Genomic DNA, 57,671 nt, shown 5'->3' with positions numbered 1-57,671 from the left:
AAGTCGCAAACCCTGAACAAATTACAACATTACAAAAACTCGCTTCAAAAATCACGATTGACGATGAAGTACTCCAATATGCCATAAACATCGTCCGTAAAACACGTGAGTGGCCAGGTGTTGTTCATGGTGCAGGAGTTCGTGGCAGTATTTTCCTGATCCAGGCAGCTAAATCAAAAGCACTATTGGATGGCCTATCTTATGTGATCCCGGATCACATCAAACAAGTTGCAGGTGCTGTGATTGGTCACCGGATGATCTTATCCGCTGAGCGAGAAATCGAAGGATTGACACCATATGATGTCCTTTCTGACTTGATCGAACAAATACCGGCACCACGAAAATGAAGCGCCTTCGTTTTCGGCCATCAAAGCGTGCACTCTATACGCTCATCGGATTGAGTGTGCTCGCATTTTTCATTCGATTTATATTTGGAATTGAAGCACCTGATATTACTCAAACGAGCTGGTGGACGCTCGTTCTAGTATTTGTTTTATGTCTTTTTTGGGACTGGCGATTATCGCTTAGAATGTTGCCCGTAGACATCCAGCGTGAAGTGGTTCATAACCTTTCCGTAACTGAGTGGCACCCAGTCAAACTCACATTACAGAATCGTGGCAGAAAACCACTGCAAATGATGTTGGATGAACACTGCTCGGAAACAACACAAACCCAAGGTATGCCTCGATCTGTCGAACTTGGTTCAAACCAGGCAACAACGATCGAATATCTCATCCAGCCGCACCGACGGGGTGAAGAGCAAATCCTAGGGTCAGAAATGCGAATCTCCTCTCCACTCGGCTTATGGGAAACAAATTGGTTCATCGACAATATGACTGAAATCAAAGTCTTCCCAGACTTTAAGCGTATTTCTGACTTGTCCGGCTTAAAGGGTTCTGTGGATATTACGATGAGTGGTTTGAAGAAGTTTAATCGTCGTGGTGAAGGGATGGAGTTTCATCAATTAAGAGAATACCGGCAAGGGGATAGCCTAAGGCAAGTTGATTGGAAAGCATCGAGTCGCACACGCAAACTGATATCCAGAGAGTATCAGGAAGAAAAAAACCAGAATATCGCAATCCTACTTGATGCCGGGAAACGAATGCGAATTAAAGACGATGACTTATCTCATTTTGATCATGCTTTGAATGCACTCATTATGTTGTCTTATATCACTCTTAAGAATGGTGATGTATTCAGTTCCATGAGTTTTAACCAACAATTACGTTGGTTACCTCACATTAAAGGCAGTCAGAATGTAACGCGTGTCCTAAACCACTTTTACGATCTTTACGCAGACACCTATGCATCTGATTATCTTGTAGCGGCGCAAGAGTTTATGGAAAAACACCCCAAACGCGCACTGGTTCTATTAGTCACAACACTCAAGGATGAGGATTTTGAGGACTTACGTCCGGCAATTCATCTATTAAAACAAAAGCATCTGGTCGCAATTATCAATATTGAAGATACCGCGATTGAAACCGCTAAAAAACAAGATGTGCTCAATTTCGAAGACTCGCTGATCCACAGTGTTGCAGAAAAAATCGATCTTGTTACGCAACGCCAACTCAGGCATTTTCAGCAAGAAGGTGTCATTTGCGTCCATTGTTCCGCAAAAAATCTAACAAGTAGTGTGATCAATTCTTATCTGGAAGTGAAACGCGCAGGATTGCTATAAGTACTTTAGGTTGGAATTCGTTAAGCCAGTATTATCGCTGGCTTCTCTATACTGAGGCCAACTCAACTGATACCCAAAAAGCTCTTTAAACTTGCTGATTTCATCACTACATAGGGTTGTTTTCTCCTCTCATTATTTCATTGCTATCAGTATGTTACCTCAAGTCAACATACAAACTGAGTTATTTAAAGTGACTCGAGCGATATCACTCACAAAATAGGAAGGGAAATAGTCTCTTGGCCAACAGAAGAGGCCAAGAGGTAAGCGTATTGATTAGTAACCGTAGCCTAAAGATGACATCATCATACTAATAGCAACTTGTGACAGGATGATAAGACCTAATACAACGAAAACGGCAAATTTATGCCAGCTAGGGCTTGGCTGTACTGGCAGACCATACCGATTTGCACCAGTATCACCGCGAGCAAACAGTACATACAGAAAGAATATAATATTGATAAGCGGAATGATCCCAAGAAGTCCCATCCAGCCAGATTTATCAAGATCGTGCAAACGTCGAATTAACAATGAAATTGTAAACACTAACGTAATGATAAAGAATACAATTAACGAGAGTCCAGCAATTGGTGCTGCAATTTCTTCACCTACAACTGCTTTAAACAACAAATAGATCATACCAGCTAAAAGATAAGGTATAAAACCAGATGAAGCACTATAGATAAAATATCTTAATCGATTGAGTCTACCTTTAAAGCACCAGACTTTAAAGTCAATAAAACCACCTTCGGTAGATGATTGATCCAGCTCAGATTGAGGGGATTGATAAAGGTTAGTTGTTTCCATATTTTCTCCATTTTTCTTATTGAATTCCGTTACTTCCGTAACTACATAGACCCGGTGGGACAATGCTTGCATTTCACTTTGTGAAGTCTCTATACATCTATCGCCTGGATAGCATACCGATAACCAACACCGATTCAGCATACATCAGCACGCAGCTTGTGAACTCAGGACAGTCATGAACGAATGAACTTCGTTATCCGGTGAAGAGCGAAGCAATATTCGATGAATACCTTGTATCAGACATCATTTGGATGACGGTTTCGTCGTTATAGTGAACACTCGCGAGCAGCATTATATAGAAAAAAAATGGAAACATCAGGTTAATTACAACTTTTTATGAAATTTTTCTCATCACTTTTCATAGCTGTAGTGGGTTAAATCTAAGAAGAATGCCTTATTCCATTTCAGACTATGAGATTAGATATTAAGTCCGTTAATGTATGCACTATCTCATACTTCTCAATGACACCAGGATAGTGGACATTGTTGAAGTGAAAGTGCATGGCTTTTATACAAGAATTAGCGGTAACATTATGAATCAAACAAATACTCGTCTTGAGCAACTTCTCAAGCACCCTTTTAAAATCAGTGCAATCGTCACAGCGTTGGCATTTGGTGGTCTCACAACAACGGTTCAAGCAGCAGAAAATGCCGCTGAAGCGGATGAAGATATTGAACAAATCATCGTGACGGGCACGCGCCGAAATGATAGAACCGTATCTGACAGTACCGTTCCTGTTGATGTCATTGATATTGATGCGATGTCTTCCACAGGCCAGTTGGAAACCAGCCAGATCTTGGCAAATATCACGCCTTCTTTTAACTTCCCACACCCTTCAATCACTGATGGAACCGACCATGCTCGCCCAGCAGTACTCAGAGGGTTAGCCCCAGATCATACGCTGGTACTGATCAATGGCAAGCGCCGACACACTGGCGCCCTACTCAACTTAGGAGGCTCCGTGGGGCGTGGTTCAAGCGCTGTAGATATGAATATGATCCCTGCGGCAGCGATTAAACGAATTGAAGTATTACGAGACGGCGCTGCTTCTCAATATGGTTCAGACGCGATTGCTGGTGTCATCAATATTGTATTAAAAGACGCGGATGAAGGTGGCAGCCTCACAACAACTTATGGTCAGTATGTCACTGAAATGGCTGGCGTTGACCAGCTTGAGTCTGTCGAGTTTGATGAAAACAATAACCTTGTATTTAATACGAGCGGCAATCGTACTCGCCGTGACGGTGAAACGGTAAATATTTCAGGTGATATTGGTTTTGCAATCGGTGAAGATGGCTTTATTCATCTTGCGTATGAGCATAGCAACCGCAATGCAACAAACCGTACTGGCTTTGACGAAGAACGACAGTACTCTGATAGTAACGATCCAAGAGAATTAACGATTGATCGTTATCATTTCCGATTTGGTAAGCCCGATGTTAAAGATAATACTTTTTTCTATAATGCTGGCTATTCTTTATCAGAAAATTTATCTCTGTATAGCTTTGGTAGCTATGCTGTCAGGAAAGGGGAAAGTGGAGCTTTCTACCGCAAAGCTGGCGATAGCAGAAAACAAAACGTCGTCGAAATATACCCTGACGGGTTCTTACCGTTGATCACTTCTAATATCAAAGACCATGCATATACCATTGGTTTAAAAGGTACCTCAGGCGAATGGGATTGGGATACCAGCTTTGGTGTTGGGAAAAACCAGTTTGACTTCGGCGTCAAAAACTCATTGAACGCTTCTTTGGGCGCCCAAAGCCCTACTTCATTCAACGCAGGAAAACTTGCTTACCGTCAATCTATTTTCAATGCTGGTGCTTCACGCTTTTTTGATGTGAACTTTTTGCCTAATAGCCTATTTGTTGCACTCGGAACAGAGTACAGAGATGAAAGTTATCAGGTGATCCCCGGTGAGCCAAGTTCATACTTGACATATAACCCTGAGAAAGGGTTACCTGGTGGCTCACAAGGCTTCCCAGGCTTGAGTGCTGCAAGTGCAGTTGATGCAGGCCGTCATAACTATGCTTTCTTTGTTGAATTAGATACTGATCTGACAGACGCATGGAATATTGTGACAGCGCTACGTTTCGAAAACTATTCTGACTTTGGAAGCAAAACAACTGGGAAAGTCGCTTCTCGCTATGCTTTCACTGATGATTTTGCAATCCGTGGTGCTCTGAGTACTGGGTTCAGAGCACCATCTCTGGCACAAAACTCCTACACAGCAATTTCAACAGTATTCAGTGATGGCGTTCCAAGTGAGGTTGGAACATTCCCGGTATCTCACCCAGCCGCAAAAGCCTTAGGTGCTGAAGATCTTGAGGCTGAAACATCTGTCAACGCCACTATTGGTCTGACTTGGCAAGCAACTGATAATTTAAATGCAACCCTCGATTTCTATCAAATCAAAATTGATGACCGCATTGTCTTATCAGAGCAACTGAAAGGTCCAGAAGTGAAAGCTGCACTTGAAAAAGCAGGTGTTCATAATGCCAGTGAAGTGCGTTACTTTACGAATGCAATTGATACAGAAACCAAAGGCTTTGACTTTGTTGTCACTTATAACATGGACTTAGAAAGCTGGGGTGGTCTTGCATTGAGTGCTGGCTATAACAGAAACAAAACCGAAGTGACTCATGTGAAAGCAAACCCAAGTGTCCTAAACAATTTCGGAGATGATTTCTCTTACACCGTATTCAGCCAAAGAGAGATCACACGCTTTGAAGAAGGAACACCAAAAGACAAAATCAACTTATCGAGTGTCTGGGACTGGAACGACTTACAAATCACACTGAGAACTGTCCGTTATGGTGAAGTAGTTGATGCCAACAGCAATCCAGATTTAAATGAACGTTTAGATGCTAAATGGATCACGGATCTGGATGTTGCCTATCATCTAACAGATAATTTTGTTGCTTCGATCGGGGCAAACAACTTATTTGATATCTACCCAAGAGACACCAATAGTTACGTGGAGGGATTACCTGGTGATTTAAGTCAAAAAGGTGACGAAGCGTCGAACCAATTTATGCCTTACTCTGGCTTCTCAGCCTACGGTACAGATGGCCGATTTGTTTACGCAAAGTTGCGCTATCAATTCTAAGCAGTCATGACCATCAATGGCCCTGGTTAGAGAGCCAAAAAAAGCGTTTCCTGTATAGGGAAACGCTTTTTTATTCCTAATATTTGCTTAGCACAGCGGGTAGCGTGAGAAAAATCGTTACCGTTTTTTGACCACAACAGTGACTACTTTTCTTCCTTCTTTCTTTTCGTTATCTGTTGCGATCACTTCAAAACGTAGCTGCTCTTGTCGACCTTTCACGTGTGGCGCAATAAAATCCATCGCTTCTGATTGATCATTATTCAAAAGAACACGTGTTCCGCCGAGTTGCTTCCATTGATAAGCCACGATCCTTCCATCCTTGTCATATGAGTCTGCTGCGTCCAGAAGTAAACGCTTCTTCTCTTTCACTTCCCAATATTCATCAATGACAACAACTGGAGCTACATTTTTAGGACGAACACTCACGATAACTTTATCTTCACCGACGCCACCTTCACCATCAACAACTTTTAATGAAAACTCCAATTTTGTGGTCTGCTTCACATCTGGAGCTTTAAAGGTTGTTTGCACTGAATTCAAGCTAGACAGTTTGACTGTTGGCCCCGATGACTGAGACCATTCATAACTTTTTACAAAACCATCTCTGTCTTTTGACAACATCCCCTTGAGAACCACACTCCGCTCACTTCGCGTGTCAATATCCTCACCAGCATTGGCAACAGGCAAATCATTGACAGGGTTGACCGTCACTTGGATATGATCTTCATGGACTAGGCCATCGTTATCCGTAACAAGTAGACTAAACTTTAATGTTACAGCCTTTGTTAAACGAGGGGTGGATATGATTGGTGCAGGCAATGTCTTATCATTAAACTGAGCTATCTGACCACTCGTTTGTTTCCAGCGATAAGAAACAATTTGGCCATCTGGGTCTTTCGATTTGCTTCCATCCAAGCGAACCTTTGTCATCTCATTCACAACGAGATCACCGCCAGCATTCGCAATTGGCTTTTGCGGACCGGTTGGTGATTGTTGCGCTTGTTCCCCTGCATCATCAGAATCACTACAACCAGAAAGGAAACAACAAGAAACAAGAACAAGAAGACAATGTTTCAAGGTTCTCACACTAAATACTCCTCAAGCTACCTTGTATTTAAACAGCTGTGTCATCAAGTTACACAACGATTGACAATACCAAGTACGTGCCTTATTCAACATTGCCATTATGAACCAAGACTGAAAAGTTTTTTAACATATAACACATTTTAGCCTTAATTCGCTGACCTGCTTCCTTTCAATCCGAATTACAGCCCGACTTTTGATTTTTCGATTAAAAGTCAAAATAACAGCTGAAAATTTCAACATAAAGCAGTACACAAAGGCAACGATTGTAATACATTTTAATTACAAAAGACACGTAAAATTTGTGTAAGAGAGAAATATCCAGTTTTGAACGGCTCTTGTAGGACTCGCTTTATATCTGCTAGAATCCTTCCAGCACATTATAGACGACTAGTCTATTATTGGTTCAACGGTTCAAGCTCGGTTTTCCGACCTAACGAAAACTTGAGTCGCTTCGATAGAGAGTCTGACAATGGATCAAAAGAAACCATCAAATACAAAAGACCTGATATTACAGGCTGGCTGTAAGGCTATTTCAGAAAAAAGCTATCATGCTTGTGGTTTAAAAGAGATCCTGGATATAGCAGGTGTCCCGAAGGGATCATTTTACCATTACTTTAAATCAAAAGAAGATTTTGGTGTTCAGCTAATCGAAGCTGAGATTCATGAGTACAGCAACTTTATCCGCGAATCTTTAACGAACCGTCAATATTCACCGATTCAACGCCTGCGCAATCTACTCAATGAGAAGCGGAGTTTTTATATCGAAGGTGATTTAGCCTGTGACTGTGTCTTGCCAAAAATGGCATTAGAGTTGTCACAGCTCAGCCCTACGCTTCGTGCTGCCATCAAGTGCGGCTATGACACAATTACAGCACAATTTGCACAAGTGATCAGAGAAGCACAAGCCGAAGATGAAATCCTCAATCAGCAAGATGCAGATTTTCTCGCCACAATGATTAACTATGGTTGGCAAGGCGTTGCAATCCGTGTGCAAATTGAACAATCTATCCAACCTGTCGACGATTACATCGAATTTATTCTGACAACGATTCTTGGCGTTCGCATTGCTTAAGTGGCTCGGCACAGTATATTTGTTGTCTACATCCTCAATCGCGAATGACCCTGCCCCTTCAGCTTGAGTCCTCAAGGGGCCTCTCCGATGAAACAAATGGTCTAACTTTCCTTAGAAGTAACTTCGTACGCCATCCACCTGATTTATAGCATTATTTATCGTAAAATAGTTTGGATTAAAAAAGAAATAAGATTTAATCGTTGATCATATCCACGATATTCAACTAGAATACTAGACGACTGGTCTAATACTCATAGGTATCTGAATAAGATCGCTCAGCTACCTGCAAGAAACAGATAAAAAGGATGAAATATGCCACGCAAGATGACACCGAGATTCAAATTCATGTATCTGGCAGCGACGATGATGGGCCTTTTCACGTCTTATAACACTTTGGCACAACAAGTCGTCATCGTTGATCAAGTAACAGAGCATGTCATTCAAAACCAGCAAAAAGTTTCTGGGAGCTTCAAAGCGCGCTCACAAGCGAAAATCGCTGTAAGAGAAAGTGGTGCAGTCCAGCACGTACTCGTCAATGAAGGCGACCACGTCAAAAAAGGACAGTCGTTACTTACGCTTGATGCACAACGCCTTATAATCCAGCTTAAACAGGCAGAGTCCAGCCTCATTCAACAACAAGCTTCCCTTGAAAATGCACAGCGTGATCATGTGGCATTTGCTGCATCAGCAAAACGCAATGCGATTACAGATATCCAACTTCGCCAGGCAAAAACTAAAGTTCAAGTTCAAGAAGCGGTTGTTCAATCGGCCGCACAACAAATCGAGCTTTTGAAGGTTCGTTTAAATGATATGACTCTCAAAGCACCTTATGATGGTGTGATCACCCAACGGATTGCAGAACCCGGTGCATGGCTTAATCAAGGCGCACCAGCATTTGAGCTTGTATCCTCAGGCAAGCTTGAAGCATGGATGGAAGTGCCAGAAAGGTTAGTGCAGCCTCATTCAAATCAAGCAACAGACATTACTCTCGTCAGTAATGGTCAAACTTATATTGGTAAAGGGTTCAAATCTGTCGGAAAAGTTGATGCCCGCTCACGGACTTTCTATGCAGTCACTTTGGTCAGTGATCCTGAGCAAGCGCTACTGCCTGGCATGTCTTTTTCTGCCTGGATGCCAACAGCGAAAAAACAAAAACATATTCTTCTGGATAAAGACGCAGTGGTCCGTAGAAATGGCGCAGCGATGGTATATCAAGTTGTAGACAGTCCGAATGGGACAGTCACAGCACCTGTTATGGTCAACGTTCTATTCCAGCACAATCATCGAGTTGCGGTTCAAGCACCACTAAAGCAAGGGGACCGTGTTGTGATTGAAGGAAACGAGCGTTTAATGCCAGGTGCACCTGTGATTGCGAAAGAACGCACTGATGAAGCTCAGCCAGAGCAAATAGCACAAGTGAATCAACACTAAAGAATTACCCTAAGAGAGTATGATATGCGAATGATAGAAAACGCGGTGAAACAACCGATCACGGTCATGGTTGCCGTGGTCCTCTCCGTGATGTCTGGCATCTTGGCATTCTCCCGCGTGCCTGTCCAAATGACACCAACTGTTGATTCAGTCGTCATTGCCGTCGATACCTTCTGGGAAAATGCTTCCCCCATGCAGGTCGAATCAGACATCGTCACCGAGCAGGAAAAAGTCCTGAGTGATTTAACTGGGCTCACATCAATGACCAGTACCAGCCGAGCCGGCGCTGGTAGTTTGCGACTTGAGTTTGAATCAGGGACTGATATCAATGAGGCGATGCAAAAAGTCTTACAAAAATTGGATGAAGTCCCCGCCTATCCGGACGGTGTATCACAGCCACTGGTCAAAGATTCTGACCCTGATTCACAAGAAAAAATTGCCTGGGTCGGCCTTGCTTCGACCGATCAAAATTTCGACCCAACAACACTCCATACTTTTATCGACAAGCGTCTTATTCCAAGATTTGAACGCCTAAAAGGGATCACAAATGTTCAAATTCTTGGTGCAAGAGAAAAAGAGCTTCAGGTTCAAGTAAATCCAAGTGCGATGGCAAGTTATGGGATCACCTACTCTATGTTGGTCGCTGCAATTGAGTCAAATAACCAGAACTATTCTGGCGGAAAACTTGTTGATGGGAAAAATGATATTCGCGTGAAGGCGATAGGACGTTTTGATAGCCCTGACTCACTCAAAAACCTTGTTTTACGCCGTGATGAAGCTGGTTCAGTTTTACTCGGCGATGTTGCCCATGTCACTGAAGGTTATAAAGAGCTAACCACTTGGGCTCGTGCTCGTGGGATATTAATGCCGTTTTTGAATTTTGAACTGCAACACGGAGCCAATTTACTGCAAGCTGCACAAGCACTTCAGGAAGAAATCAAAGTCATGAATGCACCTGGCGGGATTTTGGAGCAAGAAGCAAAACGTCTCGGTCTTAATGGCACATTAGAGCTTGTTCAAACCTGGGATGAATCCACCTATGTGGATGATGCAATCGATCTCGTTCAAAGCAACATTCTGATCGGTAGTTTACTCGCAACATTGACCTTACTTCTTTTCCTCCGATCATTTCGAACGATTGGTGTTATCGCACTTGCCATTCCGATTTCTGTGATAGCCGCTGTCGTGATCCTCGTCCTGTTGGGACGTTCAATCAATATTATTTCTCTAGCGGGAATGGCATTTGCCGTTGGGATGGTCATTGATAACGCAATTGTTGTCATTGAAAATATATTCCGACATCTGGAGATGGGGAAGTCATCTCGTCAGGCCAGCATTGATGGGACAAAAGAAGTTGGTGGAGCTGTCTTTGCCTCCACACTAACAACCATTGCAGTATTCTTCCCAATTTTATTTATTCAGGATACAACGGGACAGTTATTCAAAGACATTTCTCTTGCAATCATGGCAGCTGTGGGTATCAGCTTTTTGGTATCTATCTTTGTGATCCCAGCAGCAGCGGCTGGATTCCTCCGTTTGCCTTCCAGAGGAAATCCATCTGAGAAAGACAATCTGATTAATCGGATCCCACATATCGTCAGCCAACTCGTTTCAAAGCTGATCAAAACCTGGCCGCGCCGCCTAGCTGTCGTCAGCGGATTTTTAGCTATCACCATGATCGGTATTATCGTGCTCATCCCACCGATGGATTATTTACCGAAAGGAAATAAATCGGGCGTATTTGGTATGCTGTTTACACCTCCAGGGTATAACTCAGATAAAATCAGAGACTTAAGTATTCGATTAGAAGATACAATCCGTCCAGCTTGGGAATATACGGGGGATAAGTTCGCTTTAGAGTCAACATTGCGCGGTAGCTCAGCACCAACAGAAGATAACCGCCCAATGCTGACGATTGATGGACAACAGCAAAAAGCGCCGGGTATCGATCACTATTTTGTTGTTGCAATGAACGGCATGTTGCTCCATGTGGGTATTCCGGACAAAGAAGGCGCACCGATTGACACGGTCGACTTGCTCAATCTGGCAGCGAATGGTGCGAATGTGCCGGACGTCATCAGTTTTGCATTTCAGTTTCCGCTTTTCCAAACCGGTGGACACACTGGATCTGCGATTAGCATTGATCTAACTGGAGATGACTTAACACAGGTGACAAATGGTGCATCCGCACTGTTCTTTAAATTGATGGAAACATATGGTCCATACGCAACCATGCCAAATCCAGCAAACTTCCTATTACCTACACCGGAGTTGAAAGTCACACCGAATGATGATCATTTAAGACGCGCAAACCTTAACCGCTCTGATTTGGGGATGGCTGTAGCAATCAATGGTGATGGTCTCGTACTCTTCCGCGATTATGCAATGGATGGTGAACTCAAAGATATTAAAATCATTAGCCAGGATAGCTTTGGTGAACAGCCGTTGGATGCTATGATGCGTTCCCCCCTTGCCACACCGGAGGGGAATATCATCGACTTTTCTCATGTTGCAGATTTGGAACGTATTCGCGTACCAGAGCAAATCCGCCATGTCGCACGTCAACGTGCAATTACACTTCAGTTTACTCCTCCTGAAGGAATGCCACTGGATGACGCAATCGGTGGTTTAAAAAATCTGGTCAAAGACCTTCGATCAGCAGGAGCAATTGATCCATCTATTGATGTCAACTTATCTGGCTCAGCAGGTAAACTCAATGAAGTCAAAGAAGCCTTACTTGGAGATGGATCAACAATGGGCCTAGTATCCAGCTCCATGTTCCTCGCTTTTGTTGTCGTTTATCTTGTCATGGTCATTCTATTCCAAAACTGGTTCTACCCACTTGTGATCATGGTGACTGTCCCATTAGCAACACTTGGTGGATTCCTTGGGCTTTCTGGTGTCCATATGGCGAGTGTGATAGATCGTTATGTGCCTGTCCAAAACTTGGATGTCCTGACGATACTTGGTTTTGTTATATTGGCGGGAGTCGTAGTAAATAATGCGATTCTCATCGTTCACCAAACCCTAAACTTCCTGCAAGGAAAGTCAGATACAGGCGAAACAATGACACAACTCTCACCAAAAGACGCAATTGTACAGTCGGTGAAATCCCGTGTTCGCCCAATCTTGATGAGTACGTTGACGTCGATTGGTGGTATGTTGCCACTTGTGCTAATGCCTGGTGCGGGTAGTGAACTCTATCGTGGGTTAGGTGCCGTTGTTGTCGGAGGGTTACTGGTTGCGACTGTGTTCACGATGATCCTTGTGCCAGTGATTTTAAGTATCATATTTGACCTTCGAGGGCAAAAACAACAAGGTGAACAAACGCAACTAGAACGTGACCACCAAGTTGCTTAAACACTTTCATTCTATCTTCAAGTTACACCTTTTTGAGCGCCACTTGGCGCTCTTTTTTCTTGGTGTTGTTTCAAATGATGGTTTAAGCATGCATAAAGCTGCTCTCGCTCTACAGGTTTTGTTAAATAATCAATCATACCAGCTTCTCTCCCTTCTTCCTTATCACTAGCCATCGCATTTGCAGATACTGCAACAATAGGAATATGATCAAATTCGGGAATTGAACGGATTTGTCGAGTCGCTTCATAACCATCCATAACAGGCATCTGTACATCCATTAGAATGATCTCAACATCTTCATTCTCTCTCAAAAACTCAATTGCCTGCTTCCCATCACCCACAAAAGATGCTGTTGCATTGACCTGATTAAGTAATTCATTCATCAGCATTTGATTAATTTGGTTATCTTCAGCGACTAAAATATGATGTCCTGTAAAATCAACCTCTTGTGGGTCATTAAGGACTTTGGTGGTCTCAGGCTGTTCTTTCAAATGAGGGCGAAAAATAACCGTTGCAGAAAAGATAGAGCCACTGGCGCTTGAGTGTTGCAAATTTAAATCACCACTCATGAGTTGTGCTAATTTCTTTGCGATTGTTAGCCCTAATCCAGTTCCACCAAATTCTCTTGTCGTGGATGTATCTGCCTGCGTAAAGGCACTGAATAATTGTTCTTGCTTTTCCTCAGGGATCCCAATCCCTGTATCAGTAACAACAAATTCAAGATGGACATCTTCTAAGTCACGTTGGCGACGATAGACACTCAAATTTACAAACCCTTTTGGTGTAAATTTTACCGCATTTGAACAAAGGTTCAGTAATACCTGTTCTAAACGCAGTGGATCACCGACAACTTTTTCCGGCACACCAATTTCTTGTTCTATGGTAAAAGCAATTCCTTTTTGCGACGCCTGTTCCGTAAAAATAGCTTCCGCACGCGAGAGAACATCGATTAAGGAGAACGAGATCTCCTCTAATTCCAGTTTCTCTGCTTCAATTTTAGAAATATCAAGGATGTCATTGACTAAGCTCATCAATGAATGTGAAGAAAGTTGTATATTCTCAAAATACCCCCTCGCCGTTTCATCTTCCGTGACGCTTAAACCTAAATCAGTAAATCCAATAATGGCATTCAATGGGGTTCTAATTTCATGGCTCATATTGGCAAGAAAGTTACTTTTCGCTTTATTTGCAAGCGTCGCTTCCTCCGACGCCTGTACCAAAGCTTGTGTTTTCGCTTCAATTTCTTCTTTCAGATTTTGATTAAACCCAATGGTAAAAAGTAAAAATGTTTGAACAATCATGCCAAACAATAAGCCACCGAGTAAAATATACCAGCTGTTCCAATTCTGATGGCCAAAATCAAATGTCTTCGTTGCAATAACTTTAACCAGCCATTGTCGACCAAAGAACGTATATTTCCCCTGATATTGATAAAAACTTGCATCCTGACTGAGCGTATCCATTAAAGTAATTGCCTCACCTTGCGTCACATCAAGGATTTGAACGCCTATTTCAGCTAGTTCTTGTTTATTCAAGATGCTTTCAAATAGATCACTCAGCTGATAGACACCTGCATAAAAACCTTGCAATGCCAACAGGTTTTCTTGGCGTGCTTCAATATCAGGGACAAAGCTTGTTGGTTTATAAATGGGTTGAAATACATGCAATTCTGAGAATGAACCAGACTCATTGGTCACTTTAATATTTGGGGAAGTCGAAACAATTTTACCTGAGTCCATCGCTTCAAGCATGGCGTCTTGCCGTTTTTGTAAAGACATCAAATCCAGTCCCAGCTCTTCTTGATTGCCTACCATTGGTTCTACATAGAACACAGGAAAAATCCAAGGTAATGCATCATCAGTCAAAATACCAAGCGTGGGTGACTTTTCCCGAATATTAAAAGACGTCAACCCATCCTTTTTCGCTTTTTCAACCCATAATTCGCTATCATCTCGGGCCACTTTTGGTAACCATTGAAGTGCAATTGTTCCAGAGCTTTGCTGAACAACACCACTCGAAAAGATTGAAAATTCTTCCCGATCAATAAATGTGCTCGATTTATAATAGTTTTTTAAACTTTCCAGTTGTCCCGAAACATTAAGCTCAAAAAAGTTAATCTCCCTATCGATCAGTTTGACTTTATTTTGAAATAAATCCGTCAACTCCTGCTCATGTTGAAATCGAGATAAGTAGAACACCATGCTGATTAGAATAAAGACAACTGAAGATGTAATCGCAATTACTAACCGACTTGAGAATGGATAAGATAGTTTTGAATAAAATAAAACAAGAATAATCGGTGTAAAGAATGCCATCCCAAGGGTATCGCCTATCCACCATGTAAACCAAGCAATTGGATAAGTTTCTGCTGAAATATTATGCGCAGCATATTGAGAGGAAATGCCAACGGTTGCACTAATTAAACAACAGATGGGGATGACCATGAGAAAGAGCTTTGTGATATTCGAGCGCTGTGTAAAAAGTGACTCAAGATCACAGATCTTTTTTGTCCAAAAATAACCAAGTGTCACTTGCAATGTTGAACCAACCGCAATCAGAACAGGCACAAGATTACGTATTGGGACATCTTGAGTGATTGGGATCATAAAGTAATGAACCGAAAGTACTCCGAAGAAAACACCAACGATTGCGACTGGCCCAAACAACAATGCACATGCGAATGCAACACCCGCAGCAGGCCAAACTGCACTTGCAAAACCTAAAGGTATCGAAAATGCGATTCCTGCGCGTGCAAACAACAAGTATGCAATAACGGTAATGATGATTGCTTTAACCGACTTCACTGTATCCATGTTTTTCATGTCAAGCAGTGTCCTCATTTCAACCAACTCATGACATCACGATAACTGTATGCCAAATAATTGAGGTATAACCTGTCCAATGAACCATCTTTATCCATTTGCGTAATCACACGATCGTATTGTTTTACAAGATTCTGGTGCTTTTGATGAAATCCCAGATATAACTTTCCTGCATCTGAGATAGGTTTTAGCATTTTCAATTTTCCGTATTGCTGTGTTGCAACTCGCTGTGCAGCAAGCATATCCATAAGAACAAAATTGACACTGACTTGGAGTAACTTTTGAATTAACTCGCTGTGAGATGAGGCATAATATCTTTGAAAACCTGTTTGAGCGTTCACCCGTGGGGAGTATGGGTAGTCTTTCAAAATACCAAGCCTCTTGCCACGAAGCCTGTCCCAGGTAAACGGATGCTGTGTAAAACCCTTTCGAACATATACTGCAAGGATATAAGCCGACGTTGCTTGTCGGGAAGAAATAATTCCACTATCAAGTGGTCCATCAATCATTGCATCCATCTCACCGGATATTACTGCGGCACGACACTTGTCCCAAGGTATTGCAACCGCTTGAAATGAATGCCCCATACGTGAAAATGCCTCACGATAAATATCCAGTGATAAACCTTGTGTCAATGACTGTCCTGAACGCTGAACAAAAGGTGGACGCTCAACACCACATAGTTGATAACGATCGGCATTACTATAAAACGAAAAAAGAATACAAATGCCCAAAATCATATGTTTCACAAGTACTTTAAGAGAAATTGTCACAGGGGTGGTCATGGATCCATCAGCACTTTTATTATGTACAGTTAATTATTATCGAATCTTTTCAATATACCAGTCCGTTCTATTCAAGAGGTGAGTCAGCATTCTTCAAGTTGACTCATTTCAGGCTGGAATACCATCACTTTATTCCCTCCTCTCTCTTTTGCGGTACGGAGAGCAATTTCTGCTTCATGAAGCATGTCAGAGAAGCGTTTCTGATAGGTATGCTTGTCAATCAGTCCAATACTGGCTGACAATTGAATTTCTTTTCCTTGATAATGGAATGGGCTGCTGTGAATCAATCTGCATAAACGGTTAGAGATTGACTCCGCCACATCGATCATTGTGCCCTCTAAAAAAATTGCGAACTCTTCGCTGCCAACCCGCCCCAGCAAATCTTTCTCTCTCAGTGCATGCTGCATCAGCTTCACAACATGTTTAAGGACCAAGTCGCCGACATCATGCCCATGAGTTTGGTTTATGTTCTTAAAACCATCTAAGTCAATGACTAATAAACAAAATGGCTGTCCATTTTCAAATCGCTTTTTCCCTTCTGACATTGTGTACCGCCGACTGCAAACGTGCGTCAGTTCATCACGCATCGCAACGTGAGGGTGATGGCGAACCGCATAGTAAATCACGATCAATCCAAAAATAAGTATCGAGATAACCGCAAGTAAAATGGAATATATCGCCTGTAATTTTGCTTCAACCTTTTCTGCATCTTGAGCCGGTTGAGGTGAAATCATTGGTAGTGGTCGTTCGACTTCCGGTGTTTTTGTCAGCTTCTGCAACTTTGCATGAAACGCCATTGCCATCGCAATGGCACTTTGGGTTGTACTTTCATCCAACCTTGTCTCATAAATCAAGTTCAAGTCTCTCAGGTGTTGGATCACCAAATGCCACTTTTGCTTTCTCTCATAATAGCGAGCCATCACTTTATGATAAGCCGGATACATGCTCAGCTTATTTGCATGTTGAACAATTGGGCCACTAATTAATGATTCTGTACAATCTTGAATTTCCAACATCACACACGCATATAGATGATTGAGGTAATGAATCGCAACCTGTCGTCGCTCTTCTACTTCTGCAAGGTTAGCCTCAGCTTGTTTTACATGCCTGAGAACCTTTTCTGGGTTATGCGCCTCACGGGCAATCAGTTGTGCGAGAAGTTCAATAAAGAATGGCCAAGTTTTATCTTCAGAAAGGTCTGCTTTCTCTTTTAAAATGCGCCAGTGTTTTTTCGCAAGGACGATCTCATGGAGTTGAATGTAAGTTTTGATCAGGTTGTATCGGCTAATCAGTTCACGGTCCTGCACCTGGTGCTGTTGATAAATTTGTAATGCTTCCTCTTCATACCGCAAACTTTCCCGATATGCATGCAGCTTGTAGAACAATAGCGATATTTCGGCTAACACTTCCGCTTTAATTTCAGGATGATCTAGTTTTTCTATCATGGTATAAGCCTGCTCAAGATCTCGGACTGCATGAGCATAATCATCCTCATTCAAACGACAACGCGCTAACCCATACAGGCTTCTTGCCAAATGGACTTTTTGATTGTGATGCTGTGCGAGTTTATATGCTTCCTGTAGTAACGCACATTCTCGACTATCTTGATAAACGGCATAATGTGCAAATGCGTTTTCAATAAGGACAGACAAGTATTGATCAGAATCTTTCAGGCCTGATTCTTCCAAAATCATCATTGCTTTTCGAGATGATTCTAATGCAAGTTTAAATAGAGATAGTTGGTAATATCGGCGACTCAAGCGATGATATAACCAGATTTGATCATCAATAGAAAGTGAATGAATCTGAGGCGCATAGGACTTGAGAATTTCAACTTCTTTTTTCAAGCTCTTGCCTGTCGTTTGCAATGACTCTTCTATAACCTCTCGAGTCAGTCCATCACTCAAACTATCCTCAGCACCACAGTAGGCACCAAGCAATAATATACAGCAGTAGAATATCCGAAGAAAAAGGTTCACTAGTTTCGTATTGATTTCATAGGTTTCTCTGCTTTCAGACTAGTTAAAAGCCTCCAGTTTTGCCATTTTCATTGGCTGTCCTGAATTGAAAAACTTTGTGACTGTCCTAAAAACTTTATGCTGTCTAATGCCTGTTACAAAGTATCTGATTAAGAAGTATCTGTTGGCAGGTGAATAATAATCGTCGTTCCACAACCTATGCCTTCGGACTCGGCCCAAACTCTGCCTCGATGTGCTGCAATAATTGTCCTGACGATAGAAAGCCCAAGGCCTGAACCTTTACCAGATTCTTTTGTTGTATAAAATGGTTCAAATATTTTATTCAGCTGATTCTGAGGAATACCTGGCCCTTGATCTTCGAACCGGATCTCAATCATTGTATCTTTAATCTCTGTGGTAATTTTAATGATCTCGCCGCTTTTCAGCACATCGACTGCATTGAGAAGAATGTTGACGAATGCCCTTTGTAACTGTCCGACACAGCAATAACTATCAGGGATGGTTTCAAAATTGGTAATCAGTTCACACTGTTTACTCATATTCGACTTCACTAAGTGAACGGACTGAATGAGTAAATCATTAATACTGACCACCCGCCACACATCAGACTTATGATGCGAAAACGTTTTCAGGTCATCCACAATTGCACTAACCTGCAGCAAAGTTGATTCACTTTCACCCACGAATTCAAGTGATTCATCTTCCAATGTTGGTAAATTATGATCCTGGATCCAACTATTCAGATGAGACTGCGCTGCTTTATCATCATCAAAGATATGCTTTAACTTTTGATAGTGTCCCAACGTATCTCGGACACTCTTGGCCATTCGACCTTGATTTCTTTTGAGTTCATTGACAGCATCACTCAAACGATTCGACGCCCCTTCAACAAGCTGTCCAACCACAACCATGTGCTCGACCTCCATCATACGTTCGCTTCTTTCTTTTAATACATCTTCCAACTGAACGTTTAAGTCCTGCATACTTTCATTGGCCCGGATAAGCTCCGTAATTTCGGTTGTTCCGCCGAGCACTCTGGAGCCAGACTCCTGAATATCCGCAATCACATAAACCTGAAAATAACGAACCTGTCCATTTCCTCCTCGTTCAATGACCCCCGAAAACTCCTCACAGTTGCCAGCTTGAAGCTCAGAAATGGCATCAAGAAAAGACATGTTTGTTTCTCGGTTTTGTAATTTGGCAGTTAATTCTGGCAGTTTGAATTCACTTTCATAAATCCCTAGATGATCGCGAAAGAAGTCATTACAAATAATATTCACTCTCTCATCTGCCAACTCGAACATGCCAACCTTGGCAGTTTGGATTGTCACTTGCAATGTTTGCTTCTCGGTCAGTAATGCTTGCTGAACATTAATTCGCTCTTCTATTTCCTCTTTTAAGGAACCTCGCATTGCGTTCAAAGCATCCACTAAGTCATCTAACTCATCTTTGAAATTACTCTTTTTTCTTTCAATCTCAAACCGAGTATCCGATGACTCACTTTGAAACTCTCTGGCTTGATATGAAAGTTTAAGAAGGTGACGGGTGACGATGAGATGAATGATCAATAGAATAAATAAAGAGACAATCAGGGAACGAATAAATTGTGCGACTAGAATATAAACCGCTTTACTCCATAGGGTTTCGTAAATATATTCATAACTGATATACATTTTAACGATACCGACTTCACTCCCCTCATACTCCATAGGCAATTCAACAATTTTCATTTTACTATTGCCTTCAACTTCTCCTTCTTGAAGTACCATGTTTCCTTTATCGATTAATTCTATTTTTTTAATTTCATCATACCGAAGGATCCCACCAAATAGACTTTTTACTTGATCAAGTTCGAAATTCCACAGTGCTTGTGCAATCGCATTCCCGATTGTGAGCTTGATATCTTCGATATGTTGTTCAACTTTCCCTGTATCCCGCTCATAGTCTTCCCGCAATACCAACCCGGTTGTGACCAAGGTAACAACCGAGCTGAATAAAATCACGATAAGTATGATCCGCCGTCCAAGACGGCTTGTAAGAAACATAGACTGGCTTACTTACCTTGCCCATTCGTCTTTTTATCTGATAAAGATAGTAAAACTCTTCTCATGTTTCCTGTTCTGGCAGAATTATTGAGCCGTCACTAGATTGGTATACACTGATAGTGTCTCTTCTTGAGAGACAATCTCATGTGAATTATCTCGATAAAGGAAAAAACGATGAGTACCGCTACATACCCCGAACCCCAGCCTCACAAAGATATCGAAGAAATTTTTCCAGATGTTTTCATTGTTCGTGGTTCAATGAGTATTCATAAATGGGTATGTATCAGTCGAGTCATGACTATCTTACGCCATGAGGATCAATTGCTCCTTATCAACCCGATCCGCCTCAATACAGAAGGTGAAGCCCAACTTTTAGAATTAGGTAAAATTACTCATGTATTTCGACTCGGCTATTTTCACGGAGTCGATGATGCATATTATGTCGAGCAATTTAAAGCAAAGTTTTGGTGTCAAAGTTCCAGCAATAAATATCCCAATCCATCACCAGATGTATTAATGGATGAAAGCACACCAATGCCATTTCCAGATATGTCACTCTTTGTTTTCGAAAATGCGAAGCATCCAGAAGCTGCCATTTTATATCAACATCATGGTGGATTACTTATTACTTGTGACAGCGTTCAGCATTATGACAATTGGGATGGATGCTCTATTTTTGCCAAGATCATCATGAAGTTAGCAGGATTTAGAAAATCAACATTAATCGGTCCAATGTGGCTCAAAGGCATGACACCTGAAGATGGGTCATTGGAAGAAGACTTTGATCGCCTCCTCCACTTAGAATTTAAACATTTGATTTCTGCACATGGGGATGTTTGCAGAGAAAAAGCACATTACAACCTAGAAGATGCCTTTGATCGTATTTATTCAGGTTAGCTATTTTATTTCAGACTTCCTCGCCTTGATTGAAAATAAGAGGGGTAGACCGGGTATTTCAATTCTATAGAAATGTTCCTCTACTCTTCTTCCGTTTCAACATTTTGATACTCTTCCATGCTCAAGTTTCTCAAATCAAACCAAGCCAAAGATGCAGACAGCAAGTTTTCGACTTCTGTTTCTATATTTTGTGTGTCCTCAAATTCGAATGCATCAACTTGCTCATCAAATCGCAACAATGCCCAAGAGTTTCCACCACTGCTTTTTGCATGGTACATGGCGATTTCGGCCAAATTGAGAGAGACTTCCCAGTTGATCAATCGACCACCAAGTAGTGGCATCGGATACAAACCAATCCCCATAGAACATGTGAGATCCATCACACGATCTTCAGGGATTTCAAAACGAGTCGACTGGATCCCACGGAAAAGTCCAGCAACAAAATCATGAACATGCTCCACTTTGATATCCCGCAGAACAATTAAAAACTCTTCCCCACTGATTCGTACGACATAGTCAGAGCCACGGACTTTAGTCGTTAAATAGGAAGAGAATTGTTGGATCACACTATCCCCAATCACATGACCAAACTCTTCATTGATACGGCGAAAATCATCCAAATCCATGTAAATCAAAGCAATGGTTTTACCTTGTGATTCCATCAATTCAATATTACGCTGGAAATGTTCCACATCCTTTGGTACTTGCTCGAAAAGATAACGCCGACTTCGAAGGCCCGTGAGTTCATCACTGTGGCTTTGTTGTTTGAGTTTCCCATTGGCTTCATTGAGCATTCGGTTGGTATGTTCCAATTCCTGTGTACGTTGTTGTACTAATTTTTCTAACGCTCGTTGCCTGAGGACATGACTGCGTCGATACAGCGCAATGATGAGATAGACCGCAAAAACCACCAAAAGCCCTAGCAATGCACGATAGATAATCGACTCTGTAAATTTTCTTGGAATGCGAATTTTAACTTTTGCTGTGATCAGTTCATCTTCTTCCGAAGCAGGGCTATTATCCCAAAACTCATAAGGCCGTTTGGCTTGAACAAGAAAGGTGTACATGCCCGCAGGTAAGTGGGTAAACATTGCCTTACGAATATCTTCTTCTGCCAGACGCCAGTCGTTATCTAGCCCTTTTAATTTATACCGAAATTCCAATTCTTCGTTCGTATAATTCACAGCAGTAAAACTCAGCTGAATATCTCTGGCATCCACAACCGACTGTATTATATTCTTTCTACCTGGAGTGACTTTGGTATTACCCAATACAACGGTTTCGATAATTGGTTGTAGCCGGGCTTCAACATCTTCAACCACTTCTTCGCCATTTGGGACAGCCATTACACCTTGTGAGCTTGGATAATACACCATCCCTTTGGACGCAATAACTTTCCCTAAGCCAAAACCTTCACAACAGTTTCCTTGTGGAGAACCAAGCTGGTGGTCAAAGGGTGTAATAATATTTTCAACTGCAACATTATCTGCATTTTCATTTCTCAATTGTGCGAGTGATAAACGGTAGATGCCTTTATTTGAACTTACCCAAAGCTGCTCTCTATCGCTATCTAAATGCAAACTTGCAATTGCACCGAGTGGTAATCCATCCGAGTAATCTTTTTGGATCCAGTGTTCTTTTTCGTTGCGAAAGAAAATACCATCATCGAGTGTCGCAATGATCAGTTCCTGTTCATTAAGCGGCAAGATCCAAGTAATATGAGCGGTATAAAGCGGTAACAAAGGCCCTAAACGCTGTGCCTGCGCTTGTGCATAATAATAAGCACCTCGGGTTGTTCCAACCCAGCCATTATCACCATCAGGAACATAGAACGTCATGTTTTTTGATTCGAAGTAGCGATCAAATGGGAATGTTCTCAATTTTCCATCTTTCCAGCGGAACATCCCCTGAAGAGTACCAAACCAAAGCTCTTGATCGTAAGAAACCACAATAAAATTAATTGGCATCTGATTAAGACGCTCAGTCCCAGGCAGACGCTTCCACTGATCAACCTCATAGACAAAAATACCAACATTCGTGGCTGCTACAATTCTTTTATCTTCCAAAAAAGTAAAGTGATTGACCCGATTGACCTTATATGGCATGGGTTTAATTTTCGAGAAACCTTTCACGTCGCTTAAGAAACCCAACTGATATCCAGCAGCCAACCAAAGCTTGCCTTGCGCATCTGTTGCAACACTACTGACTTTTTTTCCAGTACATCCTGTGGCATGATCCGAGCGACATTTCCCTCTTCTGCCCGGTAAAGTCCTTCGCCACTACTCGCCAGCCAAATCGCACCATCTTTTGCTTCAAGAATATCTAAAAACCAAGGTTTATGATCAAGATGCTCATCGTTAATATTTTCCCATTCATTCAATGGATTACGATAAGCAAGAATACCATCAGATGATACCCAAAGCGCACCACTTCTATCTTTATGGATCCGATAAACGGCTCTTCTTTCCCCAGGGATATCACCGCTCTCCTGGTTTCCTTTTTCACGAGTAAATTCATACAACCCAGACTCTGTCGCAATATAAAGGGTTTGTTCCTTATTGTTCCAGTACAAGTCATTCACGACGGTTCGAAAGGCATCTTCGAACAGTGGATATTTTTTCACTTCTGGTGTTTTGTTGTCTTGTTTAATAAAGAAGAGTTCTGTTGAGCTGGCTGCCCAAATCCCATCTTCGGTTTTTTCTAATTGACTGACGGGAGTTGTGACGGAAGTTAGGCGTGTGATTTTTTTATCTTGAACGGAAAATAAACCATTTGCAGCAACTAGAAAGCGACCTGGGGACATTTCGATCACATCCGTGACTTCACCAAAAATGTTTACTTTTTCAAAGGTCAGTGTTTCAGGGTTGAGGAGTGACAACCCACTTCTTGTTCCGATCCAGATCCTGCCGGAACTATCCAGATACAGTCGGTTGATTGCATTGCTTGCGAGGTTCTTCTGATTTCGTGTATTGAAGATTGTGAACTTCTTGCCATCAAAACGGTTTAAACCGGACAGGGTACCAACCCATAAGTAGCCATTTTTATCTTGAACGAGAGCACGTACAGCTTGTGAAGACAAGCCATCTTGGGAAGTCCAATGTTTGAGGTCGTAATCATGGACAGAACCATGAACTTGCACAGTGATTGTTAGTATTGCAGCACATACGAACCACCGGGCCATTGTTGCGATGCATCGCATAATCATAAAGCTGTATCTTATTACCTACAGTCAGTCTATCACAGCCAAGAACTCAGCATCAAAAGATGAACTGTGATTGCAGCAAAAATTCCTGCAATAACATCGTCTAACATGATCCCCAAACCACCGTGAACCTGCTTATCAAAATACGAAATTGGCCAAGGTTTCACAATGTCAAAAACACGAAAGGCGATAAATCCAACACATACTGTCGCTACAGACGGCGGCACAGCTATCATCGTGATAAGAAAACCAACGACTTCATCCCATACAATAGCAGGATGATCATGACAGCTCGCATCATTTGCAGCTTTTCCACAGATGTAAATCCCGGCTATTGCAAACAAAAATACCACTCCCAAGTATAGTGGGAGAGTCAGGAAGGAGAGAAAAAGAAAAATAGGAATCGCCGCTAATGTTCCAAAAGTTCCTGGTGCCTTGGGTGCAAGTCCAGATCCAAATCCTAATGCAAGGAAGTGAACAGGGTTACTCAATTGAAAACGTGATTTCGCTTCTAACATAATAATCCATAAAGCCTATTGCTGGCATGACGCATTTTAGCCCGCTACGAACGGGAGAAGTGCTCAAATCCCGTTAGATTCGCAATATATGGCACATCATCTTTCACAAGCTCAAGCGAAGAGCCACCTCTGATTTGTCCGATACATGTAGCATCAACACCGTATTGTGTCAGACTGACTTCCATCGCCCCTCTTTTATCTTCTGGGACTGTAAATAAGAGTTCATAGTCATCACCAGAACCCAAAGCCAATCGATAGGCATCTTCGATTGATACAGAATCGAGCAATGCTGTCGAGAGTGGTAATTTTCCAACATCAATTTGAGCACCAACTTCAGATGCTCGCAAAATGTGCTGGATATCAGAAATTAGCCCATCAGATAAGTCAATTGCAGAAGAAGCAAAGTTGCGAATTGCTTGGCCTGCTGCAACACGTGGTGTTGGGTAGTCTAATCGGGAAAGAATGTAGTTTTGGTGCTTCATCGGAATATCAAATTGTTGATTTCGATATCCGAGTGCCAATCCAGCATCTCCAATATAACCGGAGACAAAAACCCAATCTCCAGGTTTTGCATTGGAACGTAATAACGCTTTGTCTTTCGGTACGAGCCCTTTCGCACTGACAGTGACACTCAGTGGGCCTTGCGTCGTATCTCCGCCAATAACTTGCGCATTATAATATTCAGAGATTTCAAACAGGCCTTGCGAAAAGTCTTGAATCCATTGCTCATCAATACTTGGCAAAGTCAATGCAACAGACAACCAACCTGGCTCAGCACCCATTGCAGATAAATCTGACAGATTGACTGCAACTGCTTTATGCCCCAATGCTCGCGGATCGCAGTCAGGAAAAAAATGAACGCCGCTGACAAGCGTATCGGTTGTGACAACCAGCTGCATTCCTTCAGGAATATCCACCACTGCGGCGTCATCACCGATTCCTATCGCAACATCCTTTCTTTGGTTGCCTCTATATTTTAAATACCGTTCGATGAGCTCGAATTCTTTCATAGTACCTACTGAACTTAGGATTGTTCTCTGACGACTTTCACAACTTTGTCCAGTACACCATTGACGAAGCGGTGGCTATCATCAGCCGCAAATGACTTCGCGAGTTCAATCGCTTCATTAATTGAAACTTTCGATGGAACGTCATCACGGAATTTTAGTTCATAAGTTCCTAAACGTAACACTGCCTTCTCAATTAAATCGATTTCATCAAACGGACGTGCAACAAACGGAGATAAAATTTCATCAATTTGCTTCGTATTGACAGCAACACCACGCACCAAGTCCTGAAAGTAACTGACATCAATTTTACTGACGTCTTGTTCTAACAGATATTGATGTTCAACATCAGCAATTTGATGTCCCGTTACTTGCCAAGAATAAATTGCCTGAACCGCCAAACTACGGGCTTTACGACGAGCCGCTGGTTTCATTACACCTCCGAAATCAAATAAGCTCTAAAACATTAACCATTTCTAATGCGCTCAGTGCAGCTTCTGCACCTTTATTGCCAGCTTTTGTCCCTGCGCGCTCAACAGCTTGTTCAATTGTATCTGTTGTGATCACACCAAATGCAACTGGGGTATCATGCTCAAGCGCTACTTGCGCAAGGCCTTTATTACACTCACCTGCAACGAAGTCAAAATGTGGTGTTCCACCACGGATCACTGCGCCAATAGCAATAATAGCGTCAAAATCGCCTTTTTTTGCGACTTTTTGGGCTGCAAGAGGAAGCTCATAGGCACCTGGAACACGGATGACTGTGATGTTGTCATCTTGCACACTACCATGACGCTTCAGGGCATCAACAGCACCATCTAACAAGCTCTCAACAATAAAGCTATTGAAGCGAGAGACGACGATAGCAAACTTTTTATTTTCTGCTTGGAAATTTCCTTCGATCACATTCATTTTGTTGCAGCACCCTAAAATGGAAATAGCGCGGCATTCTATCACAAATTTTCAAAAACGCCGCTGTTTTTACTTTACGGATAAGTATGTTTATTTTTCATGCAGAATCGACAACTCAAAAACGTCTCTAAAATCGAAACGCCCTTCAGTTATTCACTAACATATTCGACAAGTTCAAGCCCAAAGCCTGATAGCGCATGATATTTTTTCGGTGTACTTAAAAGACGCATTTTTCTGACACCAAGGTCAGCCAGTATTTGAGAACCAACCCCAACATTTCGTGACGTTCCAGACCATTTTGCTCTTGGTTTCATTTCACCAGCATCTTGTGCAGAAAAGTCGGTGACTTTCTGAATTAGTTCGTCAGATGATTCCTGTTTCGCAAGAATGACCAAGACGCCACCTTCATTTGCAATGCGCTGCATTGCACGCGGTAGTGAATAACTGCGATCGACATCGCGTTCTGACATGAGGATATCGCTAAATGTGTTTTGTAGGTGGACACGAACAAGGGTTGGTTTTTCCGGATCAATCTCCCCTTTGGTCAGTGCAAAATGCACTTGTCCGTCGATCGTATCTTTAAATGTTGTTAGATTGAATTCTCCATACTCCGTCGGGAGGTGACAGTGCGCAATCCGTTCAATCGTTGTTTCATTCATATTGCGGTATTCGATCAAATCCGCAATCGTGCCAATTTTAATGCCATGCTTTTGAGCAAAAACTTCCAAATCTGGACGTCTCGCCATTGTGCCATCATCATTGAGGATCTCAACAATCACACTTGTCGGCTCAAGGCCAGCTAGCCGAGCCAAATCACAGCCAGCTTCTGTGTGTCCCGCACGTGTTAGTACACCACCTTCTTTGGCAACAATTGGAAAGATATGCCCCGGTTGAACAATATCAGCAGGTCTTGCGTCTTTTGCTACAGCAGCAAGCACCGTTTTTGCACGATCAGCTGCTGAAATCCCAGTCGTTACACCTTCTGCGGCCTCAATTGATACAGTAAAATTGGTTGAAAACTGTGAGTTATTACTATCGACCATGAGTGGTAAATTTAACTGGCGACTGCGTGCTTGCGTCATGGTTAAACAAATTAACCCCCGGCCATACGTTGCCATAAAATTGATTTTTTCCGGCGTCGTTAACTCTGCAGCCATGATGAGATCACCTTCATTTTCACGATCTTCATCATCCATCAGGATCACCATTTTGCCTTGGCGAATATCTTCAATGATTTCTTCTGGCGTATTCAAATTCATAATCTATTTCTCTTTAGGCAAATCCAGCTTTAGTCAAAGACTCTAGCGTGAGACCGGAAGGGTTATTCTCATCTTTTTGTGTGGATAACAACAGTCGCTCGAGGTATCTGGCAAGCACATCCACTTCAATATGAACAGATGTACCCACCTGATAATCTGAAATCATGGTTTCTTCCAAAGAGTGCGGCACCAACGTTAATTTAACTCTGTTTTCTTCAACAGCATTGATGGTCAGGCTTGTCCCATCGACAGTAATTGAACCTTTATAGGCAACATAACGGACCAGCTCTTTTGGAAGTTCCAGCCAATAATCTATGGCTCTGGAGAGTTTATTGATGGCAGATACTTTTGCAACACCATCAACATGACCACTGACAATATGACCCCCTAAACGGGATGTTGGCATGAGGGCTTTTTCAAGGTTTACTTTTTGGCCCGCTTTATAAATGCCAAAATTCGTCAGTCGGAGTGTTTCATTCGATACATCCGCAGTAAAGTGGTGTGCATCCATCTCAACAACCGTTAAACAAACGCCATTGGTTGCAATGCTATCCCCTAACTTGACATCCGACATGCTCATTTTTCCAGCACGCACTCTGATCCGCGCATCATCAGCGCCCATTTGAATTGACTCGATATGGCCAATTGCTTCAATGATCCCTGTGAACATAAATTGGTTCTGCCTCTATCTTTAAGTCTTGTCCAACCATCTGCCGTGTTTGAACAGAAAAACGTAAACACGTCGCTAAATCTGTCAGCTCCGGTAGCTGTATCATATCTTGAGCATGATCTCCCAAAATCACTGGGGCCTGATATAAAATAAACTGGTCAACGAGTTTGGATGCGAATAAAGCGCCTGCCAGAGCAGCCCCTGATTCAACCCAAAGGTGATTCAATTGCCTTGCTGAGAGTGTTTTCATTAACGCTTGAAGATCAACGTGCCCATCTTTTTCTTCAATGAGTACTTCTTCCACAAAGTGTGGCCAGTCGATTTGATTTTCAAGTCTTGTTCGAACAATGAGAATTGGTGATTCGGTTTGAAATAAGCGGAGGTCGGGTGTAAGACGGTGCTGCGTATCAATAATCACTCTGACAGGCTGGCGAACATCAAGCGCTTGTGGATATAAACCAGTTGGGAGTGCTTCGCTTCGGACAGTGAGCATGGCGTCATCTGCAATCACAGTTTGTGCCGTCGAGAGAATTCCGCAAGCCATCGCCCGGTGAACTTGCACATCTTTGCGCGCGTCTAAACCGGTGATCCATTGGCTTTTACCGTTCGAAAGCGCTACTTTACCATCTAGGCTGGTTGCCAATTTTACGGTGACCATCGGCCTCTGTTGCGCCATACGAAATAAGAAAGGCTGATTAAGTAAGCGAGCTTCTTCTTCCAATAAACCAACATCAACTTGAATCCCCGCTTTGCGTAACCGTTCAATACCTTTTCCATGCACATCAGGATTTGGATCCTGCATTGCAACAACAACACGATCAACACCCGCATCGATCAGAGCATTTGCACAAGGGGGAGTTCGTCCAAAATGAGAACAGGGCTCTAATGTGACATAGACCGTTGCACCAATTGTTCGTTCGCCAGCATCCTTCAGTGCATGAACTTCAGCATGCGGTGAGCCTGCTTGTTGGTGCCATCCGGCGCCCACAACGTGCTCGGACTGAACAATCACACACCCAACATTAGGATTTGGGCTTGTCGTAAAACGACCAAGCCTTGCCAGTTGTATGGCTTTTACCATCATTTGATGATCGATGGCAGAAAACTTCATTAGATTTGACCTCAATTATCAAACTGCGCCGCTGTCGCCCAGTTTTGCAATTTCTTCACCAAATTCTCGAATATCATCAAAGCTACGATAGACAGATGCAAATCGTACATAAGCCACTTTATCAATAGGCAACAACAACGCCATGATCATATTTCCAATTGTCTGACTGGGTACTTCTCTTTCTCCTTGCGCTCTAAGCTTACTCTTTACCTCTTGGATCAATTGCTCAATTTGCTCGGTACTGACAGGACGCTTCTCCAAAGCTCTTGAAAGACCTCGCTGGATTTTTTGTTCATCAAATGCCTGTCTCGAACCATCTTGCTTAATCACACGGGGCATCACCAACTCAACCTGTTCAAAAGTATTAAAGCGTTCATGACAAACAGAACATGCCCGACGTCGGCGGACTTGTGTTCCCCCTGCGCCTAAACGCGAGTCAATTACTTTGGTATCCTGAGCTTGGCAAAATGGACAATACATAACCGTCCTCGTATATTACTTACTTCCTGAAAAAATGGCCGCGGAAGCGGCCAGTCAGTATTGATCTTTGTTATTTGTACACTGGGAATCTTGCACACAGTGCTTTGACTTTATCCTTTGTTTCTTGGATTAACGATTCATTTTGAATATCATCCAGAACATCGCAAATGTAGTGTGTGAGTTCCGTTGTTTCCGCTTCTTTAAATCCGCGGCGTGTGATCGCTGGTGTACCAAGACGCAGACCTGAGGTGACAAATGGTGAACGTGGATCATTTGGAACCGAGTTCTTGTTTACTGTGATATTTGCACGGCCAAGCGCTGCATCTGCCTCTTTACCTGTAATATCTTTATCAATCAGATCCACAAGAAATAGGTGGTTTTCTGTACCATTTGAGACAATATTGTAGCCCCGCTCCTGCATAATCTTTACCATCAACTTGGCATTGTCTAAAACCTGCTGCTGATAAAGTTTAAACTCAGGCTGAAGCGCTTCTCTAAATGCAACGGCTTTTGCTGCAATGACATGCATAAGTGGGCCACCTTGACCACCTGGGAAAACGGCCGAGTTGAGCTTTTTCTCAATTTCCTCATTCGCCTTTGCCAAGATCAAACCACTGCGAGGGCCAGCAAGCGTTTTGTGAGTTGTTGTCGTGACAACATCTGCATATGGGAGAGGGTTTGGATATAAACCAGCTGCTACTAAACCTGCAACATGTGCCATATCTACAAGTAAGTAAGCACCTACTTTATCCGCAATTTCACGAAAACGTTTCCAGTCAACAATACCAGAATAAGCAGAGAAGCCCGCAATGATCATTTTTGGTTGATGTTCTTCAGCTAATGCTTCAACTTGCTCGTAATCAATCTGGCCTGTTTCTTCATTCAAACCATATTGAATCGCATTATAGTGCTTACCGGAAAAGTTGACGTGTGAACCATGCGTCAAGTGTCCACCGTGAGCCAGACTCATACCAAGAACAGTATCTCCTGGGCTAACTAAAGCCTGAAAAGCTGCTGAGTTTGCTTGAGAACCCGAGTGCGGCTGAACATTCGCGTAATCAGCACCAAATAGCTCTTTTGCACGCTCAATTGCGAGTTGTTCTGCCACATCAACATACTCACAACCACCGTAATAACGCTTCCCAGGATAGCCTTCTGCATATTTGTTATTTAATACAGAGCCTTGAACATCCAGGACACGTTGGCTTGCATAGTTTTCTGACGCAATCAGCTCAATATGTTCTTCTTGTCTTTTTTCTTCGTGTTGAATTGCTTGTGCGATTTCAGGATCGAAGTCCGAGAGACTCATAGAGTGATCTAACATTATTACTCCTTCGACATTTCTGACGATGTAGGGTGGGTTGATTTTCTATCCAATATTGAACAGGACGAATATCTGTAGATTGGAGATTATTCTACTCATTTTTTATTGGGGCTGCCTTAAAAAAATGACGATTGTTTCCGATTTTTTTTTCGAAAACAGCCTGAAACGAATAGAAATTGGGCAGTGAATAATTGGCCCTCATACAAAGGGCCGAGGAGCATGAATGAATGGAAGAGAGTGATGTCGAGAAGAGTTCAGTCTAGATTCAATTATTTATCTGTGCTGTGATTCTATATTTTGACTTAATTTTCATAAATGAGTCGTTTATGTCGATGCAACTCACATGAACATCAGATAAAATACCCCCCATTCAATACAAATCTCTTTATAAAATTTCACATGGCACAATATATCTATACGATGTCACGGGTGAGCAAAGTTGTTCCCCCTAAAAAAACAATCCTCAAAGATATTTCTCTTTCCTTTTTCCCTGGCGCAAAAATTGGTGTCCTCGGCTTAAATGGCGCAGGTAAATCAACATTGCTGCGCATCATGGCTGGTATCGATAAAGAAATTGATGGTGAAGCAAGACCACAGCCAGGTATTAACATCGGCTACTTACCTCAGGAGCCACAGTTAGACCTGGATAAGACCGTTCGCGAAGTTGTTGAAGAAGCCCTTGCTGATGTCAAGCAAGCTTTAGAGCGCCTTGATGCTGTGTATGCAGCCTATGCTGATGAAAATGCAGACTTTGATGCACTTGCAAAAGAGCAAGGCGAACTGGAAGCAATCATCCAAGCAAAAGACGGTCATAATTTCGAACAAATTCTTGAGCGCGCAGCCGATGCACTTCGCCTACCAGAGTGGGATGCTAAGATTGAAGTCTTATCGGGTGGTGAGCGCCGCCGTGTCGCCATCTGTCGTTTACTGCTTGAAAAGCCGGACATGCTCCTGCTCGACGAACCAACAAACCATTTGGATGCTGAGTCGGTTGCATGGTTAGAGCGATTCCTTCATGAATACACAGGTACTGTTGTGGCTATTACCCACGACCGTTATTTCCTCGATAATGCAGCCGGCTGGATTTTAGAGCTGGACCGTGGTTATGGCATTCCGTGGGAAGGAAACTACTCATCTTGGCTTGAGCAAAAAGAACAACGTCTTGAGCAAGAAGAGAAGTCAGAAAAAGCACGCCAACGCTCAATCAAACAAGAGCTTGAGTGGGTTCGTAGCAATGCCAAAGGTCGTCAGGCAAAAAGTAAAGCTCGTATGGCACGGTTTGAAGAGCTGAATAGCCAAGATTACCAAAAACGCAACGAAACCAATGAGCTTTACATCCCAGTTGGCACACGTCTTGGTGATAAAGTACTTGATGTAAAGAACATCACGAAATCATACGGCGATCGTGTTTTAATTGATGACTTAAGCTTTAGTGTTCCCAAAGGTGCAATTGTCGGGATCATCGGTGCAAACGGTGCAGGTAAATCAACTCTTTTCAGAATGATTTCTGGGTCTGAAACACCTGATAGTGGCTCTATAGAACTAGGCGAAACGGTTCAGTTAGCAACAGTCGATCAGTTCCGTGATGAAATGAACGGTAATAACACCGTATGGCAAGAAATCTCTGACGGTCAGGATATCATCAAGATTGGTAACTTCGAAGTACAAAGCCGTGCTTATGTTGGTCGCTTCAACTTCCGTGGTAACGATCAGCAAAAGTTCATTAAGGACCTTTCTGGTGGTGAAAGAAATCGGGTTCACCTTGCAAAGCTCCTTCGAGCTGGCGGTAACCTTCTCCTTCTGGATGAGCCAACCAATGATTTGGACGTTGAAACACTCCGTGCGCTTGAAAATGCACTCTTAGAGTTCCCTGGTTGTGCTTTGGTTATCTCGCACGATCGCTGGTTCCTTGACAGAATCGCGACGCATATTCTGGATTACCGTGATGAAGGCCAAGTCAACTTCTTTGAAGGAAACTACACCGAGTACGAAGCCTGGTTAAAGCAAACAATCGGTGCCGCTGCCGAGCCACATCGAATCAAGTACAAAAAAATCAGTACATAGTCATTTATCCACCATCACCTCTGGAGGTGATGGCATCTTTAAAATTCAATCTGGGAGTACATTGTATTCCCAGTTTATCCCCCCCCAACACTACTAAAATACCGCGCCAAAAAAATAAAGATCTGCCCCCCAAGATAGATCCCAACGACGCCTGCGACCCCCGCTAAAACCGGTGGTGCTGGTAAAGGTAGTTTAAAAAAAGAAAAAACAATTCCAATGACAATACCTGTCACCAGACTAAGTATCAGCTCAACCATACTTGACCCTGTTCAATACTGTTGACTATTTGTAGTTTTTTTCATCATATTTCATCGATTAATCGTAGAAAATTGAATGAAATTCGCGTAAATTCCTCATCCTTTAGTTTTTAACTCATACCAATGTATCGGTTAAGGCAATTAGATTAACACACATTTGTGTCACTCCCTGAAAAGAAGTAAGTACGATGCCCCAACTCACAATTGTACAGAAAGTACTCTTTGGCTTTCTTATTTTAGTGCTCCTGATCATCACAACAGGAATTTTATCCTATCTGCAGCTTGATCGAATCAAAGATGATTTGAATTTCATGTCAGAAGATATCCAACACATGCAAAGCCAAAGCGCAGAAGCGGCATTATTACTGCTCAACAGTAATAAATTTCTGATGCAACATGAAAACGAACTTCGACTCAATGTCTTACCGGAAATCCAAAAAAGCTACCAAAGCACGCACAGTCGTTACCTCGCAAAAATAAAAGCACTTCGACAAACGCTAAAAGCTTTTCCTGAACTCGCAAAACAACTTTCCGATATCGAACAAAAAACGACAAGTATTTTTTATCAGTCAAAAACGGCACTCTCGCAACGCCGCAAGTGGGTCGATGTGAAAGATATCGCTGTCCAACGTTCTGTAAAGCTCTCTGAAGATTGGGAGTTTTTCGCTGACGATCTAAACAGTATTGCCGATGATACAGACAACATTAAGTTAGAATGGGAAGCTAAGTTTATTCGACAAAATGGTGAAGCATTGATCCTGTCCGTTGATGATATGCTGAAGCAAAATAACTTGGATATCGTGAAAGACACCCAAGAAAAAAGCCAAGAATTGCTATTCCAACTTGTGGACAAACTTGGAAAAATGAAGCGGATGAATGCAAATGCTTATGCATCTGTAGAGCCTTACATTCAGATTCTGGAAACTGAAATCAATCAACCAAATGGACTCGTACCCAGTTATGTCCAGAAAATTCAGCTCGCAGAAGAAAATCAAGCTCGCTTGAGTCAAATATCCGAAGAGTTGAACGACGTTCTGGAAAAGTTCTCGGTATTGCGATTGCAAATTAGTAAGCTCAGTAAGCAAGCCAACCAACATGCCCATGACACTGTTTTCATGACAATCCAAACGATTGGTGTTGCTATCCTGATTTCATTATTTGCAGCTGCGATCATTGGATTACGTGTGAAGTCAGGGATTGTCAGACCACTTCAAGACATTAACACTGTCCTCAAAGAAATTGAACAAGGCAACCTCACCAAAGAGCTATCCATCAAAGGAAAAGATGAATTTGCGATGCTAGCGAGATCGGTCAACCAATTAGTTCATCGCCTTCGAGATACGCTTATTCATATCATTTCTCTCGCTGAAGATGTCAGCAAAGCAGCCCAATCAGGCCAGGATATGAGTCACCAAACGAATGAAGATATTCAACGTCAATGTGATCATACGACGTCAATGTCAAGTGCTGTCACAGAAATGGAAGCGGCCATTCAGGAAGTAGCGAATAATGCGGTCAGTGCCCAGCATCGGGTTGATGAAATCAATACTCACATTGGCGAGAGCAAATCACTGATCGAAAAGAATGTGCAAGAAATTGGCAACCTCGAATCAAACGTCCAAAATACTGCAGCAGTGATTGAAACCCTATATCAAGACTCGGAGCGCGTTGGACGAATTTTAGAAGTGATCCAAGGTATTGCAGAACAAACAAATCTGCTTGCATTAAACGCAGCAATTGAAGCCGCCCGAGCAGGGGTTCATGGACGAGGGTTTGCGGTTGTTGCGGATGAGGTTCGTGCTTTAGCTAACAAAACTCATGACTCCACAAATGAGATCCAGGCGCTACTGACTACACTACAAACTGGCGCTAAAAAAGCGGTTGAATATATGCGGGTGAGTCGTGAGCGAACCGAAAACTGTGCGAGTAATTCAAAAGTAATCGATAGCGCAATTCAGGTAATTGTCGAAGATATCGAAGAAATTTCTTCGATGAGCACGCAGATTGCAGCCGCAGCTGAAGAACAAACAACCGTCGCACAAAGTATCGCCATAGACTTGACGCAAGTCTCCGATATGGCCAGCGCTGTATCACAACAAGCACAAGATGCTTATCGATCTGCACAAGGAATTTCGACCCAAGCTGAAGCACAGCATGAAGTCGTGAATCAATTTAAAGTCAGCTAGTTTAATTCAGGCCGAATAGTCACAACGCGGGGCATTTGCCCCGCATATTTCCTTGATATTATTATTGTTTCCATCCTCTGTTACCACACGACCCAAGGTTTCTCCAGACATTACTATATATCAGTGGATCTGCTGAAAACGAAAATTCCATTGCTTCAAATTGATACCCCATCCATATGATGCGATCACCAGCATAGTAATACGTCCTGAAATCCCACGTCGGTAAATTGCCACAGCCCGGTGTACCAGAGTCACCCACTTCAACTGTTTTTGATGATGTTCCAACTTTTCCATCATCTCCAGTCACCTTTAGCGACACCGTATAAGAACCATTTTGGCGATACGTGTGCTGTGGTGAACCTTCAGAAGAACGATTCCCGTCACCGAAATCCCATTCACTTCGAACAATACCACCGTCATCACGAGATTCGTTATTGAATGAAATTGTCATGCCAGAGACTGAATAACTAAAGTCAGCCACTGGCCCACTCCCAGGATTTCCGCCACCATCACCAATCCCTGTTTTTTGCTTAATCCAATCGACGTAGCTACTGACTCGCGTAAATGCCGTAGCTCCCTGACAGTTAATGCCCCAGCTCACAATACCAAAGTTATAGTATGTGCCATTTATATTGGCGGCATAAGGTCCACCACTATCCCCATTACAAGCGGATACACCACCTTCTCCACCACCGCAAATGACAGAGCTAGGAATATTGAAGTTCAACCTTTGGCTACAGCTACTATTCGAAATCACAGGTAAATTCACTTCTCGCAGAACGTCACTTTGTTGACCTCTATGGTACGTCAATCCCCATCCAGATACAGTCACAGCATCACCAATACCTGCGTATTGCTGCTCAATCGTCGCAGTTGGCAGTTTTGCTGGTTGATATTGGCTGCTGGCAGGAGACGAGAGCTTCAACAAACCAATATCATAACCCGAACGAATATTATTCGCGCCATACCAGTTCTCATGCACAATGATCTGACTGACCTGAATCGTCTGGCCATCATTTCGACTCAGGCTATGTGCTCCAACACGCACAGACATGGCACTTGGGTAGGCATTATCCAAACAGTGCGCCGCTGTTAACACCCAATTCGGACTGATTAAAGTGCCGCCGCATCCTTGACGACCATTCATCAATAATGCGACTTGATAAGGTCTGGAGTAGGGTATGGCTTCTTTCCCACCTACGATTTCCGCCTGATAGTCATCTTCCATTGCTTCAGTAAATGGAATAAAGCTAGACAACATCACTGATGTGATCGCAACAGGTAATGCCTGCCACAAAACGGCATCACGAGTAAATAGTGCTTGTTTTGTTGTTTTCATTTTATTTTTCCTTGTTATTGGTTGGAGCAAGCTCCGGGGCAATTACCCAATGTGATCTTCCTGCTTCCGGAAGCATGGCCTTTTGGCTCTTTCTCACAAAGGATAAAAAGTCTTTTTTGCTGGGATTTTTATTGAATGAAGAAACAATGCTCTTCAAAAGCTGTATTTGAGCAGTGCAATAGATGTAAGCGCAGTATGATTCATGAAGAGCGCTCAGAAGCAACAGGCCTTTTGGGAGAAGAAGAGATAACCATATGTTCCTAAATAATATTTTTTATCTAAGATGAATGGTAAAGGAAAGTTCCCACCTGATTTGCCATCAATTAGCCCACAGCACGAAATATAGACAATAAAGAAAAAAAGTCCGTAAGAAAACAGTAAAAATATAAAATAGTCGATTGTTTTATATACAAAAAAGTATGGTAAACGTCCATATAAATTTACAGTTCTTTTTTCTGTTTATACCCTTTAAGAATGAATATAACTGAGAGCTTGCAGGTTAGATAAAGTTGACAGCTTGCTTCTTATCGTGATTTTTTATCTGTCAGAATCTGGCCATCGCAACATCAGATAACACTCAATCGATAATGAACACATAAGTGGCTGCTGTTTTCCGACGCCATTTATCAAACACGGAAGACTCTCTGCCTTCCCTTCACATCAATCACGATCTTACATTTTGAGTGAAAGTTTCATGACCAAATCAGAAATTCAAAAAAGAATATTAAATAAAATTTGGGGGAATAGTTAAAATTTATGGTTTTTTCGTGGGTAAGTGATTTAAATCGAATGATCGAACAAGTCTAATTCAACACTGAAAAATATTAGCCAATAAAAATATTCTCAATGACTAAAAAAATACCAGTCAGCAATACTGACTGGTATTTGATTTGTTTTTCAATATTCTCATTGATTTCGATAAGCTGTTAGAACTTTTGTGTTACACGGAAGAACATAGAACGACCGAGAACACGATATGCTGAAGAGTCGGTATCATTTGTATTCAATGGATTATATGGTGGCTCCTTGTTAAATAGGTTCGTTAAACCAAATGAAGCCGTCGTCCCTGTCTGGAAACTATAATCAGCTGAGATATCATGATAAACAAATGAGCCGATCGTAAAGAAGTCTTTATCTTCTGGCTCTCCATCAACCGCATCTAACCCACTCAGGTATTCTATTTTGTAGTTAATCGTTAAATCTTCATAGAACCAGCCAAAGCCAAGAATCGCTTTATCCTGAATATAAGACTCATCACCATAGGAGTTGTAGTACCCTCCCGTGACCTCAACAATTTTACTACCAGGTTCATTACGCTGCTCACGTTTAAGCAAATGAGTCCAAGATAGTGATGTTTTCCATTCACCGACTGAAGTCTCGAAGGCGTATTTCAACTCTAAATCAACACCTTTGACATTGATTTCACCCAAATTATCCATTTTGTTATCAATATCAATCACTTCACCAAATGGGTCTCTCTTTATCAGGTCACAAAAGCTTTGGTCACCTTCTTTATAGCATTTATCAAGAATGGCTGGCGCTTGACGTCTAGCAATTGCTTTTTCAAGTTCAATTTGCCAATAGTCTAACGTCACTGATAGCCCTTCTAAGAAGTCTGGAGACCAAGCTGCACCGATGGTCAGTGTGTCGCCTTCTTCAGGATCAAGGTTAATATTTCCAGCCCATGTTTCTGTTAGCTGTCGGTTCGCTTGTTCATGATCAAAGGGGACACCTTGTGCGATACAAATATCTTTTCGAATTGTCGAATCTTTTTGGATTTCACTTGCGTTACAAGGATCGGTTGCTGTTGGATTACTGACAACGGTACCAACTAGCTCATCAACATTTGGTGCTCTAAATACTTCACCAAGTGTTGCTCTGAGTAATAAACCATCCATTGGCTGGAACTTCAGTCCTAGCTGGTGGGAGACATTACTGCCAAATGTATTAAAGTCATCGTATCTCAACCCGAGGTTTGCATCAAAACGCATATCATCTTGATCGAGTAACGGTATAGCAATTTCAGTCATTAATGAGTTAACTTTATACCCACCAACACCATTCGTCGCTTTGGTACCCGTAACAGTTCCATGTTGCTTACCTGAGTCATAATAGACCGCACGTTCTTCCTTACGATATTCATAACCAAAAGCAACTCCAATCGAACCTGCTGGCATAATATCATGCAGCTCTCCCATAATTGTCCCTGAGAAATGGTCCATTTCATCTTCATAGACATCGACAAGCGTTGCCTTGACATACTTCAGCATTTCCTGACTGATATTCCCTGCACCAAACATGTTAATTGGCACACAACCTTTAATCACCTTATCTGGCGTACCACAAAGGATATTTCCTTTATCATCCTGGAAAGATGGCCCCATAGCATTTGCCAAGCGCTCTCCAGAGAATTGCCCGAAGTCTTTTGAATGTTCAGTTCGATACGCTTTGTTATAGAAAAACTCCCAAGACCAAGAGTCGTTGATTTCACCTTCCAGGGTAGCAACTGCTTGGGTCATAGAGCTGTTTTGAATATATCGTCTTTCATCCTCAACAATCCGCCGATTAACACTCAGAACATTTGCTCGCTTGCCATTTACACGGAATGGGTTATAGAAATTATCTTTAGAGATACCATCGACGACTGAAGTCGTCCCATCAGGGTTTGTGATTGTAATCTTATAACCAGGATCGGATGGAGTGGTGAATGGAGTTGGTGCTAATAGCTGCTCTGATTTACGGTTACTATGGCGAATCATTGTTTTAAAACGGATTTCATCGTTAATATCAAACCCGGAATTTACCCATAGATTTAGCTTTTCATAAGGGGTTTGCATGTAATTGACGGGTTGATAATTATATCGATTATCACTGGCAAGAGGAATGATATTGCCATCATCATCCAACGTTTGACTTCCATCCATTCCCTCAACGACGAAATTGCCATTTGGAATTCGGGAACTTCCTCCACGAGTGACAGATACACCTTCAACAAAGCCAAATTGACGATATTTCGCATAATCTTTCATCCAGAAAGGCGCTTGAAGTATTTTCCAGGGGAGATCCCGGTTAAAGACTTCTTCTTGTTCAACATACTCGGCACCAAAGTTGGTATACCCATTATCCCAAGCTCGGCCAAACACTGCTGAGTAAGTGTGTTGATTGCCGCCTTCATCAGCTTCAAGTGCATTGTTGTGCTGATAAGTTAGTTCAACGCCTTCAAAGTCTTTTCGGGTAATAATATTCACAACCCCAGCCACTGCATCTGCGCCATAAATCGCAGAAGCACCGTCTTTTAGAATTTCAACACGCTTGATCATCGCCGCAGGAATGGTCTGGAAGTCGTTCGTGACAACACGCTTTCCATCAATCAGGATAAGTGTTCTTTTTTCATCCATTCCACGAAGACTGACGAATACACCACCGTTACCACCATTATTGGTTGTTGTACCAATTGGGGAGCCTGACATTGCAGGTAAGCTTTGGATCAGGTCACCAATATCCGTAATTCCTGAAGATTTGATGAGATCCTGACCAATCACCGTGACAGGGTTTGCCCCTTCGATGTCAGTTTGTTTGATACGGGACCCTGTAACTTCTATCCGCTCTACATCTTCTTCCGCGGCGTGTGTTACAGGTGTTAGTGCTGCTGTCGATGCAGCACCGAAGGTTAATGCCAAGCGCACGGCATTAACCGCATTTTTTGTTCTAATCATTTTTAGTTTTCTCCCTGGACCACTTCATGTGACTCTTTTGTGCTTTGAACTCACAGTTAAATAAGTTCTCGTTAGCAATGGGATATTATGTATCCCCACAAGTATTATTAGCGCAGTTATTTCATAATAACTTCATATCACAAAAATGGTCAACAAACTGGTTATCAAATCAGCAGCACAGAGCGCAATTTACTTATTAAATAAACATTTTTTGAAAACAAAAAACAAAAAAGCTCTAATTAAACCATTTTATTAACGACTAATCTCACATAACAAAAAAGAACTAAAAAACGATGACAGGTACTGAATGTTTATACACTGTTCATTGCTATAGCAGAGAAATTTGGGGTTGAAGCATTTGTAATGGGTCAATAGACATTTCATCCAGAATTGGAGCGATTACAGGTAATATTTGTTTTTCAATATAGTGCTCGTAATCAATCGGTGCAGTCAGTCCATCAATTGGCTCTGGACCTTGTGTTGTTATCATGTAAGAAATCCGTGAACCTTTGGAGATCTCTTTCCCACTTAAATCTTTTAATTTTCTGGCGGCGCTTACATGAGGCGGAGTATTTTTGACATATGAGTCTAAAGGCTTACGTAAACGTTTACTGTAGACTAAGAGGTGATCGAGTTTCCCTTGTTTGACTTGCTCAACAATATTCATGATGTATGGCTGGATATCTTCTCCATCAAACCACATTTGATATATATGCTGCTGTACTTCTTTTGCCAACCCCGTCCAATCTGAGCGGACGGACTCCATCCCTTTAAATATATTTTTCTGCGACACAAAGTCTCGACCAACGTATCGCTTTTTTGAGCCGATGTCCTGACCACGGATTGTTGGCATGAAAAAAGGCTGATAAAAGCGCTCAAACTCAAGTTCCAATGCACTTTCTAATTGAAACTCTGTTTTTAACAATTTCAGCCATTTCTTATTGAGCTCACTTGCAAGCACTTTGCCCCTTTGCTGATAGTCACAGTCCTTATCCTTTACTTCAATAAATACAGAGTCCGTATCACCATAAATGACGGTATATCCCATTTCTTCAAGCCAATTGGAAGTTTGTTGCAGAAGCCAATGCCCGCGTTTTGTAATTGAACTTGCTAGTCGCGCATCGAAAAAGCGACATCCATGAGAACCTAATACCCCATAGAAACTATTCATGATAATTTTCACGGCTTGCGATAAAGCCTCATTTTTTTCTTTTTTCGCTTGTTCACGAGCAGACCAAAGCTGTTCAATTAAAGTTGGTAGAATCGGGTTATTTCGTGAAAATAATGCCCCATTAAACCCTGGTACATCATCAGTCGCAGTTCCACCTTCCATGAGACCATATGGATCAATCAAAAATGTTCGAATAATGCTCGGATATAGGCTCTTAAAGTCAAAAACCCATACTTTTTCATAAAAGCCAGGTTTTGAGGTCATCACATAACCGCCAGGACTCGCTTCCCGATGATCGGTTTCCCCCAATGAAGGCGCACAATAGCGCTTTTGATGTAGACGTGGTAGATAAAGATGCGTAAAAGCAGCGACTGAACCCCCACCACGTCCTGGTGCTAAACCAGTCAATTGACTCCGAACTTGTTCAAATTCAACGAGTTTGAGTTGCTGAAAAATTTGCCAGACAAGTACACAATCTTTCAAGTTATAAGTTGTGAAGTAGCCTGGCTGCTCATGGTATAGCTTCATTAATTGATGATGTTTTTGTTGGCCTGAGACAAGCTTTTTATCATGTAGGATCAACTCAGAAACCGCATCCAATGAATAAGATTCAAATTGATACTGTGCATTCTTAAGACAATTGATCCCATCCAGCAAAAGCCGACCTGGACAACTGGACTCATTCATACGTTTTTTATTTGATGCTGCGTCACGAACAGGGAATGTCGTGCAAGGTGATTTACCTCTACCAATCAAAAATGGAATCTGATGAAACTCACATCGTTGATGCAACAGGTTTAAATCGAAGTCGATGACACTCCAACCGATAATTACATCTGGATCCCATTGCTGGATTGTTTGTACCGCCTGTTTGAGGAGTGTCTGTTCGTCTGGAACAATCTCTACATAGTCAGCCAATCCTGGCGGTTGTGACTCGTACCTGAGAATCACAAGGCTTTTATCCTGATTGTAAAAGCCAATAGAAATCACTTCATTTTGAAAGTTAGTCTCAATGTCCAATGATAAAACACTGAGCGGAGGCAAGTATTCTCCAGATTGAAATTGGCATTGCTGGAACGAGTCGCCCGCTTTTTCTCCTTTTACCCAGCAAGAAGCAGTAATGTACCGCTCCATCAAGAATTGCTCAGCAGGTTTGATATCTTGTTCAAACATCATGATCTGTTGTGCATTGAATGCCCGCAGAGCACGATAATAATCTTGAAGTCGATAAAATGTCACTGGGATTGCATCATGAGAAGCGTAAAAAGTCTGAAAGGGATTGTGTTCCTGAATAGCCGCATTGATATTTAATCCCCGAAGGCAAGCTTTTGCGCTGTCAATCTGCGATTCAGAGACAAAAAACGTCACATTTGCCGGACTTGTTGCCAGTACTGGCCCCTGAGGCGTTTTCAACCAAAGTTGGAGCGTCATCTGATGATCTGTATCTATCATTTGTTTGGATAAAATAAATCCAGGAAATACTTGCTCCACGGTGATACTCGCAATTACAATTCACTACTGTATTTTCATACATAGTAAGGTGCTGTACTTCATTTGTCATGCTCAGTGATCAACTTAAACAACAAATTAGAAAGATTTACCGACACATCTCTGACAGCTTGGATGGATTCACTCCACGTCCATCTCAAAATCAGCTTGTCGCTGAAATTGCAAAGACGCTCGCGGGTGATTACGACAAACAACAGCGTATGATTGTCATTGAGGCAGGAACAGGTACAGGGAAATCTCTGGCCTACCTGCTTGGCTCGATTCCCTATGCGCTTCGTCACAACAAAAAAGTGATCATTAGCACAGCAACCGTCGCACTACAAGAACAGCTCATTCATAAAGATTTACCATTTTTCTCAAAACACAGCAAACTTGAGTTCGAATATTGCCTGCTCAAAGGACGGCAAAGGTATTGTTGTTTATCAAAGCTGGATGCATTGGTTCATCAGGAACAATTATCTTTCAGTGCGCTGCTCACGCAAAAGGTCACGAAAGGCCAGGAAGCGAAGCTTCATGAGATGCACAAGAAGTTATTGAATGGCAGCTGGGCAGGTGACAGAGATAGCTGGCCGGATCCAATAGAAGATCATCTCTGGTCAGCGATTGAGAGCGACAAACACTTTTGCGTTCGTGGATTGGCAGCACATGAAGATTGCCCTTTCCATCGTGCAAGAGAGTTTGTCGAAACAGCTGATGTGCTTGTCATCAACCATAGTTTACTCCTAGCCGATCTGGAGTTAGGTGGTGGAAAGATCCTCCCACCAACAGAGGATTGTATCTTTGTTATTGATGAAGCACACCACTTACCGGATGTCACTCGGGACTTTTCTTCTGCCCATGCAACCGTCAAAGGTGCTATGGATTGGCTAGAAAAGTTGCAAAAGCTCAGTAACAAATTTTGTTCAATATTTACCTCAAATCGCTCAGCTGGAGTCACATTTGAACTCCACGATCGCATCGAAGAACTGAAAAAAGAGCTGAAGCAGCTCTATGATTGGCTCAACACAAACCAAGACCAGTTCTTTCACAAAGAAAAGCTTTATCGATTTGAGCATGGTGTCCTCCCCCAGTGGCTGGTACGTCAGTCAGAAAATCTGGGGACATCATCAGGTAAGGTATTCAAACTTCAACGGAAACTCCATGATGCGCTCTTAAATGAAGTCAAAGAAGGTGACGTCAAGCACACAAAAGCAGAGCCTTTGCTCACTGAGTCTGGATTCTTTTTAAAACGACTAGAAAACCTATCTCGATTATGGCAAATGATGGGAAGCCCATTACCAAAGTCCAAAGCGCCTGATGCAAGATGGATAGAAACCATTCATGAAGGTAAAGATTTCCTCGTGTCTTCAAGTCCATTAGAAGTCGGATATTTCCTTGCAGATCGTTTATGGTCACAATGTGCAGGTGCTGTCCTCTGTTCAGCAACAATGACCGCCTTAAATAAATTTGATCATTTCCGTTATCAAGCCGGACTGGAAGCGAATGATGGCACACAATACTTGAAAGTCGACTCGCCTTTCAGCTATCAAGAAAAAGCCGTATTGAGGCTACCTGCCTTAACCATTGAGCCGACCCAGGAACAATTTACAGACACACTTATCGAAACACTCCCTGAATTGCTCAAGCATACAGGCGCATCACTCGTTCTCTTTGCATCCTATTGGCAGATGGAAGCCGTTGCTGATGCACTTCGAGAACAGCATCACTTCTCTTTACTTGTTCAAGGTGAGGCATCAAGAAGTGCACTATTAACGCTTCACAAACAAAAGTGTGATAACAATGAGCCAAGTATTTTGTTTGGTACTCAGAGCTTTTCTGAAGGGTTGGATTTACCAGGACACTACCTCACGAACCTTGTGATCACAAAAATCCCTTTTGCAGTACCTACGTCTCCTGTAGAGCAAGCTCAGGCAGAGTTCATCAAATCAAAAGATGGCAACCCATTTTTGACCCTGACAGTACCAGAGGCATCAAAGAAGCTCGCGCAAGCCTGTGGTCGACTGTTGAGAAAAGAGTCCGATCATGGGATCATCACCATCTTAGATCGTCGATTGATTAGTAAAGCCTACGGTAAGTCCATGTTGAATGCGCTGCCCCCTTTTAAGCGTCATATAGAATATTAACTCATGACAACCGATAAATTGTTACAGCAACTCAGCAATGACATCCAGGCGCTTGCAAAGGCTTGTCATAACTCTGATCTGCAATATAAAAAAGAAGCGTGGCATATGCCGGACTTGATTCAAAACGAACAGTTCCAAACAACATCCTCGTATCTTTCTCCCTATATTGAAGAACTTGAATATTCACTGAGCAAACTGCAATCGTTGTGTAACCACAAAAACTCCCATGATCTCATAGAAGCCACAGTCGAACGTGTTGTCAGTCAATTTTCAGCAATCAAGAATGCTTTGGATAATCGTTCTTATCTCGTTAAGTCAGCAAAAAGCTCGAAAAAATCCTCTCCTTATCGAAAAGTTGCGCAAGCAGTCATGGGTCGCTCCCACCAACTCTATGCGGACTTAACACAGCACCATGAATATGAACGTCGCCTGATGGATATGATCAGAGAAAGAGAAAATAAGCTTTCGCATGCAGACAAAACACAAGGTCAAAAATTACAACAAGAGATTTTTGCCCTCCATGGCCGACTAGGGCGGTGCCGCCGTGCAATTTGTTCACTTGAAGTCCGAATTCAAGATGCAGAAAGACGTTAAAATGGCAAATCATATCTGCTGAATTATTCTATACATAAGGCATGCTTTTTATTTTCTTAGGGGGATTGGCCATGCATTTAGATATAGAAATCCATAATTTTTACGAACACCTCGTTGCCAACCAGATTGCAGCACTTGGACTTGAGAATGAAAAATCAGAAGATTACCTCTCTGATCTATGCTGCATCGCTCTCAATACATTACCACCACGATATATCCGCCATGAAGTCGATATGGCCTTTTTCCTACCACAACATGAGCGAATTGAGATGGAAGTTCAAGTTAAAAAAGCTGTTGATCGTGCCATGGAAATATTAGAAAGTAGCGAGTCAGCTCGATAATAAATTAGGATCTTATGGCAGACTCTCTCGATAATGCGCCTGAGCATATTCAACTAGCGGTCGATTTGATCATGCTGCTGGAGCAGCACGATCTATCACCTCAAACCGTTTTAGATGCTTTAGAAATTGTGAAAAGTGATTTTCAACAAAAATTAGCAATCAACAATAAAATGGATAATTGATGTGTATGAGAAAGAGTGTAAGGCAACGCCTTACACTGATGTTTCTGGAATGATCCCTTTCTTAATCAGTGCCTCCAAAACAATCCGCTTTCTCATCGCGATATGCTTTTTCTGTTCCACATCAATATTGAGGGCGAAAAACCACACATCTTCCTGCGTTTCAATAAACCCAACAAACCAGCCTATTTTTTGAGGGCTTTCTTCACCAAAACCAACGAGACCCGTTTTTGCATAGAGTGTATAGTCCTGGTTTTTATCCTGTTGCATCAGTGATTTTGTCAGCTGTTGGTGCTCTTTTTTGTAAGGCAGTGTTTCGTGATAAAGGCGCTTTAAGAATTCAATCTGCTGGTGGGCACTAATACGGATATCTCCTTGGAGCCAAAATGTCGTTAAATCACCGAGCTGTTGATTACCATATGACATTTTTTTCATATGTTTTTTATAGTTTTCGAGGCCAACCTGACTCGCAATTTGTTGATAGCACCATACGCATGAAGCTGGTAATGCTTGTCTTAAAGTTAGGTTCTGATTCCAAACAGGTAGCTCTCTTTGCTTTCCATCCCATTGAAAAACATCATCTGCACTTTGAACAACACCTTCATCCAAAGCTATCAATGTATTCGGGATCTTAAAAGTAGAGGCGGGAAGAAATGGTTTCTGGCTACGCTCAATATGATATTGATATTGAGTCCCTTTATCTGAGCTGAGTATCAGCGTCCCTTTCACTAAGTGAGTTGCAAAAATTGCCTGTAACTGGAGGTCTTCTTTTTTTGTTGCTTTAGAAGTGCAGCCAACAGCAAGCACCATAGTCAAAGTGGACAAAATTAATTTGATAAAGGTGGATTTAAAACTAGACATCTTATTTTACTTTGTTAAAAAATTTGGCGGCATTATACGTGAAAACATTATTTCAATTATGGCTTTATGCGGAGGAAATATGGCGAATTATGGCAATTAAGAAAATAGGGAGAAGAAAGAGGCAAAATGCCTCTTTCCAAATCAAAGCATGTCAGGCTTAAGCCAGTAAGTTGACACCAAAGAATTTTAGAGCGATTGTACTGATCGCAACAAGCGCAAGGATCACAGGAATAAAGGTCATCAATGAAATGTTGACGTACTTTTGCATCCAAGTCCTAGCAATTCCTTCTCCACCTGTTTCCATTTCGGCGTTGAAGTTTGCCTGCTTCCAACGATACATCACGAAAATACACACAATAAGACCATTAATTGGAAGGATTGTGTCGTAGAATACATTTTCCAGAATATCAAAGAATGATTTTACCTTTCCTGCATAGGACACAAATTCTGTAAAGAACTGTGACATCCCAAAAGAAAGTGCAGCAATGACGGTTAATGCAGCCATCAATTCACCTACAATCAAGAGCGCCTTATCACGCGGATAGCCACGATTATCGATAAAACCAGCGACAGGAACTTCAATGATAGAAACCAAGCTTGTGATCGCAGCAAACAAAACAAGTATAAAGAAAATACCAGCAATCAGCGAAGCGCCAAAGTAACCAATATCAGCCTGTAACGCTAAAAATATTTTTGGTAAGAAAACAAAAATCATTCCAACCGAAGAGCTTGTCAACTGTGAAGTATCCGTCTCAGGGTTGAAAGAGAAAATCGCAGGCAAGATCATCAAACCAGCAAGGAAAGCTACACCTGAGTCCGTCATAGCAACAGAAAATGCGGACTTAGAGATATCGTCTTGCTTACGCAAATATGAACCATATGTGATCAAAATACCCATACCGAGGGAGAGTGAGAAGAAAGCTTGGCTCAGTGCACCACTAATCACAGGCAGTGTGATTTTTGAGATATCTGGAATTAAATAATACTTCACACCAAGGAAAGCATTTTCTAATGTCAGAACATAAACCATCAATGCAATCAGCAAGACAAATAGCGCAGGCATCAAGAACTTCGCTAAACGTTCAATCCCGTCTTTAACACCACCAACAAGGATCAATTTCACCATTGCAAAAACAATTGCCATATAGAGGAATACATCAGGCGAATTGATGAACTGCCCAAAAGTCTCCGCTTGAGATAAAACATCTAGGTTACCCGTCACAATCTCAAAAAGGTACCCAACGATCCAAACAGTGACAACGGTATAGAAAACACCAATCATGAATGGTGTGATCATCATAAACATCCCGAAAAACTTCCAAATCGGCGAGTTATTTGAGAGTTCTTTAAAAGCACCAAATGGGTTTCGGCAAGTATTACGACCGAGTGATAACTCAGCGATCATGAGCGGCAAACAAATTGCCACGACGAATATTGCGTACATTAATAAAAATGCACCGCCCCCGTTTTTTGTTGCTGCAACAGGAAATGCAACCAGGTTCCCCAACCCGACTGCAGATCCAGCAGCGGCTAATATAAAGCCGATTTTTGAGCTGAATTGCCCCCGTTCAAGACTCATTCTTTTTCCTTTCTCAAGTTACATTAGAAATAATTATGAATAGCTGGCCGATACTAACAATATTTGCTTATTTTGTCTTCCCATTCCTCAAAAAACATCACTGATCAGACGTTTTAATAACATTAGACATCTCTTAGCATAATTAGGCCAACTAGTTAAATTAGATTTTCTAATCTGGTATATTTATGCGATTTCTTATCATGTTTTTTATTTTATTCATCGATACACTTGGGCTTGTTGTTCGTTTCTGATTCAGATTAAATTCCCACTATTCAACTGGTTTGAAAATCAATACAATGTTCAGAGTTTGAAAAGACGCCTCTCTGTAGTCGCTTGAGCAGATCCGTCATATGCAAGTTTGTGACAGCACATCGCTTTTCATTTCGTGAAGCAGTGTTCCTGCAGTCACCCCAAAAAGATTGTATAGAAGAGTATGGACTGGATTTTAGAACACCTCATATTAATGCTTATTCCGATTATCAGCGCATTTGTTGGCTGGCTTACCAATTATCTTGCGGTCAAAATGATGTTTTACCCCGTTCGTTTTGTCGGGATCAAACCCATTTTTGGCTGGCAAGGGCTCATTCCAGCAAAAGCGAGAGAGATGGCAGAAATCGAAACCGATTTGATTCTCAACCGATTACTGTCTGTAGAAGACATCGCCAAACGCATAGATGCAAAACAACTCACCGAAAATATCGAGCGCCGGCTCAACCAAGTTCTCAAAGGCATCATTAATACCGTCATGAAAGACTCCGCCCCACAACTTTGGGCGATGATGCCGATTCAGGGGAAAAAAGCGGTGTATCATCGTGTCGAAATGGATGTACCTGATGTCGTCAATAAGATGGTGCAGGACTTTCAGGATAATGTTGTCGAGATCCTCAATATTAAAGAGCTGGTCATTGAGCAACTCACAAAAAACCCAGGACTTGTGAACGAGATCTTCATCAAGTCTGGCGAAAAAGAATTCCCATTTATTGAACGTAGTGGCTTTTATTTCGGGTTTTTGTTTGGTATTCCAACCATGGTGCTTTGGTATTTTTATCAGGCATGGTGGTTGCTTCCCTTAGGGGGCTTGATTGTAGGCTATGCAACAAACTGGATTGCAATCCAGATCATATTCGAACCCAAGCGTCCGAAAAAGCTTGGTCCAATAACCATCCAAGGCATGTTCTTAAAACGGCAAAATGAGGTCAGTACAATCTATTCCGATATCATAGAAAAAAAACTGATCAACGCAGAGAACATTGTCGATACATTACTTCGTGGTCAAGGCTCAGATCAGCTGTTTGAAATTATTGAGTTACATGTCAACGAAGCGATTGATCGTTACTTAAATGTCACGCAACCTTATGTTGTACTCACCATAGGCTCAGAAAACTATTACACGATCAAGGATAATGCCTGCAAGATGCTTTTTGAGCATGCAGAAAAATATCTGCTATACGCTTATGACTATGCCAACGATGCGCTCAATATTGGGAATGATCTTCGTCAAAAAATGCAGGCTTTAGAACCCGAAGAATTCGAAGGTGTTTTGAGGCCAGCATACAAACAGGATGAGTGGAAATTGATTGTTGTTGGAGCCATCCTTGGCATGTGTGCCGGATTTATGCAATTACAGTTAATTTATCTCTGAAGATGCGCTGACGGATAACCGTTTTTGATTGGTATAAGCGACCCATAAAAAAGTACACAGGCTCATGCAAGCGCCGAGGGCGAGAAGATATCCGTGTGTTTGTTTATCCGTCCAGGTATTGATTTGGATAAATTCGAAAGGAAAAAATAATCTCCCAATACCTGAAAACATAAAAAGAAAGCCAACCATTCTGCACAATCGATGTGAACAATACATTCCCCATCCCCCGAACACCACTAATAGCAATCCAACAGTTCTGATCACACGATTATCTGATAAAACTTGAGTTGCTTGCTCAGCCCAAACAAAATGAAAAATCGAACTCAGTGCAAAAAACACCGTGATAGAAAACAAGAAATATTTTGATCTTCGGACTATCGTTCGATGTATATCATTATGCATAATGAGTAACCCTCTCAGCATTTATATCCTGCATCTTATGAATTGCATGTGTTAAAGACAGATAAAACGCTTCTGGATTTTCAAGCATAGGGCTATGCCCACATTGTGGGATCACATCAATTGACAGAGTACTTAACTGTTCTGCAAGCACTTGCCAGCCTTGCACTGGCGTGATCAAATCATGATCTCCCCATATACCATGAACGGGAGTCACCAATGATGCACAGGCTCCAAAAATATCGTAACGACGGCTAAATGAAAGCCAGCGTACAAGATGACCAAATATTTGCTTATCAGAAAATAGTGCCGCTATCTCACTGATGCCGCGTTCAGGGACAAGTGATTTATCGTAAAATACTCGATTTGCCAGCCGTGAAGCAAATTCTACCTTTCCTGTACGAAGCTCATTAAGCGCAATACCGACGTCCATTTCGTTCAGCCCTGGTGAGCCACTTAAAATGACTCCTGAAATTTTTTCTGGGCAAACGTTTGCATAGTGCAAACTAATCAGAGCTCCCATTGAATTACCGATCAGGTAAGGTTTGGAAGTAGAGGATGCTATCAATTCATCCAGACGCAGCTTTGCTATTTGAAAATTTCCTTTGAATGCTTTGGGGATCGCATGTTCAAAGGTAAATATTTCAACTTCGTTTTTATCAAACAATCTAACAACACCCTCCCAAATCCAACCACCAGCAAATAAACCAGGTAAGAAAATAAGGGATGTTCTTTGGGTATTCATTTTCAATATTCCACTCATAAAAATGAAAAAGAATATATTCGTATTTATCTTGGGTACATCGGTCAATAGTCTGGATATTCAAGCCAATATCATAGCGATCAAGCTTTCGGCAGTTCGATAAGTTCGTTATAATATTCCGCTCAATTACTTGAGTGGCCTTTATCGCAATATTGTTTGTCACTCAAGCCTGAAATACGCATCCCCATCGCGGATGTCATGTCTTTTTCCCCACAGTTTGGAGTAACGCTGATGAATTATTCTTGGATCCTCTTTGATGCAGACGACACCCTATTTCATTTCGATGCCTATGAAGGTTTGAAGCGGATGTTTGCAAACTATCAAATTGATTTCACGAAGGTTGAATTTTTGGAATATCAGAAGCTCAATCTTCCCCTGTGGGTTAACTACCAGGATGGTAAGATCACAGCTCAACAATTGAAGCACCGTCGATTTGAATTATGGTCAGAAGAGTTAAATATCAGTACCCAAAAAATGAACCTGGACTTTTTAGATGCCATGGCTGATGTCTGTTATCTATTACCAGGCGCAGAGGAACTACTCAATACTCTCCAAGGCCATGTGAAGCTTGGGATCATTACGAATGGCTTTACCGCATTGCAAGAGATCCGTTTGGCTCGCGCAGGGCTTCAAAACATGTTTGATCACCTTATCATCTCTGAGGAAGTGGGCATTGCGAAACCTGATAAAGGCATTTTTGAACATGCTTTTCAGCTGATGAACCATCCACCGAAATCGAATATCCTCATGGTTGGTGATAATCCACATTCAGATATTCTTGGTGGAATGAACGCTGGGATCCACACTTGTTGGCTAAACCCTGAGCAAAAAGATGTGCCAGAAGGGATAACGCCACACTATCAAGTCCAATCCCTTTATGAGCTGAATCAGCTTTTGCACCCTTAAGTGAGTTCAAGCAGGCTCTAATTCATCAAACAGCTGGCTGAGTTCTTCGGTCAGCGTATGTTTTGGCGCCATATGAATTAGTGGCTTTTTCTCCTGATGCGACTCACGCATCTTTACAGACGCCGAAATCGTTTGTTCAAAAACCGGATACGATTCTTCCTTTAATTCATCAATGATCCGTTTTGGAAGAAGGGCGCGTTTAATAAACTGATTCGCGACAATGCCTTCAATTTTAAGTCCAGTATTATGATCTTCTTTGATTTCTTCTAAATGATTCGTGATGTTGTAAAGTGCTTTTCTAGAGAAGTCATCACAATCAATTGGGATCACACAGGAGTCCGCGGCAATTAAGGCAGAGAGGCTGTAGAAGTTTAAAGCAGGCGCGGTATCAATATAAATACGATCAAAAACGGATGCCATCTCCTCCAAAGAGTCTCTCAATTTATAAATTTTGTGGCGACTTTCCAGCTTTGTTTCCAGAAATGTCAGCTCAGGAGAGGAAGGAATAATGAACAAGTTGTCAAAACAAGTTGAATGGACATAATCACGAATGCTTTTCCGGTGAATATGGAAAGTGATGGTTTGCTCAAAGTATTCTGCAATATTTGGAGAAACGTCTTCTTTACCATCCAATAAATACTGTGTAGCGTTACACTGCGTATCTAAATCAATCACCAGTGTTTTATATCCACGTTGTGCACTGATGGCGGCTAAATTCACTGCAAGGCTGGATTTACCTACGCCACCTTTCTTATTAAAAAACACACGTTTCACAAAATTCATCCTTTTATATCAAAAAGTTAGAAGATAAATTCTAAATATTTTCGTTATATTCGTGGTGTAGTGTCTGGTATGTTGTAGTGTCTTTCTTTTCACCAATAGATTACGCCAAACTCGGTGAAAATAAAGTCAATTTCTCATATTTCATACGAAAAAAAATATGAGTCACTCGCTCCCTTAAACTTAGTCGTTGGTTCACCCCCGCGTGGTCAAACACCGCAAGCGTGCCGCGATGTAAAAAATTGGATTGTTCAATGAAGACAGCAGATCGTATCCTCATCACGAGCCTTGCCTTATTCAATGAATTTGGTGAAGCAAATGTCACCAGTGTCGATATCGCAAATGAAATGGACATCAGCCCAGGAAATCTGTATTACCACTTCAAAGGAAAGGAAGAGATTGTCAAAGCACTGTTTCAGTCCTTCGATAGCCGAGTCAAGCATATCCTGTTCCGTCCAGGAGAAAGCACCATTGAAATGAAGGATTTTTTCTATTTCTTGTATTTGGTTATCGAGCAACAACACAATTTCCGATTTCTTTATCGGACCCCCTCTGATCTCATTAACAAATATCCTTCAATTTCAAAGGGCTTTAAATTTATTATTCGGGATATGGAAAAAGCAACGGCTCAGTTGCTTGACATGTACGTCGATCAGGGCCAACTTAAACTGTCAGCATGCGATAAACAGCATTTGATCGATCTCATCGTGCTCTTGTTCACGCAGTCTTTAAACTATTACGTATTAAAAGGTGAAGATGTCAATCAGGACAATGTGATTCATCAATGTCTTGCATCTGTATTCTACGCCGTCTCACCTTACCTGACTTTACCGGAGCAGGAAGTGTCAATGTTAAAGGAGGAGTTTGGGTTTGACGGAAAATAAAGACCTACACATTGACGAAGGTGATCGCAATGACTAAGGCTATCACATTGATTGACAGAGCGTTTTGGATCACAGAAACCGATCAAAATCCAAAACATGTCGGCGGTATACAAATATTAAGTTTACCGGAACATATCTCCCAAGAGTATGTGTATCAACTGTATCGGCACCTCAAAACATTTTCGACACCGACATCCCCTTTTTCCTGCAAAATTAAAACCTATCTTGGATTTCCAACGCATTTTGAGGATGTCGATAAACTCGATATGGATTATCACCTTCATTTTCATCAAATCCATGATGTATCTAATTCTACAGAACTCCATCAATATGTCGCAAGATTACATGAAGTACGACTGGATAAAGATAAACCACTTTGGCAATATCATCTCATTCAAAGCCATGAAGGGAACCAGTGGGCGATTTATATTAAAATTCACCACATGTATGGCGATGGTGCATCACTGTTACAGTGGTTTCAAACGACTTTTTCCAGCCAACCAAATCAGGCGTTACCAACGCCAGTTTGGTCAATAGAGCACCCTGAGCGACCGAAAAAATATCTCAACCAGTGGACTCGCTTTCTCCATAAAAGTTGGATTTTTATCCATTCATTTATGGATATTTTCTGGATGTTCTGCCGACTGTTTCTAAAGTTAATTCGATTGAACCGGCACTACATGCCGCTTCCGTTTTCGGGTAAAAAAACCGTATTGACAGGACAGGTTAAGAAAGGAAGAACACTCGTCACAACCGATTTGCCGTTGGACCGTGTACAGCATTTATCCAAGAAGCTCAGAGCAACCGTAAACGAGTTACTGCTCACCACACTTGATATTGCGTTGCATCGACTGTTAAATGATTATGGGCACACATTCGACAAGCCATTTATTGCACAAATGCCAATCAACTTACGCAAGCCTGGTGAAAAAACAACGGGCAACAAAATTGGCATTGCATTGGTTGAGCTGGCTTATGCCAAGAAAGACCCTTATCTACGTCTACGTCAAATCATTCAGTCCCACAAAATTGTCAAAGATGCTGCAAAAAAAGTCACCCCATCCGCCTTTAGTTACTACACCTTAATTTTACAATCCTATGCAATATTATTCGAAGCGCTGCGATTGTCGGATTACATCAATCCGCTTGGTAATATTCTCATATCGAATATGCCCGGTCCTAAGCAACAACTATACTTTCAAGAGTCCGCAGTTGTCGCGACATACCCAATTTCTACCATTCCTCCCGGTGGTGGGATCAATGTCACAATGTTGACCTATAACGGTCGTGTCAATGTCGGAATGGTATGTTGTAATCGGGATATTAAATCGTTAGCGCCGATGAAGGCATATCTTCATGAAGCTTTTGATTTATTAGAAAGAAGTGTTGATGATCATCGTGTCACAACAGATGATATTGGTGAAGTACCACCACCGGATGGAAAATCTGTTGTTGATGATCCATCCAATATCGTTCATCAGGACGATTCGAAAGAAAAATCCGCAGCCTGAGGCAAAAGATGATGAATGTGAGCTATGAACCAATTCATATGAAGGCAAAACAGTTCCAGCCTTTTTATGTCACTGACCCCAATTCACTGCATACAGGTGATATTCTCTATCGGAGAAAAGGGCCAGTGATGCATGTCGGTGTTTACCTCGGCAATGATCAAGTGATCCACAATGTTCCTGGAAAAGGGGAACATATTTGTAATTTTGAAGCTTTTCGGGAAGGAAAAGACGTCCTTGCCAAACCCTCTGGCTTACCTGAATCACAAATCAAAGAAAATGCAGCGCAACTTTTAGCAAACCCAAAAGACTATCAGTTATTTTACCGCAATTGTGAACATACCGCGCACGATATTCTCAAAGGAAATCCTGTCAGCCGTCAATTGGAAGAAGTCGAAGCATGGGCGCTGATCGGTGCCGCGTTTGGTCAAGGCTTTGGTCGAAAAGGTATGGTCGTCGGTGGTGTTATTGGCGGGGTTGCGGGAGTATTTTCACTCCCGAAATTGTGGTGGTTGAGGTAAAAAACCACCTGCATAGCTGGCTGTCTCTTGATCACAAACCCTGTTCAATAGACAGGCCTAGTTCGTAACCTTCAATGATGGCTTGTAATTTAAGCCATCCTTCCCAGAGCGTCTAAACTGATGCTCTTCCATTTCTTTTGCTTTCTTTACAACCGCAAAGCCATGCGAGATGTTCATAAGCCCATTTTGCAGTCAGAATTTTCTCTGGAGGTGGTGTCTTTATTCTTTTCACCTAAAGTAACTTCCAAGCGCTCGGGAATAAGATTTTCTCACAGCTAATATCTTCAACTTGCTCATTGGCAAACTTCAACTGGAAGATCCTTACGGCTAAAAAGCATAAATGTTAGCTAATCTATCTAAGTTGTCTTTACTCTGTATTCAAAGCTCTTCAACTCGAGTCCCTTGACTTTTCCAAGCCTTGTGACATTCCTCAATAAGACAACGTTTCTTGTAGTAGGTGATAATTTTTAAAGTGTCTTCCGCACTGTTTACGGGTTCATTCGAAAATGGAGCTATGATGATTTCTGGTGTATGAGGTGAGAAAAAGAATGTGGTGCTAATCTGTTGATTGATCTCGCAAATCAATAGTCAACAAAGAGAAACACCACATGGCAAATCATAAAGTATCACCACTGAAATCACCAGAAATAGATCCACTGAACGACGTTTTAAAACAAGGGGCACAAGCACTCCTCGCGAAAGCCATTGAAGCTGAAGTGGCCGAGTTATTGGCACAATACGAAACGCTTCAAGTGGATGGCAAACCAGCAGTCGTTCGCAATGGGCACTTACCG

43 protein-coding genes and 2 pseudogenes (1 of these 45 running past the window's edge) are annotated in these 57,671 nt (G+C 42.0%); 19 read left to right on the top strand and 26 right to left on the bottom strand.

Annotated features, from left to right (window positions below):
- Window positions 1-347, top strand: the end of a protein-coding gene (locus C505_RS0118130) for an AAA family ATPase (RefSeq protein ID WP_018694054.1). It extends 883 nt beyond the left edge of the window; 347 of the gene's 1,230 nt are visible here — the last part of the coding sequence; its start codon lies off the left edge, out of view; the stop codon is at window positions 345-347.
- A complete protein-coding gene (locus tag C505_RS0118125) occupies window positions 344-1,681 on the top strand; it encodes a DUF58 domain-containing protein (protein WP_018694053.1) in 1,338 nt (445 codons plus the stop codon). The genes C505_RS0118130 and C505_RS0118125 overlap by 4 nt, the downstream gene beginning before the upstream one ends.
- A 273-nt stretch (window positions 1,682-1,954) precedes the next feature.
- Here the strand turns inward: C505_RS0118125 and C505_RS23890 are convergent, their stop codons facing one another.
- Entirely contained in the window at window positions 1,955-2,485 is a 531-nt protein-coding gene (locus tag C505_RS23890) for a DUF805 domain-containing protein (RefSeq protein WP_169337068.1), read from the bottom strand.
- Between the two features lie 533 nt (window positions 2,486-3,018).
- Between C505_RS23890 and C505_RS0118115 the strand changes: the two genes are divergently transcribed.
- Entirely contained in the window at window positions 3,019-5,595 is a 2,577-nt protein-coding gene (locus C505_RS0118115) for a TonB-dependent receptor plug domain-containing protein (RefSeq protein ID WP_026318076.1), read from the top strand.
- 117 nt (window positions 5,596-5,712) lie between these two features.
- Here C505_RS0118115 and C505_RS0118110 read toward each other — a convergent pair whose 3' ends face one another.
- Window positions 5,713-6,681 (bottom strand): PKD domain-containing protein, encoded by a 969-nt coding sequence (locus tag C505_RS0118110; protein WP_018694050.1) that lies wholly within the window; start codon window positions 6,679-6,681, stop codon window positions 5,713-5,715.
- Between the two features lie 469 nt (window positions 6,682-7,150).
- On the opposite strand from C505_RS0118110, the gene C505_RS0118105 reads away from it, so the two are divergent.
- The 3 genes from C505_RS0118105 to C505_RS0118095 all read left to right on the top strand — a co-directional run bounded on the left by C505_RS0118105 (window position 7,151) and on the right by C505_RS0118095 (window position 12,544).
- Window positions 7,151-7,753, top strand: coding sequence for a TetR/AcrR family transcriptional regulator (locus tag C505_RS0118105; RefSeq protein ID WP_018694049.1), 603 nt, complete (start codon window positions 7,151-7,153; stop codon window positions 7,751-7,753).
- Between the two features lie 312 nt (window positions 7,754-8,065).
- Complete coding sequence (locus C505_RS0118100; RefSeq protein ID WP_083938389.1) at window positions 8,066-9,184, top strand: efflux RND transporter periplasmic adaptor subunit; 1,119 nt, start codon at window positions 8,066-8,068, stop codon at window positions 9,182-9,184.
- 24 nt (window positions 9,185-9,208) lie between these two features.
- Window positions 9,209-12,544, top strand: a complete 3,336-nt coding sequence (locus C505_RS0118095; RefSeq protein WP_018694047.1) for an efflux RND transporter permease subunit — start codon at window positions 9,209-9,211, stop codon at window positions 12,542-12,544.
- A 17-nt stretch (window positions 12,545-12,561) separates the two neighbouring features.
- Here the strand turns inward: C505_RS0118095 and C505_RS0118090 are convergent, their stop codons facing one another.
- The 4 genes from C505_RS0118090 to C505_RS0118075 form a co-directional block, all read right to left on the bottom strand.
- Entirely contained in the window at window positions 12,562-15,366 is a 2,805-nt protein-coding gene (locus C505_RS0118090; protein WP_169337067.1) for a CHASE domain-containing protein, read from the bottom strand.
- Window positions 15,367-15,380: 14 nt separating this feature from the next.
- Window positions 15,381-16,151, bottom strand: coding sequence for a substrate-binding periplasmic protein (locus C505_RS0118085; protein WP_018694045.1), 771 nt, complete (start codon window positions 16,149-16,151; stop codon window positions 15,381-15,383).
- Window positions 16,152-16,234: 83 nt separating this feature from the next.
- Window positions 16,235-18,130, bottom strand: a complete 1,896-nt coding sequence (locus C505_RS23885; protein ID WP_157369185.1) for a tetratricopeptide repeat-containing diguanylate cyclase — start codon at window positions 18,128-18,130, stop codon at window positions 16,235-16,237.
- 149 nt (window positions 18,131-18,279) lie between these two features.
- Entirely contained in the window at window positions 18,280-20,175 is a 1,896-nt protein-coding gene (locus C505_RS0118075) for an ATP-binding protein (RefSeq protein ID WP_018694043.1), read from the bottom strand.
- 174 nt (window positions 20,176-20,349) lie between these two features.
- On the opposite strand from C505_RS0118075, the gene C505_RS0118070 reads away from it, so the two are divergent.
- Window positions 20,350-21,072, top strand: a complete 723-nt coding sequence (locus C505_RS0118070) for a hypothetical protein (protein ID WP_018694042.1) — start codon at window positions 20,350-20,352, stop codon at window positions 21,070-21,072.
- An 80-nt stretch (window positions 21,073-21,152) separates the two neighbouring features.
- Here the strand turns inward: C505_RS0118070 and C505_RS0118065 are convergent, their stop codons facing one another.
- From C505_RS0118065 to glyA, 11 genes are all read right to left on the bottom strand, one after another.
- A complete protein-coding gene (locus C505_RS0118065; protein ID WP_026318074.1) occupies window positions 21,153-23,177 on the bottom strand; it encodes a ligand-binding sensor domain-containing diguanylate cyclase in 2,025 nt (674 codons plus the stop codon).
- A gap of 32 nt (window positions 23,178-23,209) precedes the next feature.
- The gene (locus C505_RS0118060) at window positions 23,210-24,277 is read right to left on the bottom strand and encodes a ligand-binding sensor domain-containing protein (RefSeq protein ID WP_026318073.1); all 1,068 of its coding nucleotides are present in this window, start codon (window positions 24,275-24,277) and stop codon (window positions 23,210-23,212) included.
- Between the two features lie 32 nt (window positions 24,278-24,309).
- On the bottom strand, window positions 24,310-24,792 hold the full coding sequence (locus C505_RS0118055; RefSeq protein ID WP_018694041.1) for a phosphatidylglycerophosphatase A family protein: 483 nt from the start codon (window positions 24,790-24,792) through the stop codon (window positions 24,310-24,312).
- Window positions 24,793-24,836: 44 nt separating this feature from the next.
- Window positions 24,837-25,802: a thiamine-phosphate kinase gene (gene thiL, locus C505_RS0118050; RefSeq protein WP_018694040.1), complete on the bottom strand. Its 966-nt coding sequence runs from the start codon at window positions 25,800-25,802 to the stop codon at window positions 24,837-24,839.
- 14 nt (window positions 25,803-25,816) lie between these two features.
- Window positions 25,817-26,233 carry a transcription antitermination factor NusB gene (nusB, locus tag C505_RS0118045; protein ID WP_018694039.1) on the bottom strand — a complete coding sequence of 139 codons (417 nt, stop codon included), beginning with the start codon at window positions 26,231-26,233 and terminating at the stop codon, window positions 25,817-25,819.
- A gap of 13 nt (window positions 26,234-26,246) precedes the next feature.
- Window positions 26,247-26,711, bottom strand: coding sequence for a 6,7-dimethyl-8-ribityllumazine synthase (gene ribH / locus C505_RS0118040; protein WP_018694038.1), 465 nt, complete (start codon window positions 26,709-26,711; stop codon window positions 26,247-26,249).
- 149 nt (window positions 26,712-26,860) lie between these two features.
- Window positions 26,861-27,970, bottom strand: coding sequence for a bifunctional 3,4-dihydroxy-2-butanone-4-phosphate synthase/GTP cyclohydrolase II (gene ribBA, locus C505_RS0118035; RefSeq protein ID WP_018694037.1), 1,110 nt, complete (start codon window positions 27,968-27,970; stop codon window positions 26,861-26,863).
- Window positions 27,971-27,983: 13 nt separating this feature from the next.
- Window positions 27,984-28,640, bottom strand: a complete 657-nt coding sequence (locus C505_RS0118030) for a riboflavin synthase (RefSeq protein WP_018694036.1) — start codon at window positions 28,638-28,640, stop codon at window positions 27,984-27,986.
- Window positions 28,621-29,751, bottom strand: coding sequence for a bifunctional diaminohydroxyphosphoribosylaminopyrimidine deaminase/5-amino-6-(5-phosphoribosylamino)uracil reductase RibD (gene ribD / locus C505_RS0118025; protein WP_018694035.1), 1,131 nt, complete (start codon window positions 29,749-29,751; stop codon window positions 28,621-28,623). Before ribD ends, C505_RS0118030 begins: the two co-directional genes overlap by 20 nt.
- Window positions 29,752-29,769: 18 nt before the next feature.
- Window positions 29,770-30,231 carry a transcriptional regulator NrdR gene (gene nrdR, locus C505_RS0118020; protein ID WP_018694034.1) on the bottom strand — a complete coding sequence of 154 codons (462 nt, stop codon included), beginning with the start codon at window positions 30,229-30,231 and terminating at the stop codon, window positions 29,770-29,772.
- Between the two features lie 70 nt (window positions 30,232-30,301).
- A complete protein-coding gene (gene glyA, locus C505_RS0118015) occupies window positions 30,302-31,555 on the bottom strand; it encodes a serine hydroxymethyltransferase (RefSeq protein ID WP_018694033.1) in 1,254 nt (417 codons plus the stop codon).
- Window positions 31,556-31,954: 399 nt separating this feature from the next.
- On the opposite strand from glyA, the gene ettA reads away from it, so the two are divergent.
- The gene (gene ettA, locus C505_RS0118010; protein WP_018694032.1) at window positions 31,955-33,619 is read left to right on the top strand and encodes an energy-dependent translational throttle protein EttA; all 1,665 of its coding nucleotides are present in this window, start codon (window positions 31,955-31,957) and stop codon (window positions 33,617-33,619) included.
- Between the two features lie 74 nt (window positions 33,620-33,693).
- Here ettA and C505_RS0118005 read toward each other — a convergent pair whose 3' ends face one another.
- Window positions 33,694-33,876 carry a XapX domain-containing protein gene (locus tag C505_RS0118005; RefSeq protein ID WP_018694031.1) on the bottom strand — a complete coding sequence of 61 codons (183 nt, stop codon included), beginning with the start codon at window positions 33,874-33,876 and terminating at the stop codon, window positions 33,694-33,696.
- A 188-nt stretch (window positions 33,877-34,064) separates the two neighbouring features.
- Between C505_RS0118005 and C505_RS0118000 the strand changes: the two genes are divergently transcribed.
- On the top strand, window positions 34,065-36,062 hold the full coding sequence (locus tag C505_RS0118000; protein ID WP_018694030.1) for a methyl-accepting chemotaxis protein: 1,998 nt from the start codon (window positions 34,065-34,067) through the stop codon (window positions 36,060-36,062).
- Between the two features lie 61 nt (window positions 36,063-36,123).
- On the opposite strand, the gene C505_RS22880 is transcribed toward C505_RS0118000, so the two are convergent.
- The 3 genes from C505_RS22880 to C505_RS0117985 form a co-directional block, all read right to left on the bottom strand.
- A complete protein-coding gene (locus C505_RS22880) occupies window positions 36,124-37,401 on the bottom strand; it encodes a trypsin-like serine protease (RefSeq protein ID WP_018694029.1) in 1,278 nt (425 codons plus the stop codon).
- A 926-nt stretch (window positions 37,402-38,327) separates the two neighbouring features.
- The gene (locus C505_RS0117990) at window positions 38,328-41,117 is read right to left on the bottom strand and encodes a TonB-dependent receptor domain-containing protein (RefSeq protein ID WP_018694027.1); all 2,790 of its coding nucleotides are present in this window, start codon (window positions 41,115-41,117) and stop codon (window positions 38,328-38,330) included.
- A 328-nt stretch (window positions 41,118-41,445) separates the two neighbouring features.
- Window positions 41,446-43,779 carry a DNA polymerase II gene (locus C505_RS0117985; protein WP_018694026.1) on the bottom strand — a complete coding sequence of 778 codons (2,334 nt, stop codon included), beginning with the start codon at window positions 43,777-43,779 and terminating at the stop codon, window positions 41,446-41,448.
- Window positions 43,780-43,847: 68 nt separating this feature from the next.
- Here C505_RS0117985 and dinG point away from each other — a divergent pair, with 68 nt between their 5' ends.
- The 4 genes from dinG to rsmS all read left to right on the top strand — a co-directional run bounded on the left by dinG (window position 43,848) and on the right by rsmS (window position 47,037).
- Complete coding sequence (gene dinG, locus C505_RS0117980) at window positions 43,848-45,920, top strand: ATP-dependent DNA helicase DinG (protein ID WP_018694025.1); 2,073 nt, start codon at window positions 43,848-43,850, stop codon at window positions 45,918-45,920.
- A gap of 3 nt (window positions 45,921-45,923) precedes the next feature.
- Window positions 45,924-46,514 carry a primosomal replication protein PriC gene (gene priC, locus C505_RS22875; protein WP_018694024.1) on the top strand — a complete coding sequence of 197 codons (591 nt, stop codon included), beginning with the start codon at window positions 45,924-45,926 and terminating at the stop codon, window positions 46,512-46,514.
- Window positions 46,515-46,585: 71 nt separating this feature from the next.
- Entirely contained in the window at window positions 46,586-46,855 is a 270-nt protein-coding gene (locus tag C505_RS0117970) for a late competence development ComFB family protein (protein WP_018694023.1), read from the top strand.
- A gap of 14 nt (window positions 46,856-46,869) precedes the next feature.
- On the top strand, window positions 46,870-47,037 hold the full coding sequence (rsmS, locus tag C505_RS24125; RefSeq protein WP_018694022.1) for a pleiotropic regulatory protein RsmS: 168 nt from the start codon (window positions 46,870-46,872) through the stop codon (window positions 47,035-47,037).
- Window positions 47,038-47,067: 30 nt separating this feature from the next.
- Here the strand turns inward: rsmS and blaOXA are convergent, their stop codons facing one another.
- Together blaOXA and C505_RS0117950 are read right to left on the bottom strand one after the other, a co-directional pair.
- Complete coding sequence (gene blaOXA, locus C505_RS0117960; protein WP_211215094.1) at window positions 47,068-47,895, bottom strand: class D beta-lactamase; 828 nt, start codon at window positions 47,893-47,895, stop codon at window positions 47,068-47,070.
- Between the two features lie 157 nt (window positions 47,896-48,052).
- Window positions 48,053-49,474: a sodium-dependent transporter gene (locus C505_RS0117950; protein ID WP_018694020.1), complete on the bottom strand. Its 1,422-nt coding sequence runs from the start codon at window positions 49,472-49,474 to the stop codon at window positions 48,053-48,055.
- A gap of 433 nt (window positions 49,475-49,907) precedes the next feature.
- On the opposite strand from C505_RS0117950, the gene C505_RS0117945 reads away from it, so the two are divergent.
- A complete protein-coding gene (locus C505_RS0117945) occupies window positions 49,908-51,116 on the top strand; it encodes a DUF445 domain-containing protein (protein ID WP_018694019.1) in 1,209 nt (402 codons plus the stop codon).
- A 394-nt stretch (window positions 51,117-51,510) separates the two neighbouring features.
- Here C505_RS0117945 and C505_RS0117935 read toward each other — a convergent pair whose 3' ends face one another.
- Complete coding sequence (locus tag C505_RS0117935) at window positions 51,511-52,326, bottom strand: alpha/beta fold hydrolase (protein WP_211215093.1); 816 nt, start codon at window positions 52,324-52,326, stop codon at window positions 51,511-51,513.
- Window positions 52,327-52,509: 183 nt separating this feature from the next.
- Between C505_RS0117935 and yjjG the strand changes: the two genes are divergently transcribed.
- The gene (yjjG, locus tag C505_RS0117930; protein WP_040440272.1) at window positions 52,510-53,184 is read left to right on the top strand and encodes a pyrimidine 5'-nucleotidase; all 675 of its coding nucleotides are present in this window, start codon (window positions 52,510-52,512) and stop codon (window positions 53,182-53,184) included.
- A gap of 6 nt (window positions 53,185-53,190) precedes the next feature.
- Here yjjG and C505_RS0117925 read toward each other — a convergent pair whose 3' ends face one another.
- Window positions 53,191-53,967, bottom strand: a complete 777-nt coding sequence (locus C505_RS0117925; protein ID WP_018694015.1) for an AAA family ATPase — start codon at window positions 53,965-53,967, stop codon at window positions 53,191-53,193.
- A 251-nt stretch (window positions 53,968-54,218) separates the two neighbouring features.
- Between C505_RS0117925 and C505_RS0117920 the strand changes: the two genes are divergently transcribed.
- Genes C505_RS0117920 through C505_RS23880 form a run of 3 tightly spaced genes read left to right on the top strand, consistent with a single transcriptional unit; the run spans window position 54,219 to window position 56,877 of the window.
- Window positions 54,219-54,848, top strand: coding sequence for a TetR/AcrR family transcriptional regulator (locus C505_RS0117920; protein WP_018694014.1), 630 nt, complete (start codon window positions 54,219-54,221; stop codon window positions 54,846-54,848).
- A 29-nt stretch (window positions 54,849-54,877) separates the two neighbouring features.
- A complete protein-coding gene (locus C505_RS0117915; RefSeq protein WP_018694013.1) occupies window positions 54,878-56,359 on the top strand; it encodes a wax ester/triacylglycerol synthase domain-containing protein in 1,482 nt (493 codons plus the stop codon).
- A gap of 8 nt (window positions 56,360-56,367) precedes the next feature.
- Window positions 56,368-56,877, top strand: a complete 510-nt coding sequence (locus C505_RS23880) for an NlpC/P60 family protein (protein ID WP_018694012.1) — start codon at window positions 56,368-56,370, stop codon at window positions 56,875-56,877.
- 31 nt (window positions 56,878-56,908) lie between these two features.
- Here C505_RS23880 and C505_RS24120 read toward each other — a convergent pair.
- Window positions 56,909-57,381 (bottom strand): annotated as a pseudogene (locus tag C505_RS24120) (IS4 family transposase); the annotation flags it as partial.
- Between the two features lie 104 nt (window positions 57,382-57,485).
- Between C505_RS24120 and C505_RS0117900 the strand changes: the two are divergent.
- Window positions 57,486-57,671 (top strand): annotated as a pseudogene (locus C505_RS0117900) (IS256 family transposase); the annotation flags it as partial.

It is taken from the genome of Algicola sagamiensis DSM 14643, from assembly GCF_000374485.1.
Lineage (GTDB): Bacteria > Pseudomonadota > Gammaproteobacteria > Enterobacterales > Alteromonadaceae > Algicola > Algicola sagamiensis.
Note: the sequence above shows the minus strand (reverse complement) of the source record. Positions and strands in the feature narration are given on the sequence as shown.

Coding starts and splice junctions, on each gene's coding strand:
- C505_RS0118005 (WP_018694031.1), bottom strand. CDS start 33,876: ATGGTTGAGCTGATACTTAGTCTGGTGACAGGTATTGTCATTGGAATT.
- C505_RS0118065 (WP_026318074.1), bottom strand. CDS start 23,177: ATGCCATATAAGGTCAATCGGGTCAATCACTTTACTTTTTTGGAAGAT.
- C505_RS0118100 (WP_083938389.1), top strand. CDS start 8,066: ATGCCACGCAAGATGACACCGAGATTCAAATTCATGTATCTGGCAGCG.
- C505_RS22880 (WP_018694029.1), bottom strand. CDS start 37,401: ATGAAAACAACAAAACAAGCACTATTTACTCGTGATGCCGTTTTGTGG.
- blaOXA (WP_211215094.1), bottom strand. CDS start 47,895: ATGTCTAGTTTTAAATCCACCTTTATCAAATTAATTTTGTCCACTTTG.
- C505_RS0118060 (WP_026318073.1), bottom strand. CDS start 24,277: ATGATTATGCGATGCATCGCAACAATGGCCCGGTGGTTCGTATGTGCT.
- rsmS (WP_018694022.1), top strand. CDS start 46,870: ATGGCAGACTCTCTCGATAATGCGCCTGAGCATATTCAACTAGCGGTC.
- ribD (WP_018694035.1), bottom strand. CDS start 29,751: ATGAAGTTTTCTGCCATCGATCATCAAATGATGGTAAAAGCCATACAA.
- C505_RS23890 (WP_169337068.1), bottom strand. CDS start 2,485: ATGGAAACAACTAACCTTTATCAATCCCCTCAATCTGAGCTGGATCAA.
- nusB (WP_018694039.1), bottom strand. CDS start 26,233: ATGAAACCAGCGGCTCGTCGTAAAGCCCGTAGTTTGGCGGTTCAGGCA.
- C505_RS0118105 (WP_018694049.1), top strand. CDS start 7,151: ATGGATCAAAAGAAACCATCAAATACAAAAGACCTGATATTACAGGCT.
- C505_RS0118000 (WP_018694030.1), top strand. CDS start 34,065: ATGCCCCAACTCACAATTGTACAGAAAGTACTCTTTGGCTTTCTTATT.
- C505_RS0117970 (WP_018694023.1), top strand. CDS start 46,586: ATGCATTTAGATATAGAAATCCATAATTTTTACGAACACCTCGTTGCC.
- priC (WP_018694024.1), top strand. CDS start 45,924: ATGACAACCGATAAATTGTTACAGCAACTCAGCAATGACATCCAGGCG.
- thiL (WP_018694040.1), bottom strand. CDS start 25,802: ATGAAAGAATTCGAGCTCATCGAACGGTATTTAAAATATAGAGGCAAC.
- dinG (WP_018694025.1), top strand. CDS start 43,848: ATGCTCAGTGATCAACTTAAACAACAAATTAGAAAGATTTACCGACAC.
- C505_RS0117990 (WP_018694027.1), bottom strand. CDS start 41,117: ATGATTAGAACAAAAAATGCGGTTAATGCCGTGCGCTTGGCATTAACC.
- ribH (WP_018694038.1), bottom strand. CDS start 26,711: ATGAATGTGATCGAAGGAAATTTCCAAGCAGAAAATAAAAAGTTTGCT.
- ettA (WP_018694032.1), top strand. CDS start 31,955: ATGGCACAATATATCTATACGATGTCACGGGTGAGCAAAGTTGTTCCC.
- ribBA (WP_018694037.1), bottom strand. CDS start 27,970: ATGAATTTGAATACGCCAGAAGAAATCATTGAAGATATTCGCCAAGGC.
- C505_RS0118095 (WP_018694047.1), top strand. CDS start 9,209: ATGCGAATGATAGAAAACGCGGTGAAACAACCGATCACGGTCATGGTT.
- C505_RS0117920 (WP_018694014.1), top strand. CDS start 54,219: ATGAAGACAGCAGATCGTATCCTCATCACGAGCCTTGCCTTATTCAAT.
- C505_RS23880 (WP_018694012.1), top strand. CDS start 56,368: ATGATGAATGTGAGCTATGAACCAATTCATATGAAGGCAAAACAGTTC.
- C505_RS0117915 (WP_018694013.1), top strand. CDS start 54,878: ATGACTAAGGCTATCACATTGATTGACAGAGCGTTTTGGATCACAGAA.
- C505_RS0118125 (WP_018694053.1), top strand. CDS start 344: ATGAAGCGCCTTCGTTTTCGGCCATCAAAGCGTGCACTCTATACGCTC.
- C505_RS0117950 (WP_018694020.1), bottom strand. CDS start 49,474: ATGAGTCTTGAACGGGGGCAATTCAGCTCAAAAATCGGCTTTATATTA.
- C505_RS0117925 (WP_018694015.1), bottom strand. CDS start 53,967: ATGAATTTTGTGAAACGTGTGTTTTTTAATAAGAAAGGTGGCGTAGGT.
- C505_RS0118070 (WP_018694042.1), top strand. CDS start 20,350: ATGAGTACCGCTACATACCCCGAACCCCAGCCTCACAAAGATATCGAA.
- glyA (WP_018694033.1), bottom strand. CDS start 31,555: ATGTTAGATCACTCTATGAGTCTCTCGGACTTCGATCCTGAAATCGCA.
- nrdR (WP_018694034.1), bottom strand. CDS start 30,231: ATGTATTGTCCATTTTGCCAAGCTCAGGATACCAAAGTAATTGACTCG.
- C505_RS0118085 (WP_018694045.1), bottom strand. CDS start 16,151: ATGACCACCCCTGTGACAATTTCTCTTAAAGTACTTGTGAAACATATG.
- C505_RS0118030 (WP_018694036.1), bottom strand. CDS start 28,640: ATGTTCACAGGGATCATTGAAGCAATTGGCCATATCGAGTCAATTCAA.
- C505_RS0118055 (WP_018694041.1), bottom strand. CDS start 24,792: ATGTTAGAAGCGAAATCACGTTTTCAATTGAGTAACCCTGTTCACTTC.
- yjjG (WP_040440272.1), top strand. CDS start 52,510: ATGAATTATTCTTGGATCCTCTTTGATGCAGACGACACCCTATTTCAT.
- C505_RS0118115 (WP_026318076.1), top strand. CDS start 3,019: ATGAATCAAACAAATACTCGTCTTGAGCAACTTCTCAAGCACCCTTTT.
- C505_RS0118090 (WP_169337067.1), bottom strand. CDS start 15,366: ATGAAAAACATGGATACAGTGAAGTCGGTTAAAGCAATCATCATTACC.
- C505_RS0117945 (WP_018694019.1), top strand. CDS start 49,908: ATGGACTGGATTTTAGAACACCTCATATTAATGCTTATTCCGATTATC.
- C505_RS0118075 (WP_018694043.1), bottom strand. CDS start 20,175: ATGTTTCTTACAAGCCGTCTTGGACGGCGGATCATACTTATCGTGATT.